The sequence below is a fragment of the Candidatus Methanoperedens nitratireducens genome (assembly GCF_000685155.1).
In the GTDB taxonomy this organism is placed as follows: Archaea; Halobacteriota; Methanosarcinia; order Methanosarcinales; family Methanoperedenaceae; genus Methanoperedens; species Methanoperedens nitratireducens.
Genome location: NZ_JMIY01000008.1, coordinates 1 through 54,523, shown reverse-complemented (window position 1 = coordinate 54,523; position 54,523 = coordinate 1). Strand labels below are relative to the sequence as shown.

General features: G+C 43.8%; 69 protein-coding genes (1 of these 69 cut by a window edge). 29 read left to right on the top strand and 40 right to left on the bottom strand.

The window, feature by feature from the left end; all coding sequences use genetic code 11:
• A protein-coding gene (locus ANME2D_RS15900; RefSeq protein ID WP_048093961.1) for a 2-isopropylmalate synthase crosses the window boundary here: on the top strand, positions 1-629 show its end. The gene continues 910 nt to the left of window position 1, outside the view; 629 of the gene's 1,539 nt are visible here — the last part of the coding sequence; the start codon falls outside the window, past its left edge; its stop codon occupies positions 627-629.
• Here ANME2D_RS15900 and ANME2D_RS15895 read toward each other — a convergent pair.
• The 3 genes from ANME2D_RS15895 to ANME2D_RS15885 are packed head-to-tail and all read right to left on the bottom strand — an operon-like array spanning position 626 to position 2,240.
• Positions 626-1,588: a DHH family phosphoesterase gene (locus tag ANME2D_RS15895; protein WP_048093960.1), complete on the bottom strand. Its 963-nt coding sequence runs from the start codon at positions 1,586-1,588 to the stop codon at positions 626-628. The two genes, ANME2D_RS15900 and ANME2D_RS15895, sit on opposite strands and share 4 nt — an antisense overlap.
• Before the next feature lie 2 nt (positions 1,589-1,590).
• Positions 1,591-1,947 (bottom strand): prefoldin subunit beta, encoded by a 357-nt coding sequence (locus ANME2D_RS15890; protein ID WP_048093959.1) that lies wholly within the window; start codon positions 1,945-1,947, stop codon positions 1,591-1,593.
• Between the two features lie 38 nt (positions 1,948-1,985).
• Positions 1,986-2,240: a KEOPS complex subunit Pcc1 gene (locus ANME2D_RS15885; RefSeq protein ID WP_048093958.1), complete on the bottom strand. Its 255-nt coding sequence runs from the start codon at positions 2,238-2,240 to the stop codon at positions 1,986-1,988.
• Positions 2,241-2,329: 89 nt separating this feature from the next.
• Here ANME2D_RS15885 and ANME2D_RS15880 point away from each other — a divergent pair, with 89 nt between their 5' ends.
• The gene (locus ANME2D_RS15880; RefSeq protein WP_157834181.1) at positions 2,330-3,349 is read left to right on the top strand and encodes a hemolysin family protein; all 1,020 of its coding nucleotides are present in this window, start codon (positions 2,330-2,332) and stop codon (positions 3,347-3,349) included.
• Positions 3,350-3,382: 33 nt separating this feature from the next.
• Here the strand turns inward: ANME2D_RS15880 and ANME2D_RS15875 are convergent, their stop codons facing one another.
• The 9 genes from ANME2D_RS15875 to eno all read right to left on the bottom strand — a co-directional run bounded on the left by ANME2D_RS15875 (position 3,383) and on the right by eno (position 10,566).
• Positions 3,383-4,279 carry a right-handed parallel beta-helix repeat-containing protein gene (locus ANME2D_RS15875; RefSeq protein ID WP_048093957.1) on the bottom strand — a complete coding sequence of 299 codons (897 nt, stop codon included), beginning with the start codon at positions 4,277-4,279 and terminating at the stop codon, positions 3,383-3,385.
• A gap of 164 nt (positions 4,280-4,443) precedes the next feature.
• Complete coding sequence (locus ANME2D_RS18295; protein ID WP_157834180.1) at positions 4,444-4,617, bottom strand: hypothetical protein; 174 nt, start codon at positions 4,615-4,617, stop codon at positions 4,444-4,446.
• Between the two features lie 196 nt (positions 4,618-4,813).
• Positions 4,814-4,945, bottom strand: a complete 132-nt coding sequence (locus tag ANME2D_RS18885) for a hypothetical protein (protein ID WP_277812954.1) — start codon at positions 4,943-4,945, stop codon at positions 4,814-4,816.
• Positions 4,946-5,013: 68 nt separating this feature from the next.
• Complete coding sequence (locus ANME2D_RS15865; RefSeq protein ID WP_048093954.1) at positions 5,014-5,718, bottom strand: prenyltransferase/squalene oxidase repeat-containing protein; 705 nt, start codon at positions 5,716-5,718, stop codon at positions 5,014-5,016.
• A gap of 13 nt (positions 5,719-5,731) precedes the next feature.
• Entirely contained in the window at positions 5,732-7,000 is a 1,269-nt protein-coding gene (gene aroA / locus ANME2D_RS15860) for a 3-phosphoshikimate 1-carboxyvinyltransferase (protein ID WP_048093952.1), read from the bottom strand.
• Positions 7,001-7,059: 59 nt separating this feature from the next.
• Positions 7,060-7,746 (bottom strand): cytochrome c biogenesis protein, encoded by a 687-nt coding sequence (locus ANME2D_RS15855; RefSeq protein WP_048093950.1) that lies wholly within the window; start codon positions 7,744-7,746, stop codon positions 7,060-7,062.
• Positions 7,747-7,828: 82 nt separating this feature from the next.
• Positions 7,829-8,518, bottom strand: coding sequence for a heme exporter protein CcmB (locus ANME2D_RS15850; RefSeq protein WP_048093948.1), 690 nt, complete (start codon positions 8,516-8,518; stop codon positions 7,829-7,831).
• Positions 8,515-9,225, bottom strand: coding sequence for a heme ABC exporter ATP-binding protein CcmA (ccmA, locus tag ANME2D_RS15845; RefSeq protein ID WP_277812956.1), 711 nt, complete (start codon positions 9,223-9,225; stop codon positions 8,515-8,517). Before ccmA ends, ANME2D_RS15850 begins: the two co-directional genes overlap by 4 nt.
• Before the next feature lie 75 nt (positions 9,226-9,300).
• A complete protein-coding gene (gene eno, locus ANME2D_RS15840) occupies positions 9,301-10,566 on the bottom strand; it encodes a phosphopyruvate hydratase (RefSeq protein WP_048093944.1) in 1,266 nt (421 codons plus the stop codon).
• Between the two features lie 71 nt (positions 10,567-10,637).
• On the opposite strand from eno, the gene ANME2D_RS15835 reads away from it, so the two are divergent.
• From ANME2D_RS15835 to ANME2D_RS15810, 6 genes are all read left to right on the top strand, one after another.
• Positions 10,638-11,888, top strand: coding sequence for a 3-isopropylmalate dehydratase large subunit (locus ANME2D_RS15835; RefSeq protein WP_048093942.1), 1,251 nt, complete (start codon positions 10,638-10,640; stop codon positions 11,886-11,888).
• 203 nt (positions 11,889-12,091) lie between these two features.
• Positions 12,092-13,366, top strand: coding sequence for a hypothetical protein (locus tag ANME2D_RS18525; RefSeq protein ID WP_052368998.1), 1,275 nt, complete (start codon positions 12,092-12,094; stop codon positions 13,364-13,366).
• Entirely contained in the window at positions 13,363-13,959 is a 597-nt protein-coding gene (locus ANME2D_RS15825; protein ID WP_198527459.1) for a S26 family signal peptidase, read from the top strand. The genes ANME2D_RS18525 and ANME2D_RS15825 overlap by 4 nt, the downstream gene beginning before the upstream one ends.
• Before the next feature lie 43 nt (positions 13,960-14,002).
• Positions 14,003-14,860, top strand: coding sequence for a hypothetical protein (locus ANME2D_RS15820; protein ID WP_048093939.1), 858 nt, complete (start codon positions 14,003-14,005; stop codon positions 14,858-14,860).
• A 172-nt stretch (positions 14,861-15,032) separates the two neighbouring features.
• Positions 15,033-15,605, top strand: a complete 573-nt coding sequence (rbr, locus tag ANME2D_RS15815; RefSeq protein ID WP_048093937.1) for a rubrerythrin — start codon at positions 15,033-15,035, stop codon at positions 15,603-15,605.
• Positions 15,523-16,023, top strand: a complete 501-nt coding sequence (locus tag ANME2D_RS15810) for a YkgJ family cysteine cluster protein (RefSeq protein ID WP_081810346.1) — start codon at positions 15,523-15,525, stop codon at positions 16,021-16,023. The genes rbr and ANME2D_RS15810 overlap by 83 nt, the downstream gene beginning before the upstream one ends.
• A 24-nt stretch (positions 16,024-16,047) precedes the next feature.
• On the opposite strand, the gene ANME2D_RS15805 is transcribed toward ANME2D_RS15810, so the two are convergent.
• The 5 genes from ANME2D_RS15805 to nrfH all read right to left on the bottom strand — a co-directional run bounded on the left by ANME2D_RS15805 (position 16,048) and on the right by nrfH (position 19,843).
• Positions 16,048-16,392, bottom strand: a complete 345-nt coding sequence (locus tag ANME2D_RS15805; RefSeq protein WP_048093934.1) for a histidine triad nucleotide-binding protein — start codon at positions 16,390-16,392, stop codon at positions 16,048-16,050.
• A gap of 155 nt (positions 16,393-16,547) precedes the next feature.
• The gene (locus ANME2D_RS15800; protein WP_198527458.1) at positions 16,548-17,198 is read right to left on the bottom strand and encodes a CHRD domain-containing protein; all 651 of its coding nucleotides are present in this window, start codon (positions 17,196-17,198) and stop codon (positions 16,548-16,550) included.
• Positions 17,199-17,302: 104 nt separating this feature from the next.
• The gene (locus tag ANME2D_RS15795; RefSeq protein WP_081810345.1) at positions 17,303-17,905 is read right to left on the bottom strand and encodes a CHRD domain-containing protein; all 603 of its coding nucleotides are present in this window, start codon (positions 17,903-17,905) and stop codon (positions 17,303-17,305) included.
• Between the two features lie 151 nt (positions 17,906-18,056).
• Complete coding sequence (locus tag ANME2D_RS15790) at positions 18,057-19,361, bottom strand: ammonia-forming cytochrome c nitrite reductase subunit c552 (protein ID WP_048093932.1); 1,305 nt, start codon at positions 19,359-19,361, stop codon at positions 18,057-18,059.
• Entirely contained in the window at positions 19,358-19,843 is a 486-nt protein-coding gene (nrfH, locus tag ANME2D_RS15785) for a cytochrome c nitrite reductase small subunit (RefSeq protein ID WP_052368997.1), read from the bottom strand. The genes ANME2D_RS15790 and nrfH overlap by 4 nt, the downstream gene beginning before the upstream one ends.
• Positions 19,844-20,216: 373 nt before the next feature.
• Here nrfH and ANME2D_RS18880 point away from each other — a divergent pair, with 373 nt between their 5' ends.
• From ANME2D_RS18880 to ANME2D_RS15765, 5 genes are all read left to right on the top strand, one after another.
• Complete coding sequence (locus tag ANME2D_RS18880) at positions 20,217-20,345, top strand: hypothetical protein (protein ID WP_277812953.1); 129 nt, start codon at positions 20,217-20,219, stop codon at positions 20,343-20,345.
• Between the two features lie 175 nt (positions 20,346-20,520).
• The gene (locus ANME2D_RS15780; RefSeq protein WP_048093930.1) at positions 20,521-21,108 is read left to right on the top strand and encodes a tyrosine-type recombinase/integrase; all 588 of its coding nucleotides are present in this window, start codon (positions 20,521-20,523) and stop codon (positions 21,106-21,108) included.
• A gap of 261 nt (positions 21,109-21,369) precedes the next feature.
• A complete protein-coding gene (locus ANME2D_RS18290) occupies positions 21,370-21,681 on the top strand; it encodes a hypothetical protein (RefSeq protein ID WP_157834178.1) in 312 nt (103 codons plus the stop codon).
• 311 nt (positions 21,682-21,992) lie between these two features.
• Entirely contained in the window at positions 21,993-22,196 is a 204-nt protein-coding gene (locus ANME2D_RS15770) for a DUF1858 domain-containing protein (RefSeq protein WP_048093926.1), read from the top strand.
• Positions 22,197-22,222: 26 nt separating this feature from the next.
• Entirely contained in the window at positions 22,223-22,639 is a 417-nt protein-coding gene (locus tag ANME2D_RS15765; RefSeq protein WP_048093923.1) for a cbb3-type cytochrome c oxidase subunit I, read from the top strand.
• 1 nt (position 22,640) lies between these two features.
• Here the strand turns inward: ANME2D_RS15765 and ANME2D_RS15760 are convergent, their stop codons facing one another.
• Positions 22,641-23,177, bottom strand: a complete 537-nt coding sequence (locus ANME2D_RS15760; RefSeq protein WP_048093921.1) for an HPP family protein — start codon at positions 23,175-23,177, stop codon at positions 22,641-22,643.
• Between the two features lie 5 nt (positions 23,178-23,182).
• Positions 23,183-24,514 (bottom strand): multiheme c-type cytochrome, encoded by a 1,332-nt coding sequence (locus tag ANME2D_RS15755; RefSeq protein WP_048093919.1) that lies wholly within the window; start codon positions 24,512-24,514, stop codon positions 23,183-23,185.
• 308 nt (positions 24,515-24,822) lie between these two features.
• On the opposite strand from ANME2D_RS15755, the gene ANME2D_RS15750 reads away from it, so the two are divergent.
• Positions 24,823-25,068, top strand: a complete 246-nt coding sequence (locus tag ANME2D_RS15750; protein ID WP_198527457.1) for a carboxymuconolactone decarboxylase family protein — start codon at positions 24,823-24,825, stop codon at positions 25,066-25,068.
• A 62-nt stretch (positions 25,069-25,130) separates the two neighbouring features.
• Here the strand turns inward: ANME2D_RS15750 and ANME2D_RS15745 are convergent, their stop codons facing one another.
• Positions 25,131-25,424 carry a Sec-independent protein translocase subunit TatA/TatB gene (locus ANME2D_RS15745; protein WP_048093915.1) on the bottom strand — a complete coding sequence of 98 codons (294 nt, stop codon included), beginning with the start codon at positions 25,422-25,424 and terminating at the stop codon, positions 25,131-25,133.
• Between the two features lie 97 nt (positions 25,425-25,521).
• On the bottom strand, positions 25,522-26,259 hold the full coding sequence (locus ANME2D_RS15740; protein ID WP_048093914.1) for a hypothetical protein: 738 nt from the start codon (positions 26,257-26,259) through the stop codon (positions 25,522-25,524).
• Positions 26,260-26,525: 266 nt separating this feature from the next.
• On the opposite strand from ANME2D_RS15740, the gene ANME2D_RS15735 reads away from it, so the two are divergent.
• From ANME2D_RS15735 to ANME2D_RS15720, 4 genes are all read left to right on the top strand, one after another.
• A complete protein-coding gene (locus ANME2D_RS15735; protein WP_052368996.1) occupies positions 26,526-28,178 on the top strand; it encodes a 4Fe-4S binding protein in 1,653 nt (550 codons plus the stop codon).
• A 246-nt stretch (positions 28,179-28,424) separates the two neighbouring features.
• Positions 28,425-29,168, top strand: coding sequence for a DUF6448 family protein (locus ANME2D_RS15730; protein ID WP_198527456.1), 744 nt, complete (start codon positions 28,425-28,427; stop codon positions 29,166-29,168).
• A 234-nt stretch (positions 29,169-29,402) separates the two neighbouring features.
• Complete coding sequence (locus ANME2D_RS15725; RefSeq protein WP_048093912.1) at positions 29,403-29,597, top strand: CxxC-x17-CxxC domain-containing protein; 195 nt, start codon at positions 29,403-29,405, stop codon at positions 29,595-29,597.
• Positions 29,598-29,751: 154 nt separating this feature from the next.
• Entirely contained in the window at positions 29,752-31,047 is a 1,296-nt protein-coding gene (locus ANME2D_RS15720; protein ID WP_048093910.1) for an NAD(P)/FAD-dependent oxidoreductase, read from the top strand.
• Positions 31,048-31,152: 105 nt separating this feature from the next.
• Here the strand turns inward: ANME2D_RS15720 and ANME2D_RS15715 are convergent, their stop codons facing one another.
• The 5 genes from ANME2D_RS15715 to ANME2D_RS15695 form a co-directional block, all read right to left on the bottom strand.
• Entirely contained in the window at positions 31,153-31,662 is a 510-nt protein-coding gene (locus ANME2D_RS15715) for a HEPN domain-containing protein (RefSeq protein ID WP_048093908.1), read from the bottom strand.
• On the bottom strand, positions 31,655-32,056 hold the full coding sequence (locus tag ANME2D_RS15710; RefSeq protein WP_048093906.1) for a nucleotidyltransferase domain-containing protein: 402 nt from the start codon (positions 32,054-32,056) through the stop codon (positions 31,655-31,657). The genes ANME2D_RS15715 and ANME2D_RS15710 overlap by 8 nt, the downstream gene beginning before the upstream one ends.
• 158 nt (positions 32,057-32,214) lie before the next feature.
• Entirely contained in the window at positions 32,215-32,394 is a 180-nt protein-coding gene (locus ANME2D_RS15705; RefSeq protein WP_048093900.1) for a hypothetical protein, read from the bottom strand.
• 334 nt (positions 32,395-32,728) lie between these two features.
• The gene (locus tag ANME2D_RS15700; RefSeq protein ID WP_048093898.1) at positions 32,729-33,298 is read right to left on the bottom strand and encodes an RPA family protein; all 570 of its coding nucleotides are present in this window, start codon (positions 33,296-33,298) and stop codon (positions 32,729-32,731) included.
• A 2-nt stretch (positions 33,299-33,300) separates the two neighbouring features.
• Entirely contained in the window at positions 33,301-34,260 is a 960-nt protein-coding gene (locus ANME2D_RS15695; protein ID WP_048093897.1) for a replication factor A, read from the bottom strand.
• Positions 34,261-34,389: 129 nt separating this feature from the next.
• Here ANME2D_RS15695 and ANME2D_RS17590 point away from each other — a divergent pair, with 129 nt between their 5' ends.
• Positions 34,390-35,163: an NAD+ synthase gene (locus ANME2D_RS17590; RefSeq protein WP_081810344.1), complete on the top strand. Its 774-nt coding sequence runs from the start codon at positions 34,390-34,392 to the stop codon at positions 35,161-35,163.
• Here the strand turns inward: ANME2D_RS17590 and ANME2D_RS15685 are convergent.
• Positions 35,066-36,400: a tRNA(Ile)(2)-agmatinylcytidine synthase gene (locus ANME2D_RS15685; protein ID WP_081810343.1), complete on the bottom strand. Its 1,335-nt coding sequence runs from the start codon at positions 36,398-36,400 to the stop codon at positions 35,066-35,068. The two genes, ANME2D_RS17590 and ANME2D_RS15685, sit on opposite strands and share 98 nt — an antisense overlap.
• Before the next feature lie 104 nt (positions 36,401-36,504).
• Here ANME2D_RS15685 and ANME2D_RS15680 point away from each other — a divergent pair, with 104 nt between their 5' ends.
• Together ANME2D_RS15680 and rbcL are read left to right on the top strand one after the other, a co-directional pair.
• Positions 36,505-37,473, top strand: coding sequence for a transcriptional regulator (locus tag ANME2D_RS15680; protein WP_048093893.1), 969 nt, complete (start codon positions 36,505-36,507; stop codon positions 37,471-37,473).
• Between the two features lie 5 nt (positions 37,474-37,478).
• Positions 37,479-38,771 (top strand): type III ribulose-bisphosphate carboxylase, encoded by a 1,293-nt coding sequence (gene rbcL / locus ANME2D_RS15675; RefSeq protein WP_048093891.1) that lies wholly within the window; start codon positions 37,479-37,481, stop codon positions 38,769-38,771.
• Positions 38,772-38,780: 9 nt separating this feature from the next.
• Here the strand turns inward: rbcL and ANME2D_RS15670 are convergent, their stop codons facing one another.
• Complete coding sequence (locus ANME2D_RS15670; protein ID WP_048093886.1) at positions 38,781-39,089, bottom strand: hypothetical protein; 309 nt, start codon at positions 39,087-39,089, stop codon at positions 38,781-38,783.
• A 332-nt stretch (positions 39,090-39,421) separates the two neighbouring features.
• On the opposite strand from ANME2D_RS15670, the gene purN reads away from it, so the two are divergent.
• From purN to tnpA, 4 genes are all read left to right on the top strand, one after another.
• Complete coding sequence (gene purN / locus ANME2D_RS15665; protein WP_048093884.1) at positions 39,422-40,027, top strand: phosphoribosylglycinamide formyltransferase; 606 nt, start codon at positions 39,422-39,424, stop codon at positions 40,025-40,027.
• Positions 40,028-40,035: 8 nt separating this feature from the next.
• The gene (locus ANME2D_RS15660; RefSeq protein ID WP_394295713.1) at positions 40,036-41,274 is read left to right on the top strand and encodes a serine hydroxymethyltransferase; all 1,239 of its coding nucleotides are present in this window, start codon (positions 40,036-40,038) and stop codon (positions 41,272-41,274) included.
• A 9-nt stretch (positions 41,275-41,283) separates the two neighbouring features.
• Complete coding sequence (locus ANME2D_RS15655) at positions 41,284-42,153, top strand: bifunctional 5,10-methylenetetrahydrofolate dehydrogenase/5,10-methenyltetrahydrofolate cyclohydrolase (RefSeq protein WP_048093880.1); 870 nt, start codon at positions 41,284-41,286, stop codon at positions 42,151-42,153.
• A 340-nt stretch (positions 42,154-42,493) separates the two neighbouring features.
• On the top strand, positions 42,494-42,934 hold the full coding sequence (tnpA, locus tag ANME2D_RS15650) for an IS200/IS605 family transposase (RefSeq protein ID WP_048093878.1): 441 nt from the start codon (positions 42,494-42,496) through the stop codon (positions 42,932-42,934).
• 451 nt (positions 42,935-43,385) lie between these two features.
• Here the strand turns inward: tnpA and ANME2D_RS17585 are convergent, their stop codons facing one another.
• Positions 43,386-43,562 carry a type II toxin-antitoxin system HicB family antitoxin gene (locus ANME2D_RS17585; RefSeq protein WP_081810341.1) on the bottom strand — a complete coding sequence of 59 codons (177 nt, stop codon included), beginning with the start codon at positions 43,560-43,562 and terminating at the stop codon, positions 43,386-43,388.
• 59 nt (positions 43,563-43,621) lie between these two features.
• The gene (locus ANME2D_RS15645; RefSeq protein WP_048093871.1) at positions 43,622-44,200 is read right to left on the bottom strand and encodes an Lrp/AsnC family transcriptional regulator; all 579 of its coding nucleotides are present in this window, start codon (positions 44,198-44,200) and stop codon (positions 43,622-43,624) included.
• A 201-nt stretch (positions 44,201-44,401) separates the two neighbouring features.
• Between ANME2D_RS15645 and ANME2D_RS15640 the strand changes: the two genes are divergently transcribed.
• The 3 genes from ANME2D_RS15640 (at position 44,402) to ANME2D_RS15630 (ending at position 46,120) form a co-directional block, all read left to right on the top strand.
• Entirely contained in the window at positions 44,402-45,115 is a 714-nt protein-coding gene (locus ANME2D_RS15640; protein ID WP_048093869.1) for an ATP-binding protein, read from the top strand.
• Positions 45,116-45,126: 11 nt separating this feature from the next.
• Positions 45,127-45,399: a DUF1894 domain-containing protein gene (locus ANME2D_RS15635; RefSeq protein ID WP_048093863.1), complete on the top strand. Its 273-nt coding sequence runs from the start codon at positions 45,127-45,129 to the stop codon at positions 45,397-45,399.
• Positions 45,400-45,469: 70 nt separating this feature from the next.
• A complete protein-coding gene (locus ANME2D_RS15630) occupies positions 45,470-46,120 on the top strand; it encodes a DUF7289 family protein (protein WP_081810340.1) in 651 nt (216 codons plus the stop codon).
• 132 nt (positions 46,121-46,252) lie between these two features.
• On the opposite strand, the gene ANME2D_RS17175 is transcribed toward ANME2D_RS15630, so the two are convergent.
• The 10 genes from ANME2D_RS17175 to ANME2D_RS15590 form a co-directional block, all read right to left on the bottom strand.
• On the bottom strand, positions 46,253-46,603 hold the full coding sequence (locus ANME2D_RS17175) for a DUF5615 family PIN-like protein (RefSeq protein ID WP_157834177.1): 351 nt from the start codon (positions 46,601-46,603) through the stop codon (positions 46,253-46,255).
• Between the two features lie 13 nt (positions 46,604-46,616).
• Positions 46,617-46,841 carry a DUF433 domain-containing protein gene (locus tag ANME2D_RS15620; RefSeq protein WP_048094019.1) on the bottom strand — a complete coding sequence of 75 codons (225 nt, stop codon included), beginning with the start codon at positions 46,839-46,841 and terminating at the stop codon, positions 46,617-46,619.
• Between the two features lie 112 nt (positions 46,842-46,953).
• Positions 46,954-47,238, bottom strand: a complete 285-nt coding sequence (locus ANME2D_RS15615) for a hypothetical protein (RefSeq protein ID WP_157834176.1) — start codon at positions 47,236-47,238, stop codon at positions 46,954-46,956.
• A 336-nt stretch (positions 47,239-47,574) separates the two neighbouring features.
• A complete protein-coding gene (locus ANME2D_RS15610) occupies positions 47,575-47,955 on the bottom strand; it encodes a DUF1428 domain-containing protein (protein WP_048093857.1) in 381 nt (126 codons plus the stop codon).
• Positions 47,940-48,065, bottom strand: a complete 126-nt coding sequence (locus tag ANME2D_RS18875; RefSeq protein ID WP_277812952.1) for a hypothetical protein — start codon at positions 48,063-48,065, stop codon at positions 47,940-47,942. Before ANME2D_RS18875 ends, ANME2D_RS15610 begins: the two co-directional genes overlap by 16 nt.
• A 402-nt stretch (positions 48,066-48,467) precedes the next feature.
• Positions 48,468-48,596, bottom strand: a complete 129-nt coding sequence (locus tag ANME2D_RS18870; protein ID WP_277812951.1) for a hypothetical protein — start codon at positions 48,594-48,596, stop codon at positions 48,468-48,470.
• A 121-nt stretch (positions 48,597-48,717) separates the two neighbouring features.
• Positions 48,718-49,950 carry a S8 family peptidase gene (locus tag ANME2D_RS15605; protein ID WP_048093851.1) on the bottom strand — a complete coding sequence of 411 codons (1,233 nt, stop codon included), beginning with the start codon at positions 49,948-49,950 and terminating at the stop codon, positions 48,718-48,720.
• A gap of 475 nt (positions 49,951-50,425) precedes the next feature.
• Positions 50,426-51,355 (bottom strand): aminopeptidase, encoded by a 930-nt coding sequence (locus ANME2D_RS15600; RefSeq protein ID WP_048093849.1) that lies wholly within the window; start codon positions 51,353-51,355, stop codon positions 50,426-50,428.
• A 21-nt stretch (positions 51,356-51,376) separates the two neighbouring features.
• Positions 51,377-52,645 (bottom strand): 3-isopropylmalate dehydratase large subunit, encoded by a 1,269-nt coding sequence (locus tag ANME2D_RS15595; RefSeq protein ID WP_102045000.1) that lies wholly within the window; start codon positions 52,643-52,645, stop codon positions 51,377-51,379.
• Between the two features lie 27 nt (positions 52,646-52,672).
• The gene (locus ANME2D_RS15590; protein WP_048093843.1) at positions 52,673-54,040 is read right to left on the bottom strand and encodes a nicotinate phosphoribosyltransferase; all 1,368 of its coding nucleotides are present in this window, start codon (positions 54,038-54,040) and stop codon (positions 52,673-52,675) included.
• Between the two features lie 142 nt (positions 54,041-54,182).
• On the opposite strand from ANME2D_RS15590, the gene ANME2D_RS15585 reads away from it, so the two are divergent.
• Positions 54,183-54,523 (top strand): hypothetical protein (locus tag ANME2D_RS15585; RefSeq protein WP_048093836.1); only part of this gene is annotated, 341 nt, incomplete at its 3' end.

The window sequence follows — 54,523 nt, the reverse complement described above, 5'->3', positions numbered from 1 at the left end:
GGGTACTTGTGAGATCCGATACCTTTGAGCCCGGGGTTATGACCCCTGAGATGGTGGGTCATAGAAGGCGCATCGTACTTGGTAAACATGCAGGCAAACATGCCGTAAAACAATCTCTTGAATGTGCAGGGCTGCACCCCACGGATGCACAGCTAAATGATGTACTCAGGCGGGTAAAAGATATAGGCGATAAAGGTAAACGCGTTACAGATGCCGACCTCTATGCCATTGCAGAATCAATTATAGGTGCAACATCAAAAGGCGAGCAGGCTATCATACTAAAAGAAGTATCTGTTATGACAGGCAATATCATAACCCCTACTGCAACTGTAAAAGCCACAGTTAAGGGCAGGGAGCTTCTGGGTGCAAATACTGGAGTGGGACCTGTGGATGCAGCCCTTAAAGCAGTAACAGGCATACTCGGGGACTATAAGGTTAAACTGCGCGATTTTAGAATCGAGGCAATCTCAGGTGGATCAGACGCACTTGCAGAAGTGATTATCGGAGTAGAGGATGAAAAAGGCAGAGTGGTATCTGCACGTTCCACAAACGAGGATATAGTTCTGGCATCGGTAGAAGCGCTCGTGGCTGCAATAAATCAGCTTATAAGCGCACAGGATAGATTCTAATTCAATACCTGGCTATGCTTATTCAGAAGGGATTTCCTGGTATATTCAGTGCAGCATGCAAGTATGACCTCAGCCTCTCCATACACATCCATACCTGCCGCACCCTCATGTCCCCCGCCAGTGCCATTGAATTTTACACTTATCTCTTCCATCAATCTTGCAAGGTTCACACCTGCGTTAATAGCGCATTTTCTAGCGCGAGCGCTCACCTTGACCATCCCATCATCCTTTGAAGCTACAAAAGCCACATCTGCCCCTATTGAGATTAAATTGGAGGCAGCAGAGCCTGAGAAAGAACTCACCTGGGATGTAACAACGATCCATTCGCCCACTCGTTCAATTAAAGCCCGCTGGGCAGCCTTTAAAAAAGCGATCCGCATAGAGACATCCTGCGGAACAGAAGATATAGCATCCATCACTTCGCTGTACTCGATACCGCTTAATTCTATAAGCTCGGCTACAGCCTTAAAAGAATCTGCCGACGCATGCTTAAAATTACCTGTATCCGTGATAATACCGGCAATAAGGGCAAATGCGACACGCCTCATTATCGGAGCGCCCATCGTGTTTAAAACCTCAAGGACGATCTCAGCAGTTGATCTCTTATTTCGATGAAGAAAAAACACCGCGTTTTCATTCAATGATGTAGTGGTATGGTGATCGATGACCGCGTATTTTTTTAGCGGAAATCCATCAAGCTGGGTAAGCGTAGAGGTATCGATAACTACCACCAGGTCATAGTTATCTACTGGATCTGTGACAAATTTAATGTCAAGCTGTTTTGCGATCTGAGATGCTACCCTATCACATCCGCCTATGATGCCTATAGTGCCTCCAATTGCTTCTTTTAGCGCAAATGCACTCCCTAGGGCATCAGGGTCCGCGTTTCTGTGACATAAGTAGAGGATATTGTGATAATCCAGCAGTTGATTATAGAACTCTGACTCATCTATCTCCATAATCACTGTGCGGCTGGAGTACCGATAGCCTGTCTGAGTTGCTCCTGTAACTGCTGAAACCGCTTCTGAGCGCGTTCTTCCTGGCGTGCGAGGGTCTGTAGTCTTAGATCAAGTGTGTCTTTCTTTTCCTTAAGAGATTCTTTTGTCTTATCGCGTTCAGTTTTGATCAGTAAATCTCCTACTGCTCTGTAGATTACGGCATCAGGAGTTAGTTTGTCAAGCTCTTCAAGGGCAAGTTCAGTCTCTTTTAAGGTTATTTCAACCTGGTTTTTCTGAACTGCGATCGCCTGCGCCTGCTGTTGAATTTGCTGCAACTGCGCAAGCTGGTTTTTGATTTGTGGGGGTAATTCTGAAGTCATATGATTCACCTGTAAATCTACTGTAGTATTGCCCAGCACTAATTTATAACTTGTGTATTAGAAGTGATACAGCACATTTCATACGTGATTTTAATGAGCCGAAGCCAGCCGTTCAGAGCAGCTCTCATTGATACGATATCACTTGCTTTAACATTTAAGATAAGTATGTTGTTCTCCAGTTTAAGATTTGATTTTGTGCGCTGGTAGTCCTCCCCGAGTTCTGGAAGTAATGACTCATAGATGATCCCGGCATTGCCATCCAGATCAAATTCAAACTCTGCAAGAACGATCATGAATACTGGTAATCATTTACGTTTATATCTATGTTTGCAGATAAGTTTTTAAACCATATTGATAATTATAAGAATTGATCAAATATCCGATGTATTCATGGATTACAATTGAAATCTTAATTATATTATTATTGGTTGCTCTTTCCTCCTTTTTCTCAGGTTCAGAGGCCACGCTTCTTTCTGTAAGTAAGATAAGGATCAGGCACCTGGCAGATAAAGGGAATAAGAATGCCAGAATAGTTATTAAATTACTCGAAAATCCAGAGCAGTTTCTTACTGCGATCCTGATAGGCAACAATATCGTCAATATCATAGCCTCTGTTCTGGCTGCGAACGCTGCATTAACCATTTTTGGAGAGCCTGGAATCGCAATAGCAGCGGGAGCTATGACCTTACTTGTCCTGGTCTTTGGAGAGGTTTTTCCAAAAACACTTGCTTCAAGGCATTCAGAGGCAATATCGCTCAGGATAGCCAGGCCCATAACGCTGCTTATCTCTGTCTTAAGTCCCGTTGTTTGGATTTTAACTGCTTTTGTAAATTCATTGATTACACTCCTGGGCGGAAAAGAAAAGGTTAAAACACCATTCGTTACAGAGGAGATTATCAATATGCTGCTTAAGGTAGGAGAGAAGGAAGGGACTATTGAGAAGCACGAGAGAGAGATCATTCATAATGTCTTTGAATTCTCAGATGAAAAAGCACATGGTGTTATGACCCCGAGAGAAAATATGGTATGCATAAAGGAATCAGAGACCCTTGATGCCGCGCTTGCATTAATAAATGAATCCGGTCATTCAAGAATACCTGTTTATACAAGGAATTTTGATGATATTGTTGGCATGATATATGCAAAAGATTTCCTTAAGTTCAGGGATCATGAGTTAAACAGGATAAAAGTGCATCAGATCCTGCGCCCGATTCTGGTTGTTAGGGCAGGGAAAAAGATTGCCTCTATACTAAAAGAACTCCAGCAGAAGAAAATGAACCTTTCAGTGGTTGTGGATGATAATATGAGGGTTATAGGACTGGTCTCAATTGAGGATATCTTAGAGGAACTGGTTGGGGAGATCTTTGATGAATATGATATAGAGGTGGGAACTGGCACTTAGAATTTTCATATTTACGTGCCTGTGCCAAGTGGCTCATTGACGTTTCTTTAATATTCCAATAACAATTAACAGACCCAGAATCGCTAAGCCTGTAAATCCGGGAGAGGATTTTATAGATTCATCTTTGACTTCATTTTGTCCAAGAGTAACAGGGACGTTCACGTATCGTATTGTAACAGCACTTGAGAGAGGGAAATTATCCTTTGCTTTTGGCGCTCCGCTGATAGTATATGCATCGCTATTTTTATGAGTGTTCCAGAAATTGCCGGATTTACCATCATCCCAGAAATTCGATCCACTGTTATCATAGGCCTGTTCATTGCTGTTATCTATGAGATTATTTGAATAAATATGGTTTGAACGGGCCGAATCTGCATAAATCCCTATTTTATTATTCTGGATATTGTTATTATATATCCTATTGTCGCTGGATGAATAGATCAAAATTCCATGGTTGGTGTTGGATCTTATATCGTTGCCAGAGATAACGTTATTGTTGCTATCTAAATAGATTGAAATACCCACTGCATTATTAACAATAATTGTATTTGCAATCGTATTATTTTTTGCCGAATACATACTTATACCAGCGTCTGATCTGACCGATCCATTGCTGTTCTGGATAGTGAACCCGCTGATTTTTATGTTGTTTGCCTGGTCTATATTGATCCCGCTTCCGACCTTTTTTCCATCAATGATTGTCTTTTCTTTATCTTTTCCTATTATTGAAATCCCGTTCTTTTTTATAATAAGGTTCTCAGAGTATGTCCCTTCATCGACTGAAATCACATCGCCTGTACTGGCGTCATCTATAGCAGATTGGATTGTTGTATAGGTCTGCCCTGTTCCGACATAGAGAGTCTGTGCACCTGCGAATCCTGTAGTCAGCAGTATTACGAAAATGCCAATCATTATTTTTTTTAATACCATAATCTCACATGTTGCTGAATCATTTTATGGCACTAAAAAGATTTGCATGAAAAGATTACCTTATCACTCGTTCCTCAAAAATGAACATCGCGTAGATTATACGCAATGTCTTAGAAACTGAACGTGAATGGAACCCACGAGAATGAGCATCTATGCTTATAGATTTAAGCACTATTGAATCTCTGTCCTGACAACTTCTTGATATCAAGCAGCGCTATATTATATTCTCTCGATATGTCAAGCTCAGCTCTCATAAGAGCTTCACGTTCGTTTATACCATTATGCATGAATGCTATCTTTCTTTTCGAGATAGCGGTCAACACATCAAATATATCCATACTTTATCAGCCTCCCTTACCTTATATTAGCAGTCTCATAACTTAAAGATATTTGAAAATAAATAATAATTACAATTACGGTATTTTGCATAAGCAATTAGATAATATATGAATCCTTACATAACTGATTATGAGAGATACGATAGGACACTGATTGCACGGATACGAAATCCGTGTGATCTGTGTCATCCGTGTTCTATTCTTCTTTTCGCCTCTTCATCTCAATATCTTGAATTGCAGTCTCAAATACCTTGCTGAACTGACTTCTCCTTTCAATCCTTGTGTGTTCAGAAGCACGATTTACAAGACCGCTCCAGAATAGATCCATTTTAGTCACCTCAATCCAGAATAACCCGGCCAATATATATTTGCGATCCAAGAGCGGGGTGAAAGTAATCATTTTTTACTAAGATACATCTTCAATGAAATTAAAGAGAGTGAAGTTGATATGATATCTCCCCAGTTACCTCCTTCCTGCTTATCCAGAAGCCATTGTATCGATGGATTGATGTCCTCTTCTCCTGCCAGAATCAGCGCCTGTATCACCAGGTTGCTTGTAGCAGTATAAGCCCAGCCGCCTGACTGTCTCTTTGAGATAAGCCAGCCTGCACGGTCTTTTATGAACTCCCTGTATCTGCTGTGATTTTGTTTTATGAGAGCCGTGATGATGAGCGATGTTGTGCCGGCATACTCCCATTTTTCCCCGTAATTGCGATACAACCACTCGCATCCCTGCTCATTTTTTATACCTGCATCCCCAAGAGCGATCAATGCATACGAGGTATCAATCTCGTTATTGTTCCAGTTGTCGTTTTTTTGCTGCTTAAGTATCCAGTTGATCGTCTCTGGATGTATTATCCCGCATCCTGCCAGTGCGCTGTATGCCCTTGCTGTATCAGGAATGGGCCTGTCTGTATCCCAGAATGCGTTTTTTCTCTTTGATAAGAGTATTTCAATCAGATCAGAGGTGTTCTCGTTCCATAATGATAGCGCCTGGATTGATCTTGACAGGTCTTTAACTGCATCTGGCTTCTGGGTTTTTAGCCATTTAATTGCGGCTCTGGCAGCATATTGTATATCAGTTTCATCTCCTGATCCCATAAATTCTCTCTGTCTATGAAACACCTGCGCCTATCTTCCTCAAATCCTCAAAAAAACCAGGGTAGGATATGCTGACCGACTCTACTGTATCAATAGTTGTGTCACCTGCTACCATACCGGCTACAGCCAGCGCCATGACGATCCTGTGGTCATCCCAGCCATGTACCTCTGCTCCTTTAATACTCCCGCCTTTTATTATCAGCCTGTCTTTTTCCTCTGTAATGTCAACGCCCATTTTCTTCAGTTCAACGGTCATTGCATGAAGCCTGTCTGTCTCTTTATATCTCACATGCTCTGCATTCTCAATGACCATGGTTCCCTCGGATGCAGCGCCCAGCACGGCCAGCGTGGGCACAAGATCCGGGGTCTTCCCCACATCTACACTGATGCCTTTTAACCTGCTCTTGCTTACCTTAACCTCTCCTCTTTTCTCATCCCACTGTATTTGCGCCCCCATTCTCCTGAGTATCTCAATCAGGGCTGCATCACCCTGCTCTGAGGGAAACAGATTTTTGATAACCATTTCACCGCACAGTGCTCCAGCAGCCATCATATACGAAGCAGAGGAGAAATCACCCGGGACATTATACGATCTCATGTTGCACTCCTGCTCAGGCGGGATGATAAAAGAGTTCAAGCCATCCGCGATTATCCTGGCACCTGCATCCTGGAGCATCCTGACCGTAATATTAACATATGGTCTGGATTTTAATTCTCCTTTTATTAATATTGAGGTTTCATTCCGTGCAAACGGACATGAGATGAGAAGCGCTGATATGAACTGTGAGCTTATTGATCCGTCAATATAAATACGTCCGCCCCTCATCTTTCCCCTTATCACGATCGGAGCCATGCCGTTGTTGCGTGTGGAGAATGCCTCTGCCCCCAGGTCGTTTAACGCATTCAGTAGCGGTGTATTTGGCCTTATCCTTATACTGGCATCCCCTGTGAGAACGGTCGCGCCATCTGCAAGTGAAGCCACTGCGGTCATTATGCGAAGCGTAGTACCTGAATTGGCAACATCGATCACATTACCAGGGGTTTTTGGTTTTCCTTCAAACCCATTGATTATGAGTGTGTCCTTTTTTGATTTCGAGTCTATGCTGGCCCCGAAGGCTTCTAATGCTCTTATTGTGGCTTTTGTATCCTCTGATATAAGCGGGTTGTTGACTGATGCTTTTTTCGAGAGGGCAGCTATGGCAATAGCCCTGTGAGTATAGCTCTTTGAGGGAGGTGCATTGACGACTCCTTTAATATCTGACCTCTGGATTATAAGCTTCATATGAGGATGCTAATTGAGAATGCAACTATTTATTGATGCTGCTAAAAGCCTCACGCAGTTCACAAACCTTTTATTCTTTTCAGTTCATTTGTTTTCTCTTTCAAGTGCTCGCTATCAATCTTTAGCAGTATCAGCGATGCTGCAAGAAGGAAGAAAGCTATAAAGTTCATAAAAAAAGTGATAAGTAGCGGGCTGAATGTGGAATAGTTCAGTTCAGCGACTGGATGTATGGTTGCCCTGTTCCACAACCGTATGGACATGAAACTTAGCGGCACGCCTATAAATCCCACTATTCCGAAAACGGCTGATAATCTTGCCCTTTTCTCAGGCTCATCTACAGCCTGACGCACCATCAGATAAGACAGGTATATCAAAAACAGCACAAGTGATGTATTGAGCCTCACATCCCATGTTACCCAGTATTCTCCCCATGCCGATCTTGCCCAGATCGACCCGCTGACCAGGGTCAAAAACGCAAAAACAATACCGACCTCAGCAGCTGAGATTGCAACTATATCCCACTTCTGCTGCTTGCTTCTTAGATATAATATGCTTGAGACAAATACAGATGCAAAAGCGAGGTACGCAGTGATTGCAATCGGTACATGGAAATAGAAGATCTTGAAGTTATTCGGGTCTCCGCCTGCTTCTCTTGGATCAATCGGAATAGGTGCGTAGAAGAACACCAGATATATTGAAGCAAGTATTAGCAGGGCTGTTACGGTGTAAAGTATCTTTTTTAACATATTACGTATTAAATCCTCATGTTTATATCAATATTATCTTTTGCTATATATCCGCCATAGCTATATTCTTTTCTTAATATTCTCAGTCCTCGATCGTGTACTCAAATACAAGCTGTGCCACGATAAAGAAAATTATATCATAGACAGCAAGTAGCTGCAGTTCTCCTGATATTTCAGAGATATCACCTGATGAGAGCATTCTCCCTGTTGCGGTCACAGCCGAGAGGATGACCGGGATGAGAACGGGGAAAAGGATCACAGGAAGCAGGATTTCGCGTGTTCTTGTGTTTACAGTGAGTGCAGAGAGAAGAGTGCCCACAAAAATGAACCCAAAAGTCCCGAGTATAACAACCAGTACCAGACCCGGGATATTGTTAATATCATAACTGAAAAGTACAACAAAGATCGGGATGGCGATTATCTCCGTCAGGAACATCAAAACGGCATTGGATAGTACCTTGCCGTTATATATATCGGATCTGTCCACAGGACACAGCTTCAGGCCCTCAAGGCAACCTTCCTCTTTCTCTCCTGCAAACGATCTTGAAAGACCGAGCATACCTGCAAAGGTAAATGCAATCCACAATATTCCGGGCGCAAGTAGATCGACTACCTTTCTATTCAAGCCCTGTATGAATATCGATGCCTCATTCCCGAATGCAAAGCTGAAGATAACAATCACAAGAAGGGCAAAGATCATCATTGAATTGAGCATCTGCTTTGTGCGGAACTCTGCTCTCAGATCCTTGCTGGCTATCTCCAGGAACCTCATGCATGCTCCTGCACATATCTTTCGTAAATAGCCCTGCACTTTTGCAGGTCGCCGATTTCGCTTCCACTCATCTCATGGGCTATATTCCCATTCGTTAGGATGACTGCCCGATCGCACATAGAGATGCCCCGCTCTATATCATGGGAGATGAGAACACGGGTCTTATCGTGTGCGTTCATGCTGTCCAGTATCCTGTCAAATGTGGCACTTGCATGCTGGTCAAGACCTGTGTAAGGCTCATCGAGCAGAAGTATGGGAGGGTCGTGGATCAGGGCCCGTGCTATCGAGAGACGCTGCTTCATACCTCGGGAAAACGTCCTTACACGGTCGTTCTTCCTGTAAGATAGACCTACCTGTTTTAAGAGGTCATCTATTTTAGCCTCGATATCATTGTTCTCTATGCCGTACATCCGTCCGAAGAACCTTAGATTCTCAGCAGCGGTCAGTTCATGGTACAGGTATGTCTCATGCGAGATCACACCGATCTTTTTCCTTATCTCGATCGGTTTCTCTTTGATATCAATACCATCGATCATGACCCTGCCAGAGGTCGGGCTTACAAGGGTTGATATTATTTTAATAAGTGTGGTCTTTCCTGCACCATTGGGACCGAATATTGTCAGGAATTGTCCCTGCTCTATACTGAGATCTATATTTCTTAGAACAATATTGGTACCGAATGCCTTTGAAAGTTTTTCAACAGATATTATATCGATTTCTCCTGCTTTTATCTAGATAAAGCCATCTGGGGCTTATATTTTTCTCTTAAGTTCATGGGAAAATCAAAGCTGGATATACCCTGCCGCCTTCCCGAGTTCCTCTTCGATCCTGAGGAGCTGGTTATATTTTGCATTGCGCTCGCTTCTTGCAGGCGCTCCTGTCTTGATCAGTTCAGCTCCGATAGCCACTGATATATCGGCTATGCTGGTATCCTCTGTCTCAGCAGACCTGTGGCTTACGATAACCTTATACCCGCTCTTCTGCGCCAGTTTTGCAGCATCAAAAGCCTCGGATAGCGTGCCTATCTGGTTGACCTTAAGAAGCAATGCATTCGCAGCGCCCATCCTTATGCCCTGCCCAAGCCTCTTTACATTTGTCACAAAAAGATCATCACCCACGATTATCGTGTCCCTGAGTTTATTTGTCAAAAGCGCAAAATCATCAAAAGCCTCTTCATGGAACGGATCTTCGATAGAGAGGATAGGATATGTCTTCACAAGTTCGGCGTAAAGATCTACCAGCTCCCCTGCGGATAATGTCTTCCCATCGATGCTGTATTTACCATCTTTATAGAACTCAGAGGCTGCTGCATCCAGGCCGATTGTGATCTCTTTCCCGTATCCTGCCTCTTCAATGGCATGGGTGAGGGAATCAAGCGCGTCCTTTGTGTTTGTAAGGGGAGGAGCATATCCGCCCTCGTATCCCACATTGACAGCAGAGATACCGTATTTTTTAGAAAGTATAGAGCCAAGAACATGGTACGTCTCAGCGCCCATGCGCAGGGCTTCAGAGTATGTCCTGGCGCCTTTTGGCTGGATCATGAACTCCTGTATTGCAAGCTCGTTGCCTGCGTGTTTCCCTCCGTTTATTACGTTCATGGTAGGACATGGAAGCGTGAATGCGCTCGTGCCTCCCAGGTAGCGGTAAAGATAAAGTCCTGTGGATTTCGCCGCCGCATGGGCAGCAGCAAGAGACACTCCGAGGATGGCGTTGGCACCAAGCCTTGATTTATTCGGGGTGCCATCAAGTTCAAGCATTATCCTGTCAATATCATACTGGTGGCGGACATCCATACCCATGAGCGCTTTTTTGATCTCTGTATTAACATTGTTTACCGCTGTCCTGACGCCTTTTCCGTGGTATCGTTTGTCCCTGTCCCTCAACTCAAGCGCTTCGTTTGTCCCTGTGGATGCGCCTGACGGCACACTTGCCCGTCCAAACCCGCCTTCTGTATAAACATCAACCTCAACTGCAGGATTGCCTCTTGAGTCGAGTATCTCTCTTGCATGAATGCTTTTGATTGCATGGGTCTTCTCGATTGTAAACAATGTATCACCGTTGAATTATTCAGATCTATAAGCAGAAATATCTATCTATCTTAAACCCCAATCTACAGCAAATGCCTACCATAAGTGAAAAGATACTCAGCAGGGCTTCAGGAAAGTCCGCAGCAGCAGACGATTTTGTGATAGCGGATATAGATTATGCTATGGCACACGATGGAACCAGTGTGCTCGCTGTATCCGCCTTCAAGAAGATGGATGCAAAAAAAGTATGGAACCCGGAGCGGATAATAATACCGTTTGACCATATTGTGCCTGCTAATAATGAGACCGCGGCTAAACTCCAGCAGAGCATACGAAAATGGATAAAAGAGCAGGGGATCACCAATTTTTTTGATGTTGGAGACGGTATCTGTCACCAGGTGCTCCCTGAGAGCGGGTTTGCCATGCCCGGGAAGCTGATAATAGGCGCAGACTCACATTCATGTACATACGGTGCCTTCGGTGCGTTCGCTACCGGCGTGGGTGCAACAGATATGGCTGAGATTTTTGCAACGGGAAAACTGTGGCTGCGGGTACCGCGCTCGATCAGGATAACCGTGAGCGGAGAACTGGCGAAGGGAGTATCGGCAAAGGACATGACCCTTTATATCATCAAAAACATAGGTGCTGATGGGGCGAATTACAGGACAATAGAGTATTACGGCGATGCCATAAGTGAACTTTCGATCTCAGGCCGGATGACGCTGTGCAATATGTCCATCGAGATGGGAGCTAAAGCAGGTATCGTACCGCCTGATGAGAAAACGTTTGAATACTTAAAAGGAAATGCCAGGGAAAAATACACCCCTGTGTATGCTGATAAGGACGCGCAATATTCAGAAGAATATGATTTTGATATTGGAGATCTCCAGCCCCAGATCGCAAGGCCACATGAGGTGGATAACGTATCCGATGTCGGGGAGGTGACAGGAACACCGATTGACCAGGTTTTTATAGGCTCATGCACCAACGGGCGCTATGAGGATCTGGAGGCTGTTGCAGGAATACTGAGAGGTAAGAAAGTCAAAGCACGAACGATTATCCTGCCTGCCTCGCGCTCGGTACTGATCAGAGCCACAGAGGCTGGTATAATAACGACGCTCCTGGAAGTGGGTGCTATCATTGCGCCGCCTGGCTGCGGGCCGTGCCTCGGAGCACACATGGGAGTGGTATGCGAAGGTGAGGTCTGTCTCTCAACCTCTAATAGGAACTTCAAGGGCAGGATGGGGACTGGTGGTTTAATATACCTTTCATCTCCAGAGACAGCAGCAGCGAGCGCGCTAAGAGGGGAGATCACGGATCCACGGGGTCTATACAGTCAATAAACCGCTGGATTTTTATCAATGAAAATTATTGAAAGTTATGGAATTTAAAGAAATGGAACCGCAGATAAACGCCGATGAACGCGGATTTATTGCTATGCATCTGCGTTTATTTGCGTTCATCTGCGGTTTAAAAAATTATAAAAGACCAGACAACCATATTTGATAAATATATAATTATCCAAATCCATAAAGGTGAGCAGGTTATGATACTGACCGGTGGAGTACAATATTTCAGAATGATTACGGTAGTTCTGCTGCTTACAGGTATCACGGGTGCGGCTCCTGTAGAGGAGTGGAACAGGACGTACAATGTCGGGAGAATTTATGATGTTCAGGAGACGCAGGATGAAGGTTATATTCTTGCAGCAGGTGATGCGCTTGTAAAAACAGATGCTTATGGCACTGAGCAGTGGATCAGAAAGTTCAACAGACCTGAACTGGCCTCCAGAGAATTTATACAGGTTTTCAAAATCGAACAGAGCAGTGATGGGGGATATATACTTGCTGGCAGTAAAAGCTTTTATGGTGATTATGGTGCAAAGGATGTTGCTTTTGTAATAAAAACAGATGCTTATGGCAACGAACAGTGGAGCAAGACGTTTGATGAGAATATTGAAAAGTTTTATCCTGTCAGGGGCGAGGCTAAATCTGTTCAGCAGACATCAGATAGTGGATATATACTTGCTGAATCTCTGGGTCTTGACAGCTCCGGTTATGTGAGGGTCATTAAGTTCTATTCAGTCGGCAAGATAGAGTGGATAAAAAATTTTGAAAAAACTTGCGGTGAAGGGTCTTCCGTGCTGCAGACGCCGGATGGCGGGTATTTGCTTGCAACCTGCAACGTTTACAAGAATAACACCGGCAACTATTATAACACTGTTGATGCCTTGCTCATAAAGCTTGACGCTAAAGGAAATGAGTTGTGGAACAGGACTTTTGGCGAAAATAACATGATAGGTTCTATTCAACTCACCAGCGATGGCTACATACTTGCTGGCGTTACGGATTCGTACGATAGCTATGATGCCTGGCTTATCAAAACAGATTTAAACGGCGATGTGGCGTGGAGCAGGACATTTGGAGAAACAAATAGCGACGATGGTTTTCACTCGGTTCAAAAGACTCAGGATGGTGGATATATACTTGCAGGTTATACAGGAGCTGATAGAACATCAGACCTCATTAGATACAACTCTGGCGATGCCTGGCTCGTAAAGGTTGATGCAAATGGCAACAAGCAATGGGATATTATACTCAGAGGGAAATTTTTGCACTCTGCCCGACAAACTCGCGATGGTGGCTATATCCTTGTAGGCTATGATGTTCCTTTGTTTTACGGTAGTAATGTATGGCTTGTAAAAGTAAGCGGAGAGCCAGAAGGTGCTGCGATGCCGAAAAAGACACCTGCATTCGAAGCTTCATTGTTTTTTATAACATTGATTTCGGTTTACATAAAAGGGCTGTGGAGGGGAAAATGAAAGTCTGGATCAAGGCTATTTTAATATCTCTTATAGTAATAGCTGCTATAAAAATATCAATTTATGCAGCAACTGGAATATGGCAAATGGGCTTTGCTATACAGTCAGAAAGTATGAAGCCAAATATGCAAAAAGGCGATCTAATTTTGATACAATCCTCCCAGCACACAAACATCATAACATATGAAGATGGCAAGATACTTGATTATAGATCGTTTAATGACTATGGTAATCTAATTGCATACTATCCCTATGGTAATTTTAATACAATACCTATCATACACCGTGCCGTGTATTATGTTGAGGCTGGAGAGCCTATGTGGGTTGATGGACCTGCTGCTCCCCATGCAGGTTATATTACAAAAGGAGATAATCCATGGACGAACCCTTCATTCGATCAGCAGGGAAGCATAAGTTATAACCAGCCAGTTAAAAAAGAATGGGTTATAGGAGTAGCGAGAGCGAGAATTCCTTACATCGGGTATTTTTTATCAGGTATGGGTGGAACAGTTCTTATGTATTCGGTGATATATGCGGTAATTGCAGGATTTTTACTTAGAAGGGAAAAACATAAAAAAGTGGAATTGATATGAGTAAATATGATGTGAATTGAAGTTGCAAGAGGATGCGTAAATTATGATGCTGATAACTAAGAAAAATGTGATTATATTCATTGCAGTTCTGATGTTACTGGTTTTTACTTTTAATGTTCTCATAGCTTTATACATATCCTCAACTTTTAATCCTTTAATCCTGATTCCTGTCATAGGCGCAGGACTCTGGCTTATTCTATCCACTGTCGGTGAGAAAGGGGTTACAATCCCTGAAAAATATCGAATACATTTAACTTTTATCTTAACCGCTGTAGCTCTTCTTTCAATTCTGCTCCTTAGCAAAAAAGTGATAGTTGAAGGCTTGGGATATTTAAGTCAGGAGCATTCGCCTCTCCTTCCTCCAATCGTAGTGGTTTCTACTGTAACTATTTTTGTAGCAGTCACAACGTATATCAAAAAATTATATCCTTATTCAGCAATCTTTGAAATCGCATTATTGGGCGTGATTTATTCTGTCTCCCTGCAGAACATAATACAGCATCCAATGGCTATATCAGGTAAAGGCATGGCGTATTTTATCATTCCTTTACTTATTATTGCATCATCGCTGTGGAGACATGAAAAACTAGGTACAGCATATCCTATTGCTTATGCCGCAGTTTTTGGGGTTGTTGCAGGTGTAGCGCTTCCTTCCTCTTCTGAAGACTTTGGATTTCTTGGAATGTTTCTTCTGATCATTGTTCCTGCATTTTTCAGTGGAATAGCGGCTGTTATATCGTTCGTGATAAAATCCAGGTCCAAATCAGCAAATGAGATTTTCCTTCCAGCTTTGAAGATGGCTTTATCATTAGTTGTATTTTTAATCGTATTGGATGTTGCGTTTGATTATATTTTTTTGCCTTTCTATAGACCACGCGGATTTCCTTTCTATAGTCCTTAGGAGGCTGATTACATTGGGAGAGTTGACAATATAGCAGAAGCTTATTAAGGGCTGGCAGATGGTAAATATTTCAGAGAGCCGTTATTTAATATAGTTCCCAAAAGCTTATTAGGCATAGCAAAGCCAAATAGACATGGTTAAGAAAATATTCACAAGATAAGAGGGATCAATAATGAATCTTAAAGGGAGCAGAACCGAGAAGAACCTTTTAGCTGCATTTGCAGGTGAATCCCAGGCAAGAAACCGCTATACATACTTTGCAGGTGTTGCCGGAAAGGAGGGATTTGAGCAAATATCAGGGATTTTCCTTGAGACTGCGGATAATGAAAAAGAACATGCTGAGGTGTTCTTCAAATACCTGGAGGGCGGAAATGTTGAAATTACCTCAGCATATCCTGCCGGAGTCATAGGGAAGACTGCCGATAATTTACTTGCGGCAGCAGAGGGTGAAAAACTTGAATGGGGTACGCTTTATCCCGGATTCGCAAGAGTTGCAGAAGAAGAGGGATTTTCACAGGTCGCCTCTTCATTCACTGAGATCGGGGAAGTTGAGCAATTCCATGAGAGCCGCTACAGGGCATTATTAGAGAATTTAAAAGATGGGTCTGTGTTTAAGAAGAAAAGTACAGTGAAATGGCACTGCAGGAACTGCGGCTATATCCATGAGGGAACCGAAGCACCAAAAGTGTGCCCTGCATGCAAGCATGCGCAATCATATTATGAGGTACTGGCCCAGAACTGGTAATTTGAATCTGAATTGCGATATTAAAATATGTACCTCCCTATGCTGCCGGAACTGTCCTGTTCTGACCGGGGATGAGGTTATGGAGCTTATAGCAAAGATCAGAGAGGAATATGCTCTGGAACTTGATCCCAAGAAGTATTTCAGGAAGGCTCAGGGGGAGCATGGTGTATATTTCGCAGTGAAGATGATCAAAGGGCAGTGCATCTTCTTAAATAAGGAGAAACGCTGCCGCATATATAAATGCCGCCCGGTGCTATGTGAGTTATATCCTGTTATTGACGTGGATTCAGTGGATGAGCGCTGCCCCGCTGTGAAGGAGAATAAATTATCTGTAGAGATGCTGGCTAGTTTGAAGAAGCGCTACGCAGATGAGATTGATGACAGGATAAAAATCGAACAAACGTTCAGGTTTGTTTGATTATTTTATTGATCCATTCAAGTGCTAACGTTTCCAGCCTCCGATAAGATGTATGTGCAGGTGGAATATAATCTGCCCTCCACCTCTGCCTACGTTTATTACCAGCTTGTAGCCTGTATCGGCTATACCCAGTTGTCTTGCTATATCCTTTGCCTTAAGCACCATTTTCGAAATAATGTAGCTGTGCCTCTCTTCCAGTGTATTGATGCTCTCAATATGTTCTACAGGAACTATCAGTACATGTACGGGTGCAGATGGTTTTATATCGTAAAAGGCAACCATATCCTCATCCTTATAAACGAAGTTCGTCGATACTTCCCCTTTAATAATCTGACAGAATGTACAGCCGCTCACGTTCCCGGTCCTCATTAATTACTCATATCTTACACGTTTCATTGTATATTAAAATAACTACCAGGGTATACTTGTTTAAAACCAAAGTAATATTATGATCTTAAAAAATAAATAAGTATATTAATAATATACTTATTTATCGACAACCAGATATTGAGATAGTGCCTCTCTTATCTTCTATATAACAGTGCTGCTATGCCCAGTATACCAGCAATAGGGAGCAGTATGCCAAGCGGGAATTCTGGTATTGATGTTACAGGTTCAGATGGCGTTGCAGTTGCAGTCACAGTTGCTGTTACAGTTACTGTTACCTCAGGCTCAGACAGCTTTCCATGGACCTGACCGCGGATTTCACCTGCAGGATTTTGCTCGGTATGGACATTGACATAGGTTTCACCAGCGCTCATGGCATCTATTAGCTCGCTCAGGGACTGTCCTTCAAGCGGACCGACCAGATCATCAGCAGTTATTGTACCTTCTGCAAGCACTCCACTGAACCTGCCTGGAATCAGAACAGGCGGCGGTGTGTCGGGATACAGCCATACAACGATTGGTCCATTTACACCTTCTGCGCCAAGATGTATGTGCGCCATAGATACGTCCTCGATGTTTGCTACGTTGAGCTTGTAACTCAGCTCCGTGCCATCTTTACTGAGCTTGAAGTGGGCCTGACCCTGGGCCTGAGTATCCACTGGTGGCACTTCCTTATCGCCCGAGAGGTGTGTTGCAAAATTGCGATTATCTGGCACTGTAGACGCACTTATTGCCGGTGCAATAAGCATTACCAGTATAAGTGCAACTAAAATATTCTTTCCACTCACTATTAAAACCCCCTTATATTGGTTACAATACTTATGTAGTTAATATCTATAATAATTTTCTGTATGCAGGAGACATATAAATAAAAAAATAAAAGTGATAAAAATCACTTTTCTCTTCTATATAATAACGCTACTATGCCCATTATGCCAGCTATCGGGAGCAGTATACCAGGTGGAAATTCTGGTATCGCTGTTTCAGTCCTGATCTGGCCGCGGACCTCACCTTCTGGATTCTGTTCTGTATGCACATTGGCATAGGTCTCACCAGCCCTCATAACGTCCATTAGTGCTTTCAGAGACTGTCCTTCAAGCGGACCGACCAGATTATCGGCAGTGATTGTACCCTCTGCAAGCACTCCATCAAATCTGCCCGGGATCACCGCAGGCTGTGGCTCACCAGGATAGAGCCATGCAACTACCGGACCGTTCATCCCTGCTGCGCCAAGATGTATATGCGCCATAGATACGTCCTCAATATTTGATACATTGAGCCTGTAACTCAGCTCTGTGCCATCTTCATTAAGCCGGAAGGTAGCACGACCCTGAGCCAGAGTATCTACAGGTGGCACTTCCTCATTACCCAGAAGATGCGCTGCGAAGTTGCGATCATCTGATGCCGGTGGTGCACTGAATGTTGTCACCGTAGGTATACCTAATGCTGTGATCAGTATAAGAGCAGCCAGTATACTCTTATTGTTAATGTTCATTGTTTCTCACCCCCATTGAAATCTCGCTAAGATGAGTTATGTAATTAATTTCTATAACTACCTTTCTATCCATACAAGCCGGTGGTTAACAACGCCCGCCCGAAACCACTGGTAACTTATCCCGTGCTGTTGAAAGACTAAAAAAATAATATTAGTGGCTGCCGTTCCATATGACTGCAGGACTGCCAGCAGCCTGCACGGCTTTCAGTTGCGCCTGTCTGGCAAGATCAGCCGAGGAAAGCAGAATGCGCAGAGCCTCCTCAGGATTGTGGAAACCCATGCTATTTTCAGCAGCCACGAAATCCCAGCGCATCTGCGCTTCGCGGTGCAGTTGCCGGGCTTCAGCCAGTACCTTCATGTCCGGATCCGGTTTCAGTGAAGCTGCCTTAATAGTCTTAATAGCCGCAATGAGCGCATCTTCAGTAACGTTCATGGACATCTGCACCTGACTCTGGATCGTAGCAGCCCTGTAAGTTGCATACTCCACATCACGGTGACATGCGCCGCATGCAAGGTTTGCATTTAACAATGGGCTCTTGACATCGTGGGTAGAGAATTTTGCAGCACCTTCACGGGTGTAGGGCATGTGACAATCTGCACAGGACACCCCTGCCCTGTAATGAGTACTATCTGCTGTGTACATTTCATATTCGGGGTGCTGTATCTTGATCATCGGTGCACCGGAAATAGCATGCTGCCAGTCTTTGAACCCTATATTGTCATAATATGCGGTTATATCTTCTATCCGGGTACCGTTCTTCCAGGGGAAGGTCAGGTACTTGCCTTCACCTGCGAAATAATATTCCACATGGCAATTAGCGCAGACCACCGTACGCATCTCCTGGCGTGTGAAGGTACGCCAGTCTTTGCCCTGGGACTTAAGAGCTTCGTCCAGCGCAGGATTTGTAACAACCAGGCGCATAGTACTGGCTTCATGGCAATTAGCGCAGCCAATCGGGTTATTGATATTTTTTCCAAGTTCGCTAAACATGGTTTTATCAAACTCTGCCATTCCCATTTTTGCCCACAGGCCCGGGTTATCCGAACTCTTACATGAGTAGCAGGTACCGGGCGTTTTATTGTTGATCCGCTCAATACTCCTTACATCGGTCAGGCTGTTAAGATGACCGCGTTCTTCGTTGTAATCTATGTCATAACCAGATCCGGCATATAAAATGACAAGACGCGGGTTAATCTCCAATTTTGAATATGGGAATGAGCCGCCATATTTAGTGCGGTTCTGGTTGGTTTTTGTAAGCAAAAAGGTTGAGTATTGATTCGGGAAGTTCAATCCCCATTGAGCTGAATCAGGTTCCATTGCAGGCACTTCGAATATCTGGTTGATGCCGCGATTTGAGACAGGCTGGTTATTGATGTACATAAGTGCAGCGGTTAAAGCTGCTGTCAGGACGATTATCAGACCTGTCAGAATAATAATAGAGATAGAACGCCTCATTTGCCCTCCTGATATGGTGATAGAGAGATTCCCCTTTCGCCGTGTGCAACTGTACGGTGGCACTCGAAACAGTAACGCTCATCATTCCTTTTGCTATCGGCGATATTCCCTACTGTTTGCTCATGACAGTGCAGGCAATTACCCTGGATTATCTTTTGCGAATTCTCAGTGGTGCGAATGACCTCAGGGACGTTACCAGTGATAACGGCTGTTACATCGCGGATACCCGATTCTGCTTTCACAACATACTTTGTAATCGGGTCGTGCGGAATATGGCAATCGCTGCATTCCGCCCTGTTTTTGTGATCGCCGTGATACCAGCTTTCATAAACAGCACCCATCACGTGGCAACTGTTACATGCTGTGAGAGTGTTCCCAATGTACTCAGTTAAATTGCTGATGTGCATATCCGAATCATTAACATACGTTCCTGATCCCATTGCAACCAGTACAAAAATCCCCGCAATAAACAGAAACTTCATTATCCTCACCCTGCCGTTACATGTGGATTTACGCTAGATACGAACATTGTATACCTCACTTATAGCCGCCTGGTTATTTCTTTTAAGAAACATTTCTCCTGAACCGACCTTGAGACAATATTTCATTCCACCGTCTCTATATTTTGTTACTTTTTGCATATCTCCTCCTATAAGGCAAACGGTAACCTACTGGTGTTCTTATTGTATATAAATGTTATTGATAGACCTCCACTGTCGTCGATTATTATATAGGTTAAATCCAGAACTTAAATTCTACAATTAGTACGAATTTTGTAGACAATTTGGCATAATTTTATATACAATTATAACAAACTACGATCGCTCCAATGTCACATAATAGGAGGTGCAAGAAATGGTTGGACTTGAAAGCTCGATGGACCTGGCTGAAAAAGCAAAGCAGGTCAAAAAACCAGAAGTCTCTGAAGCTGAGAGAGAAAAGCAGAGAAAATTTCTCGAACAACTTAAAAGCCGCAAAGAATAGTAAAAGGAAATTATAAATTAAGTACAGAAAAGCTATGCAATGTTAAGCCAATAGATATAGTGAAAGCCTGGCGTGAGATTAAATCTTTCTGGCTGCGGCTTCTTCATATATCTATTGACTATATTTATCAGACAATTCAGTATGATATATATACAACTATGACAATCTTTAATTTATGCCAAATACAGTCATGTCTGCAAAAACCAGGAAAAAACCTGATGAGTACTTTACTCAGTCTGAGATCGATTCATTAATGGAGTACCTGGATAACCTTATGGTTCCAACATTGTGTAAGGCATTCCTTCGGGACAGGGATAAGCTGTTGATCTCATTATTGTGGAACACGGGATTGCGGATCTCTGACGCACTGAGCCTAAAATTGGATAACATCGATTTTAAGAACGAATCTTTGACCTTTCAAATTAGAAAGCGATCTAAAATTGTAGATCACACCATCTCCCTGGACAAGGCGTTACTTTATGAAATTATTAAGTACAGGGATGCATGGCGTATCTCTAATCTATTATTCGATATGTCCAGGGATAATTTCGATAAGAAATTGAAGGGCTATTGCGAGTGTATAGGCATAAAACCAAAGAGCGCTCAAAAGCTCCGTAAAGGTATGGCTATGAGATTACTTGGTAAAGTCCCGAAAGAGATTATAGCCTATCGTTTAGGTCGTTCAGGCATCCAGACTGGTGACGAAGCATATGCTAAGGTTACCCCAGAGGTTGAGAAACGGTTTCTGAAAGAGGTCAAATAATGATGGACGTGTTTTAAAAAGCACCTGAGGATAGTGATGATAAATTTATCTGTTAAAAGAGGACGATTCTCTGTAAAGGTAGAGAACATGAGCCGCAAGCGGTGCCCTGAGTGTGGCAGTTCGTCCATTTTTCGGCGTACACGTAATTATTCGAATAAAACAAAATACCGATGCCAAAAGTGCAAACTGAACTTTGATGTTCCGGTTATAATCCCAAAAAACTCCCCGGTTTTTAAAGCATGGATTAACAGGGAGGAAAAAATGATTACAAAGCAAGAATTGATCGAAGAATTGAAGGAGAAAGAAGCACATGTAATAAAGAAAGAACTGCAAGAGAGATTACTAAAAAAATGGGAAAATGATGGAAAGCCGCTAGAATGTGGATGTGGAAAAGAGCTCCAGGATATATCAGAAGAATATAAACAAATTCAAAATAACCTGTTCGAAACTCCATGCGGAAAAAAGAGAAAATTAAAAATCCCTGCGCGTTACGATGCAGTTCAAATACTAAAACAACTGATGCCATGGATTGCCTGGGATGAAAATATTAAAAGTAAGATAGAAATTTTTTAATTTAGATTAAAGGAGGAAATAGCAATATGACAAACGCTGTCACCATGTACCTGCCGTTCGGGCTGACCGGAAGCTGGATAGGCAGTCCGCCTACAGACCGGTTATTGCTCCGCTTATGGGATCATAGTTTGCAAGCAGGTTTATCGTTGAATCTGCGGTGAATGCGTTTGGCGTCACCATCTTCTTCCCGTCACTGCTCATCCAGTGGGCATGCGGATGTGGTCTTCTAATATCGATCCTGTCTTCCTGTCAAACACTGTCAAACGGAAAGTAGATAGATGTTGATGAACAATAAATGGATGTGAGGAATTATGGCAGAAAAGATAACCAAGAGTGACAAACTCAACGAAGTAATAACAAAATATCCGCAAACACGGGATGTATTTATCAAACACGGCATGCCAAAATATACGGGACGGCTGCCCTCTGAGACGCTTGAGTTTTTCAGCAGGATGCACAGGGTGGATATCAACCAGTTACTTGATGAGCTGAATATGGCAGCAGGGCTGGCATAAGATCACGGCATACAAGGAAGGGGCGCATGGAGATACCGCTGAAATTTGCCTGGTCAAGTCTGATATATCTGCTAATAGGAGGTACAGTGGGGTTTATCGTTCTTATAGATAGAACCATGGGATTGGGGCTGGAGAGGTACTCATTGACCTTTTCCCATGTCCACATCCTGCTGATAGGTTTCGTGTCCATGATGATATTTGGCGTGGGTTATCATCTACTGCCAGTATTTGCCGGTACTGAACTCTATAGCCTGCGTCTGGCAGAACTGCAATTCTGGGTTCAGAATATAGGCCTTGTGGGACTTACACTCACGTATGCCTACAGGTTTGCAGGCAGCAGCTACCAGATGGGGGCTCTGATGTTCGGAGCGATATCGCTTATAGGGTTTTATCTCTTCGTCTATAATGTGGGACGTTCGCTCATACCGCCTGAGGAAGCTTAGCTCAATACCAGTACTCAGGATACTTCCTTCCCTCTGCCAGGTTATTCACAAGCAGCGCTATCACAAGCATGATTAATGCCCCTGCAAGCGTGGGTACAAATACGTAGAGGTAGCCAATGTTGTGTATTTCTTCACTGCCTATCACAGCTATCAGTGCTGTAGCGCCTCCAGGTGGATGCAGCGTATCGGTGAAGAGCATCACTGCTATGGCAGATGAGACCGCAAATGCACTTGCCATCCAGGTATCACCCATCATCTGATATGCGCTCACGCCTATAATGGCTGACAGGACATGGCCTCCTATAAGATTGCGCGGCTGCGCAAGCGGGCTCCTGATAGCTGCGAATATCAGTACTGCCGATGCTCCGAATGAACCTATGATCAGGGTCAGGTCACCTGACTCAAAAAAATTAAAGCTAAGAAAGGCTACAGCCCCGATCCCCGAGAAGCTTCCTGTCCATGACCAGAATATCTCTGCTAATCTAATTCTGGGCGGGCTTTTCGCACCGCCCTTCATCTTTAACAGGTATTCTCTCATCCTCTTTATCTTCTCTTTCTAATCAGGATTATTGATATCATTATTGCAAGCGCTACGATAGCAACAAATCCCTCAAACCCTGGCACTACTCCTGCCTTTGTTCCGGTTTTTTCAGTCTCCAGTGCTTTTTCAAGCTCTGCTAACCTTCGCAGTGTCCTGTTTTCAGCTTTTATCTTCTCCAGGTCCAGGTTGAGCTGTGCCCAGCCATACCAGTGAGCATAATCCGGGTTCATGTGGTATGCCCCTTTCCATGCATGTATGAGCGCGTACTTGTACATCTCAAAGAACTCGGCCTCTATTTCAGAGGTATTGGAGTAGGTCTGGTGTCCTGTCAGAGTGAGTTTATTCCCTGTCACCGGGTTTAGCGTCCTGTTCTCAGGCATGGGATCAAGCAGCCCATCATTGTAAAGATCGCTTATGATCTTAATAGCTTCACCTACTTTTGCATCTGATTGCCTCTTTATCTCATCTGCTTGCTCAAGCACACCCCGCGCAAACGATTCTGAGTGGCACCGCGAGCAGATCTGAAGCATCGTGGTTCTTCCTGAATTGAAATCTTCCTGGGTTATTGATCTCATTATAATCCCATCAGGGCTGGTGATATAATCATTGCCGCTGTTCCTGTCGCTTATAAAGGCACCCTGCGATACCGAACCCAACGTGATCCCCTGGCTAACATCATGCGTTCCCCCATCCGCATGGCATGTAACACAGGTAGGTGCACGCGTGGTATTTCGATCAAGGTCAGTGATCACCCCGTGCTTTGATGTCCTGTAGTATTCTATCTGGTCATGATCAAGTCCCATGTGGCAGGTCTCACATGCCTCTGGCTGGCGTGCCTCTTCCGCGCTGAACAGGTGCCTTGTGTGGCATGAGTCGCACTTCCCAGCCGAGCCGTCCGCATATACCTTTCCGATGCTGTGGCATCCTTCGCACATGCTTGCCCGCATCATGTCATTCGGGATTGCTTTATACCGCGACGCAGTCTCCATCTTGGTCCAGCCCAGGCTGTGTTTCCCGGCATTGAACTGTTTCACCTGGTCAGGATGGCATTTGCTACAGTCCCCGGGTGACGGGGCTTTTGTGATAAGAAAACCATTATGAGTGAATGAATCCTTATCTCCCTGGTCTGCTGCATGGCAGCTATCACATGTGACATTGTTTATGGCATGCTTACTCATACTCCAGTCATTGAGGATTCCCTTTGTGGCACCTACCATCGTGTGGCAGCCTACGCAGGCATTATCCTTTACTTCGTTCTTTTGCGCATGTGCCGCTGTTGAAAATCCGATCAGAAAAAAAATTATTATAGCTAGTCCGATAGATATTTTATTCATTTCTTCACTTCCTATCTTCCGTGTAAGAATTTTTTAATTCATCAGGCAATGTAAAAATTTAACTGTTATTAACTATAATTAAAAACGATATTTCTCCTATTTCCTATATGAATTCCTCTGCTAATGCTAATGTATCGGATTTTGTTGAGCTGCTGTCAGTTCATTTTTCCAATATCGAAATCTTTAATAGGCAGGATGTATAACTTAAATAAGGAGGGTTAGAAATCAAGAAATTTTCAGAGGCACTAACATCTTTTATCCAGGAGTATCCGGATATCTGGCAGGCGCATGAAGAGACAGGTGAGCTGGTGCACAGCATTGGACCGCTTGATAAAAAAACATGTCATCTAATACAACTGGGAATGGCAGCATCAGCCCAGTTGCATGGTGCAATACGCTCCCATGTTACCCAGGCCTATGAGGCAGGAGCAACACCTGAGGAGATCTACCATGCCATTCTGCTTACGCTGAATACTGCAGGCTTCCCGAGGATGATAGTAGCATATAGCTGGGCAAGGGAACTTATAGAAAGGTTAGAGAAAGAAGGGAGATAAACAACTGTACAACTGCATAGCAAATGCTAGCTCCTGACCTTTTTAGAGCGCAGCTTTCTTCTTTATACTCTGCTCTTCTTTAGGCCTGCTTTTATTTCCTCAAGTATCTTGCTCTCATCCTTTCCATCAGTATTGATCCCGAGGTCTGTTGCGAGCTTCTGGATATGCTGCTGGATGTTCTTGCTCTCCTGGATAGGTGCCTCAAGTTTGCGCATCTCGTTTGCAGTCTCTATCTGCGCCTTCTTGAATTCACCAGATGCTTTTCCCATGGATCTTGCAAGCTCTGGTAGTTTGCTTGCCCCGAAGAGGAGAACAATCACAAGGAAAACCAATATTAATTCCTGCGGTCCAATCATTCTTTCTCACCTCCAGTAGCGGTCGGAACTTTTCGCTGTTAACATATATTAAGTAATAAGTACTCTGGATATAAGTATATTTCCATACTGCGCCAATTTAACTCTCAAAGCTCCCCTTTTTCTCTTTCACCTTTTGCACGATCTCAAATATTTCATCAGCTCTATCTCCAAGAACGCAGAGTGTTACTGAGCCTTCGCCTCCGTTTATTCCACCTGCACTTAACGGGAAAACATCCTCTGCGCCCAGCAGCGCTAATGCTCCCACCTCAGTAACAACTGTACCAAACAGCGGCATCATCCCTACTGGAAGCCCTGTTGCTTTACTGCAGCGCTGTATCCCTATCCTTTTAGCGATGTCTGTTACAGAGTAAGGTATGGATTTTTCAAGCCCAACAGGAATAACAAGGTTTATGCCTTTTGCCATAACCGATCCGAGCATATCTCCTGTAGTGCCACCAGCTGGATTTGCCATCATGACACCGGCCACGTTATGAGGATCAATGGCATTTGCCCCTTTTATAATAACATCCTGGGATGTCATATCACCTAATATGCCCTTGGCATCCACCTGCTTCCCATTGCGCAGGGCAATCACCGGCAATCGCTTCTCCTGTGGAACAACGGTTGTTATCTCATCAACGTAACCTGCTGCATATCTCATGTGATCTATCTTCCTGCCTGTGAGTTCCTCTGCCACATATGCATTGGTGGTGCCCAGGGTTATCAGGATAGATCCTATCTCCAGTGCCTGCTGGACTATCGGAAGCCTCTTTACGCCCATAGCTATAATTCGCTTTGATTCCGGGGGGGTCAGTGTTACCTGTATATATTTCATTACCTCACCACTTTAGATTCCTGCTAAGAAGTATCTAGCTGTTTGAGTATAAATATTTGGTTGAGGGATACCTGACATGGAGATTCTAAGTTAGAAACCTAAAAAAATTACTAAATGTCTAAAAAGATCCCTACTTTACAAGCGATGTAAAGTTAAATAATTAACGCTTTAAAACATCAAGATCGGATGAACTTTTTTTATCTTATTTTAAATCACAAAGAGAATGAATAAGGCTGGTAATTAAGGCATTGGAGGAAAAATAGTAAATGGGAAAAAAAATATTAGTTGTTTTATGTATAATTTTGCTGTCGGCTGCACTCGCATTGCCTGTCGGCGCAGCAGAATCGCAGAATGTGGAATCAGACGACCACAATAGTATGAATATGAATGATCAGCATGCCGGGGATACCGGGGATGCGCACGCAATGGAAGGAGATGTGAACTGGTACGTTATAGCATTGTTACTCGGCATAACTGGCGTTCTAGGATATTTCGCTTCAAACACAGAAAAACTGAGGAAAATTAATTTCCTGGATTATGCATCGATAAAAAATATTCTTAAAAGCCGCTGGTACCCTTTGATATTCGTATTGCCTACCATGCTTATATTCGGGATAATCGTAATCCAGCTCTTCTCTGGCAGCAGCGAAGCATCATATAATTTTGGCTCTGTCATGGTATGGATATTCCTATGGCCCATCTTGCCTGTACTGTTCTTGCTGTTCGGCAGGCTGTGGTGTTCGGTATGCCCTCTTTCCAGAGTAAGCGATGAGGTGCAGAAAAAAGTAGGGATGCAGAAAAAAGTGCCAAAGTTCCTTCAGAAGTACGGGGTCTGGATCATAATAATGGCTTTCCTCATTATAACCTGGGCTGATGTAGTCATTGAGCTTGTTGAGTCACCTATAAATACAGGCTATCTTCTGCTGTTTGTGTTCGCAGGGGTGGTTCTCATGGGCGCAGTATTTGAGAGGCGGGCATGGTGCCGCTACCTGTGTTTCCTTGGAGGACTATCAAGTAATTATTCCATGAGCTCAGCCCTTGAACTTCGGGCTGATAAAGAGGTATGCAAAACTTGCAAGACCCCTGACTGCTATAAAGGAAATGAAAAAGCAGAAGGCTGCTCAATGTTCGAGTATCCAAGGACGATGGATTCTAATCGTTCCTGCAATTTCTGCTCTAACTGCATCAAAACATGTCCTCATGATGCTATCAGGATAACTCCCAGGCCACCTACAAGTGAACTCTGGTTTATAAAGAAGCCGCGTTTTGAGGAGTCATTTCTTGCAGTTGCTTTAATAGGGATAGTAGTGAGCCAGACCGTTATTATGCTTGAAGTATGGGAGCCTTTCATGACCTGGTTTGAGAATACCACAGGCATCACAAACTTCACCGTCGCATGGACATTGATATTCGCGGGAGCTATGCTTATACCTGTTTTGCTGATGCTGGCTGCAAGCTTTGTATCAGGCATAATCTCTGCAGGAGTGCCGAGACCTGATCTAATACCAGACCAGACAGCAGAGATAAGCTATCAATCAATCAGAGGTCCTGGAGAAGCGCTGCGTTCTAATTTCATTCGTTTTGGCTATTCTCTTATCCCTCTGGGACTCGGTATACACCTTGCCCATAATTCAAAACATTTCCTTGGAGAAGGGCTTTCTGTGATATATACATCGGCATCGCTTATTGGATTAAAGATTACCGGGGATCTATCAATCCTGAACATGCCTACGATACAGGTTATCCAGTATATGCTCACAGTACTTGGTATCATTGGTGCTGTATATACAGCGCACAGGATATCACTGAATAATCCCGGCCCAAGGTCATCGGTGCTGCCATATGTGGTATTGATATTGCTGTTTGGTGCTGTGGCACTGTGGATGTACACTGTGCCTATGGCCGCGCGGGCTCATTGAAATTGAAATGCCGAAATAGTGGGAGTATGCAGCAATGGCTGCAGCTCCTATCTCAAATTTTGTCATCAAAAAAGAGCATATGCCATTGAGAAGGGCGGTGCAAGTAAGATCACAAAACAGAGAATAAGCTTATATATATCCTTAAACCCATTATTTTATGGGGAAAAAGGAAAGAGTACATTCATAAGCAAAATATATCGAGTGAGTAATAAGGAGATGATAAATATATAACTTTAGGAGGGGGAAATGATGGGAAAAGTAAATATTATAATTACCAAGAAAATTATCGCTGCAACTGCTTTAGTTATCTTGTTCGCAATTGCTGGGGCTGACGTGGCTTCTGCACATTGTGATACAATGGATGGCCCGGTTATCAAAGCTGCTCAAAATGCACTAGAGACCGGGAATGTAAACCCCGTTCTTATCTGGATACAAAAGGAGGATGAGGACGAAATAAAAGAAGCTTTCCGAAAGACTCTTGAAGTCCGAAAATTAAGCCCTGAAGCCAGGAACCTTGCAGATATGTATTTCTTTGAAACACTGGTTCGCATACACCGGGCCGGGGAGGGAGCGCCTTATACTGGTCTGAAACCAGCAGGTGCTGTCGAACCTGTAATTCTTGCTGCTGACAGGGCGCTTGAGAATGGTTCAGATGAGCAACTGCTGAAGCTTCTAACACACAATATGCAAAATGGCGTCAATAAACAGTTCAAAGACGTCATGGACAAGAAGAATTACGACCCAAATAATGTTGATGCAGGACGTGAGTATGCGGAAGCCTATGTCGAATTCACTCACTATGTTGAGCAGCTCTATGAAACAGCTAAAAGTCCATCGGACCATTCTATCGAAACTGAATCGCAACAAAATACGACCCAGCCTCAGGTAAAGGTGGGTGACCGGCCTGAGGTCAACCTGATAAAAGAGGGGATTGATCGGTTGAAGGAGCAACTAACTATGGCATGGCGCTGGTCGACATCCTGGCATTAGCAGACACACACCTGTACATTACGCTATGAAAATAGATAGCAAATTATATAGATTCGATTAAATACATATTGCTTAGCCGTAAGTGGCGAGGTTAGGCTTATATAGGAGCAGGTAGTATGGGCAACCGATCAATCAGCCTTTTAAGTAGGCTACAAAGCTGTAAATATACCTGTACGTATATTTGCAGTACTTACTGAGGAAACTGAGAATAACTAAATTTACGGAGGTACAGATATGCATAACGAAAGAAGAGGCAGCTTCCGCTATGGAAGAAGTGGCTTCGGACTAAGACTGAGCGGTTCAAGAGAGATGTGCAATGCAACCTGCATGGACTGCGGTCTGAAAACCGAAATACCTTTTCAGCCGTACGGCGGCAGACCGGTATACTGCAGGGAATGCTACCAGAGCCATATACCAAAGAGATATTGAAGTTATCTCCAAACTCCGTTTTAAGGCATAACAGGTGCGGGATTTGCAGCCTTTAAGATCCTGTAAGCCCTGCATCTATATCATCTCAAAATAAAAGATCTAAGATTATAGACTAATATTTTGAATACAGGGAATGAAGGTGGGGTTTAGTAAAATGGATAAAATACATAATTTTCATAAAGAAAATAAACACTATAGAGTAGTGATTTTAGGCGCAGGTTTTGGAGGATTGTGGGCAACAAAAACCCTTGTCCGCCATCCTGTAGATATATGCATTATAGACCAGAATAATTATCATACTTTCTTTCCCCTGTTATATCAGGTTGCAGCAGCGGAGCTGGAACCTGAAGATATAGCCTACCCCGTTAGAAGTATTGTTCGTAAATTCCCAAACGTTCATTTTTTACTTGCAAAAGTAAACAAAATTGATCTTAAAGCACAAACTGTAGAAACAGATATTTGCTTGGTCTCTTATGATTTTCTGATCCTTGCTGCGGGAAGCACAACCCATTTTTTCAGCATTAAAGGAGCCAGTGAATATGCGTACCCTCTTAAAACTCTTGAACATGCCGTAAATCTTCGCAATCAGATCATAACCTGCTTTGAAAGAGCATTATATGAGCCAGATGAGGAACTCCAAAAAAGTTTACTGACCTTTGTTACTGTAGGGGGTGGTTCAACAGGAGTGGAATTTGCAGGTGCGCTTGCTGAATTGATATATGGTCCCATGAGAAGGGATTACAGGAATCTGGACTTCAAAAAAGTTAAGATAATACTCCTGGAAGCAGGGGAAAGACTGCTTTCAAACCTGCCAGATCGTCTTGGTAATTATGCTCTTGAAAGGCTTAACAGGATGGAGGTGGAGGTTCGCTTTAATTCAAAGGTTAGTGAAGTTAGGCCCGATGAAGTAAAACTTGTCGACGGCTCTGTAATTCAGGCTTATACCGTTGTATGGACAGCAGGGGTAAGAGGTGAGCCTGTAATAACTAATCTGGGACTGCCTACAAATCCAAGTGGGAGAGTGGCTGTTCTGAATACACTTCAAATTCCTGATTATCCCAATATATATGCAATCGGAGACCTTGCATATTCAGAGGAAGATGGGCATCCGCTGCCCATGGTTGCGCCTGTTGCAATCCAGCAGGGAGTAGCAGCAGGAAAGAACATCACCAGGCAGATATCTGGTAAACCTCCAGTACCATTCCATTATAGTGACCGGGGCATTATGGCGGTTATAGGACGAAGGGCAGCAGTAGCCTATCTATTTAATCGCTTTTGTTTCACAGGATTCCTTGCCTGGATTATCTGGCTGGGTATACACCTGCTTAGTCTTATCGGTTTTCGGAACAGGCTCTTAGTTTTGACCAACTGGGCCTGGGATTATATCTTCTATGAACGTGTTGTATGCTTTATATTGCCTGCTAAACCGCAGTTGGAGAAAGAAAGCTGATAGAAGCAGATAGGGATCGTGGCGCAGGCGGTGAAGGAGGGAGTGGAGATAAGATAGTGGTTAAAATTCAATAAATTTTAAGTCGATGTCTCCTTGATATCACATCTATCTTAATTCTCTTATGAATGTATAATAATTATTTATAAAAAATTTCTCTAATTCTTCTCTTTGTCTGGGTATCACCCTTCCGCTTTTATCTTCAACGAATTTAAAGCATAATTCTAAAAATTCCATGGATGACCTGCAAAGGTCTTTTACTTCTTTTTCATCGTATTTCCTGTAATGTATCTTGCCGAACCTGTCAACGCCGTATCTTGAAGGTATGTAATAGGATTCAAGTTTGTTAACATCAGGCAACAGCTTTAAAAAGTCCTTATTCAGGTCTTTAGATTTCGGGATTACGAATTTAACGAGATAGTCTGTATAAATATGTTCATCTGTGATCAAAATATTAAGGAATGAGAGACATACTTTTGCTGATTTTTCGGAAGCCTGCTGGGAGTGGAAGATCGCCATAGAATAAAGCTTCTCTTCCAAAGCTGGTCCGATAATTGATGTATCGTTCACCGCATCCAGCAAATATCTGATAGCCCTTGCTTCTCTAATATTAGACATGGTAACCTACTTTATTGCCTTCTGTAATGATGGGTCTTATGTTCTTCACAACATTTTCACACCTGATCAGTATATCTGTACCATAAAGAAGCCTGCTGGCATGGTATATTTCATAAAGGAAGGGGGACGAATACTCCAGGTCATCCATGCCAAGAAGCAGTATCTCAAGCGGTCTTTTTATTCTTCCAAGAAGTGAGTACCTTATTCTGGCTATTATATCCAGATCCTTTTCAGGATACTCCCTTAGTATCACCGCAATGTCATAATCGCTTCTTTCGTTCTCTTTTCCTTTTGCGATACTGCCAAAAAGATATATCGCTTCGATGCCGCTTATTTCTTTTAATATGGTTTTGACGATTTTTTCAAGGTCTCTTTCTTCTTCAGTGGCTGTCATTTTACCTCATTGCAGTGGCAGGAGTGTGCCATAAATACAGCTTTTAAACAGGGTAATTCTTTCTTCAAGATTTTAATGACTTCTTCTTTAGTTAGCATTTTAAATTGCTCTCCATGCATCTTGTGGTTTTTCTTCGATTTTTACAGCTACGCAATATATCAAATTACCTTGTTTAAATCAATTTCAATACCTACTTGCTTGATTTCTCTGGCAAGAGAAAGCTGCCATCCATTATTAGTATCCATAGGTAGATATAATACGCCATGGTAGTCAGAGGGAATCTCGACTCCTTCTTTATATACGTATAGGAAAGTATAAACGCATTTCTTCCTCCTCATCTTGAAATCTGATAGTCTAAAAACAACGAACATAAACGAACTGGAACGAACTCCAAGAGTTCGTTTTGAGTTAGTATAAGTTCGTTGTTAATAATTTTGCCCCCGCAGGGGCTTTCTTGAGAGCACAAACATTTTCACGGCCGAGCTTTCCAATAAAATATTTCAGCTTCAGTTCGTGAGTAAGTCAGATTAGGTGGAAATTGGTACTCTTGATTTTTTTCTCTTATCATAACTCATCTCATAATAGTTGCCCATTATGTAAAAACTCAAGACAGCTAATCTTCTCATATCAATATTAAAATTAAAAATAAAAAGGTGGGCACCCTACCGTACCCTACCGTGCCCTTAACGACTCAAGCGCCTGAGCCACCATCGCCCTGTACTGCTCTACATTCGTTGAGTAATGCTCCTTCGCCCTGACAGCATCAGGTTCATCACCCTGCAGTCTCTCAAGCCTCTTTATCGTATGCATTGCAGTATCCACCACCCACCTGTCCCGTGTCTCAGCATCCACGACCTGTAATGATTCAGGTCTTATGGATGTTATCACATTCCCTTCAGGTGTGGTGTATGTACTCGGTTTTCCTATGACTGCTATGAACTCAGGCGGTGTTATCCTTGCCAGGATCTGCGCTGCCTCAGGCTGGTACTGCCCTGCATACACAAAGAACGCGCCTGTTGGATCAACAATGCGCCCCCGCCAGAACTCCGCCTCGGTCCCGACATCTTCTTTCTCTGTCAACGTACCGACCACGAAGACCCGGTTGCATTTTGCTCCCGTGGGTGTGAGTAGGTATTGAGGTGAGTACTGATCATGTCCTTCCCTGGCCTGGAGATTTGATTCCCTGAACTCTGCAGCGAATATGCGGTGTGCAACTTCCCTGACAAATCCAGCTTCTGCCATATTTAAGCCTCCTGTGCTGCTGGCTTTGCAGTTGCAAGCAGCTTGCTTATACTCTCTTCAAGGGGTTTAGTGTCCTGCTTGATCGATTCTACAAGTATGAACCGATCAAGCCTTGATCCTGTTGCGATATAATATCGCCCGATAATCTTGCTTTTAATCATATCAAGCACTACGGTCTGGTCAAGCGCTTCGGTTGCCATCTCCCTGGCTTTATCAAGAGTGATGCCTGTCAGACCTTCCGTGATCTCCCTGTTCAGCAGGATATCCTGCACCTTTTCTCCATCATCCATGACAGCCTTTACTCTCAGGTCATAGATCCCGTCCACTTTCCCGTGTTCGCCACATGCGCCCTTTACCAGCGCCCTGTTGCATTCAGGGCATCGCTTGATCAGGCCTGAACCGCTCTGCACGTCTACTATGGCACCGCTGAACTCAATGGGTGTTGAGCCTACCTCGATATCCTCTTCTATCGGTACTATCTCACTTGTCTTATTGAGCTTAACACTGAACTGTCCCTGCCATTCTGAGGTGATTACATTTTTAAGTATGTAACTCTTGCCCTCCTCAACAGGTGGCAGTGCTGCTTTTGCCCATTTTGTGAATTTTATTACTCCAGAGTCATCACCCAGTAATCCAACCTGGGATATGGATTCCTGATTTGTTTCCCATAGCTTTACGACCTTACAGCGCAGTGTTACCCATTTTCCATCCTCTTTGATATCCGATACTTTCACCTGCTGTGTTTCCCTCGGCGTAAAAAATTGTGCCTTTGGGATATTGTGTTTCTTTAAGAAATAGTTAATTACGTTTCGGCGCGCTTCTTCAGGTGGAACCTTGTATTTATTAATCAACTGGTCCAGCTTTGTTTTTATTTCGCTTGCCTGTACCTTAACGCCCAGTTCCAAGAATCGGGCCTCTATCTTTGATGAAGATTCATCAAACTGTGTTTCTGTTTCTTTCATATCGTTCCTCAAGCCTCTATTTTGATTTTTTGTTTGAGAGGCAGATTCTACCTTGCCCTGTGAACATATAAAGCTTCGTAGAGCGGGGTGAAAGTAATATTTTATAGGAGAGGATTCCAATTAAAACAGATGAGCCAGATTGATTATCCAGCAATAAAAGATGAGCTTGTAACTTTTATAAGCTCCAGGGTTGTGGAGTCAGGCGCGTACGGGGCTGTCATCGGCCTGAGCGGGGGTATAGACTCAACATTAACGGCATATCTTACTGTAGAGGCACTTGGCCAAGACAAAGTCCTGGGGCTGCTTCTGCCTGAGAGAGGCGTTACACAGGAGCAGGATATAGATGATGCAATTGAGATCACGAGAATCCTGGGCATTGAGCATAAGATAATTGAGATATCCCCGGTTCTTCGGTCATATTCAGCAGTCCTGCCTGATTTTGATGATACAAAACTATCTGCAAACGGGAATTTAAAAGCGCGCACACGTATGTGCATACTGTATTATTATGCAAACATAATGAACCGCATGGTCGTTGGAACCGGGAATAAGACCGAACTTTTGCTTGGTTATTTCACAAAATACGGGGATGGAGGCGTGGATATCGAACCGATCGGTGGTCTCTATAAGACCCGGGTCAGGGAGCTTGCCCGGCATATGGGTGTACCTTCCAGGATCATTGATAAAATACCAACCGCAGGCTTATGGCCCGGCCAGACCGATGAAGGTGAACTCGGTGTCTCCTACGAGGCAGCAGATAAGATTCTCTCCATGCTGGTGGATGAGAAACGGGAGATCTTCGAGGTCAAGAAAGTGTTCTCTCCTGTTCATGTGGATCGATTAGTTGCACTGATGCGTGCCAGCGAGCACAAGAGGATGCCGCCACCGTCGCCTCAAATCTGATAAGGGGCTTTGATAAGTGCCTTCGTGCGCAGGGCGGTACCTCGTAGAAGCCCGGTGAGATGTTCCTCTGAACTGTTTCTATCACCTGTTCTTCTCTGGCCGTACCGCATTTCTTGCATCTGTAGCCCTGTCCTCTTCCCACGGACTTCATTCGCTTACCGCAGCAGAGCGGGTTTAGCAACTCATGCTGGCTCAGGGATGTGATTCTGATTTTTTCAAGGTTGAGGGTTTTATCCTTCACGCTTCCATATACCACTACCTCATCTCCGGTGTGGAGCTGCCTGATAATACCCCGGAAGTTTTTCGTCGGCTCAAAAGCTGCGCATTCTAATGCAGAGCGGCCATCCGCTACTTCAAAGATAACATGTCCACCCTCGATTGTTCTGGGGGATCTGCTTACCCTGCCATTTAGAATATACGAGCGGTCATCCCTCACATCGCTTACACTTGCCTGGATCAGGTGCATATCTGTATTCTGGTTGGTTCTGTAGACCACATATCTCTCAACAGCCTCACTTCTAATCAACGAGAAAGCATGCTCTACTGCTCTCTCGCTCTTCCCGCGGATACCAAAGAGAATAGGGTCTGGTGAATGGGGCGCGAACACGATGCGCTTGTTCTCATAATCCACTGTATCCCATGTGTCGGGACTGGAGGCGGCGTCGGCTTCCCATACAGAATCATCATCGATTTGTCTTTGCGTCCCCCACCGCTTTTTCTCCCGGTAGGCGATCAGCTCGAATGTGGAATCAGGAAGACCGGAGAGGGCGAAACCCGCTGCGGCCAGGGCTCCAATCAGACCTCTCATATTCTTATACCCATGATAGCTTATTCCGTAACGCTCAAGTAATTCAAGAGCCTCACGGATCTCAAGTACATCCTGAACAGCACGCCTGGAAAAGATACTGAGATCATCCAGCATCTTGCCTCTGACTCCTGTCTCCCCGATAAAGACCACACCCGGATTTGTGTTCTCATCTGAAAAAACCGCCATGTCTTCCACGGTGGCAGTGACGATATGCTTGATTTGCCCAACGTCTTTACTACTTTTCAGTTGAAGCGGCAGGGCAATGGCGGCATTGCCACGTGTTTTATATTTTACATTAGGGTTCAGTCTGATCAAGAGGGGGTATCCTATAATTGTACCGTATGACTTAAGTTTCTCGATGAGCACGGCTCCAAGGTAGGTTGTGCACATGCCATTCTTTGAGTCCGTATCATCGATTCCGATAATCATAATGTACTATCATCTATCCCTGACATTATAAATCTTGGCAGGTGGATATCACCTGGTTCATCCAACCCCTGTATATATATAGGGGTAGATACAATCAAATTTTGATGAATAAGGAATTACTCATCAATCGGGTCATAAGCATCTTAATCAGCGCTGGCTTCGTCATATCAGCCCGCTGCGATATCCGCCCAAGAAGTTTTGACCTGGCAGCAAGGCGGGGAGATCTATTACTCTTAATCAAGGTACTGTACAATATCGATGGATTAAATGATGAGACTGCCAGAGGGATGCTTTTTCTCTCAAAGCATCTGAATGGAAACCCGATTATTGTTGGTGAAAAAACCCGTGACCACTCATTAGAGACAGGTGTGGTCTATTTCAGGTACGGGGTTCCTTCAATTGATATAAGTACATTGAATGATTATTTTATTGAGGATAGCCCGCCACTGATCTATGCTGAGCATGGCGGTTTATATGTGAATATCGATGGGACTGCGTTGAGGGAGGAGCGCATCAGGAAAAATATCTCTCTTGGAGCTCTTGCATCCTCACTCGGTGTCTCCAGAAGGACTGTAAGCAAGTACGAGGAAGGTGAGATGGCGGCAAGTGTCGATGTTGCCATCAGGCTTGAGGAGATAATGGATAGAGGATTCATTGCTGCGGTTGAATTATTTGAGAGATGTTACACAAGCGACGCCCGTAGACAAGAACATATTGAGAAAAAATCGCTGGATATTCTCTCTATCCTTAAAGACATGGGATTTGATGTGTTACCTATCTCACATGCTCCCTTTGATGCTGTATCCATTTCCGCAGATCGAAGGGATGAGAATGCCACGATACTGACCGGTGTGGGTGAGTATACCAGTACGATAGTCAAAAAGGCGCACCTGATGAGCAGTATATCAGAGGTGACTCTTACGCAGTCACTCCTGATCATACATGGGGCAAGTAAAGCAAAGAATATTGAGAGAACAGTACTTATAGAAGATAAAGAACTTAAGAATTTCAGCGACAAAGATGATTTTATAGACCTGCTACAGAAACGGGGACGAAAGATAGAGGTTACTTAGAACATATGCCTGATAAGATCGACTGGTATGATGAATTTGTAGATTTTAGCTATACTCTGGCAAAGGACGATCTTGTTTGCCTGTATTATTTTGAGCCGGCAAAGGGAATCAGTGCCACAGAGGCCATTGGAAGAATAGCCTCTGAGAGTTCTGCTGGAACCTGGACTACACTTAATAAGCTACCTGACAGGGTATCAAAGATCAAGGCGCGTGCCTTTGAACTGGACAGCAACTACGTTAAAGTGGCCTACCCAATAGAGCTGTGGGAACCTGGAAATGCGCCTCAGTTGCTGAGCGGGATTGCAGGCAATATCTTCGGGATGAGGGCGCTGCGAAACTTAAGGCTGGTAGATGCATCACTGCCAGAGGATTATATAAAGCATTTCAGAGGGCCGAATTTTGGAATCCAGGGAATAAGATCTCTACTGAGGATTAAAAAAAGACCTGTTACAGGCGCAGTACCAAAACCAAAAATAGGGTTCAGCGCAGAAGAACATGCGCAAATTGCATTTGAGACATGGATGGGCGGATTTGATCTTGTAAAAGATGATGAGAACCTGACCTCTACCTCTTTTAATCGCTTTGAGGACAGGGTAGAGCGAATGGCAAAATTAAGAGATAAAGCGCAAGAGCAAACAGGAGAACAGAAGGATGCACTTCTGAATATCACAGGTGAAACAAATGAGATGATACGCAAGGCCAGACTACTTCATGATTCTGGCTTTCGATTTGCCATGATCGATGTGGTTACATGCGGTACTGCGGCAGTACAGACACTGAGGAAAGAGTGCGGCGATCTGGGTATAGCCATACATGCCCACCGTGCCATGCATGCTGCCTTTGATCGGAACCCCAGACATGGAATATCCATGTATTTTTTAGCAAAACTAATGCGATTGATAGGTGTTGATGAGATTCATGTGGGTACAGCCGTTGGAAAACTGGTGGGCAGTAGAGAGGAGGTAATTCAGATTGCAAATATGCTGCGGGATTCCAGTGTAAAAGCTAATACTATGCTCTCACAGGAGTGGGGATTGATAAAACCCATGCTTCCTGTTTCATCTGGAGGTCTTCATCCCGGTCTTGTCCCATCTGTGATGCGAATCCTTGGAAATGACTGCACGCTACTTGTTAGCGGCGGAATACACGGGCACCCGGAGGGAACACGTGCAGGCGCAAAGGCTGTTATGCAGGCAATAGAGGCATCAATGGAAGGGATCGACCTAAGAGAATATGCAAAAAAGAACAAAGAGCTACAGCAGGCACTGGATAAATGGGGTTATCTCAGGCCTAAATGATTATTCAGACTAAAAGAAGCTCTTTATTAAATCGCTTGTTGAAGCTCTATTACTGCTTTCGCTTATTTTGATTATCTTCTGCGCTTTCCTTTTATCTGGCGGGCATCCTGAGCACTCATAAATAAAATGGATAAAACCTGTCTCAGGATTCTCAACTGTTTTTTTATGCTCATATGTAGTGCTGCAGTCCGGACATGTCCCGACCTTGGGGACATTCTCATTGCAGTGCTGACACCTACAGACTACAACATCTATAACCTCATTCTTTGTGTTTATGGCAGATAATTTATATTCATCACTGTTTGGTTCAGAAGGCATACTCTTATTTATTAAATATCCAAGACATGTATTAAAGCTTATTGTTTTATTACGGTAATTCCAAAACCCCACACAACGAAACCTTTATTCATCTCTATGTTATAACATGAAAAAGAGGTGAATTATTTGAACGAACAGATCCCATTATATAGAATAGATTTTTCACGTGCTATTCAGACTGCATGCTTAAACTGCGGTGATAGACACAGATCAAACTGTCCGGTGGGATTAGCAAAAGCGCAGATCAAAAGCACAGACGATCTGTTAGCTGAGTTTTATAAGAACAGGTAAAACCAAAATATATTATATTCCTGAGGGCATTAAGGCCTCTTGTGCCGAATATAGCAGTGCTTGTTTCAGGAAGAGGTTCAAACCTTCAGGCGATCATAGATAGCATTGAGGCCGATTATCTCAAAGCGCAGATTGCGGTTGTAATCAGCGATGTGGAAAATGCCTACGCACTTGAACGTGCAAGAAGGCATGAAATAGAAGCTGTTTTTATAGATCCGAAAAGATTCACATCAAAGGAACTATACGAGAAGGAGATCATCCGGCTCTTAAAAAACCATGGTGTTGAGCTTATACTTCTTGCAGGGTATATGAGGATAGTCGGAGATGTACTGCTTTCTGCATATAAAAATAGGATACTTAATATTCATCCATCACTGCTCCCTGCCTTTACCGGGCTTCATGCGCAGAAGCAGGCGTTTGACTATGGTGTAAAAGTAGCAGGATGCACGGTTCATTTTGTGGACGAAACGCTTGATAGAGGGCCGATCATCCTGCAAAGATGCGTGGAAATTAAAGAGGACGATACACCCGAGACCCTTGCAGACAGGATACTTGAACAGGAGCACAAGATTTATCCCGAAGCTGTGAAATTGTTTGTCGAAAATAGATTACGTATAGAAGGACGAAAAGTGAGAATCATAGAGTAAAAGGAATTATTATGCCGCTAAAAAACATCGACCCGGAAATCTACCAGATATTGGAACAGGAGATAGAGAGACAGAGAAATAAACTGGACCTGATAGCATCTGAGAACTATGCAAGCCGAGCAGTGCTCCAGGCACAGGGCTCGGTAATGACAAATAAATACGCTGAGGGTTATCCGGGAAAGAGATACTACGGCGGATGCGAGTTTGTTGATGTTGCCGAGAACCTGGCGATAGATAGGGCAAAGAAACTGTTCGGGGCGGAGCACGTTAATGTGCAGCCGCATTCAGGCTCGCAGGCAAACATGGCTGTATATCTTGCGGTATTGAAATGCGGTGACACGATCATGAGCATGGATCTATCACACGGGGGGCATCTCTCTCATGGCAGTCCTGTGAACTTCTCAGGAAAGCTGTTCAATATAGTTCCCTACGGAGTGGATAGAGAGACAAAAACGATAGATTATGATGCCCTGATGGAGCTTGCCAGGAAGCACAGACCGAAACTCATCGTATCTGGAGCAAGTGCATACCCGCGCGAGCTTGATTTCGCGCGCTTTCGGGAAATCGCCGATGAGGTTGATGCGTATCTGCTGGCTGATATAGCACACATTGCAGGGCTTGTGGCAGCCGGCATACACAATGACCCCGTACCTTATGCTGATTTTGTTACTTCGACCACGCACAAGACATTAAGAGGGCCGCGCGGTGGCATGATAATGTGCAGATCAGAGTATGCCAGGGAGATCGATAAGATGGTCTTCCCGGGAATACAGGGCGGCCCTCTCATGCATGTCATAGCTGCAAAAGCGGTTGCGTTCAAAGAAGCGATGGGAGAACATTTCAGGGATTACCAGAAGCAAATTGTAGTAAATGCCAGGAAGCTTGCATCAGAACTCATATCAAGCGGCTATGAGCTTGTATCAGGCGGCACGGATAATCACCTGATGCTCGTTGATCTTACCCCTCTTGATATAACGGGCAGGGATGCTGAAGCAAAACTGGGCGAGGCCGGCATCATTCTGAATAAGAACACCATACCTTTTGAAACAAAAAGCCCTTTTATCACAAGCGGTATCCGTATAGGAACGCCGGCGGCCACAACACGGGGGATGAAGGAGAGGGAGATGGAGATTATTGCTTGGGCAATCGATGAGATCCTCCGCAACATGAAAAATACAGATAAAATAAAAGAAGTAGAGAGAACTATTCTTGAGCTGTGCAGGCGTTTTCCGATCCCGTATGAGTGAGGTTATGCTATGCAGGAGCTTCCAGAGGTCACAGACCCACGCATTATTGATGGAAAGAAAATAGCTCAGGGTATCGAGGCTGATGTAAAGAGAGGAGTTGAAGAATTCATTTCTGAACACGGCATAAGACCCGCTCTTGCCACTATACTTGTGGGGGAACATCCTCCTTCGAAACTGTATGTCAAGCTCAAGCACTGGGCATGTAAACGTGTGGGTATAATATCTGAAGACCACAAGCTTCCGCAGGAGACAACACAGGAGGAGATAATAGGGCTCATCGCTACCATGAACAAACGGCCTGAGATACACGGGATACTGGTGCAGTTACCCCTGCCAGGACATATTGATGAGCGCGAGGTAATGATGCAAATATCACCCAAGAAGGATGTGGATGGTTTCAATCCGCTTAACATGGGTAAGATGCTTATCGGACGCGAGGGGTTTGTGCCGTGCACGCCCAAAGGCATTATCCGTGCCCTTGAGGAATCCAAGATCGATCCGCATGGCATGGAAGTGGTGGTCGTGGGACACAGCAATGTGGTAGGAAAGCCAGCAGCCATTATGCTCTTAAACCGCAATGCAACCGTAAAGGTATGCCATGTTTATACAAAGGATCTAAAGAGCCACACAGTAGAAGCTGATATCCTCATAGTGGCAACAGGCGTGCGCGGGCTGATTAAAGCAGATATGGTAAAAGAAGGCGCGATCGTATTCGATGTGGGTATAACATGGCAGGATAATAAGGTCTACGGGGATGTGGATTTCGATGATGTTTTGCCCAGGGTGGGATTGATATCACCTGTACCAGGAGGCGTGGGGCCTATGACGATAGCGATCCTTATGGAGCACACGCTTATGGCTGCGAGGATGCAGCGGTGAAGCCACCGCAAAGTCGGCTATGAACTGTGGTTCATATATAACAATGAAAAAGACGATTAACAACGAACTCAAAACTAACTTAAACGAACTCATAAGCCCGAGTTCGTATCGAGTTCGTACCAGTTCGGTGTTTATATTAGCTGAAATTGAAGTGACACATAAACGTAATATTAACTGGTGCAGGTGACTTCGCAGGAAATGGTAAGCCATGTGGGTAAGGCTTGCAGCGCACCTTTATAGTCGCCCCACGTTGAAGCCCTGCGCCGAATATTGAAGATTTGAATACTTTCGCTTCGCTCTTACCAAATGGCTATTACCCCTTCAAACGATGGATTAATAGATGAGCGATAGAAAGATGGAACTCCGCCATGATAGACATACAGTATCATTACTATCCGACCACATGGTGTTCGCTACCAAATACAGAGGAAAGATACTGGTGGACGATGTCGCAATGATCGCCGAGGGCATCATCTGCAAAACTTGTGTAGAAATGGGTATTGAGATTATAGAGATAGCGGTGAATCCTGACCACGTTCACATTTTCTTCAGGTATCCGCCGAAGTATTCTCTCAGCTATATCGCGAAGAAATTAAAAGGAGTTTCGAGCAAGCGACTTAGAGATGAATTTCCTCACTTGAAGGAATGGTGCGGAGACCATCTATGGGCGCCGAGCTGTTTCCATGGAAGTGTCGGGAATGGTTGGGAGGTTGTAAGCAAATATATTGAAACTCAGGATGTACATCATGCAAAGAACGCTATATACAGGCCTCGTCCTTAAGTACGGGGTTTGTGACGGCGTGCCTCGAAACATAGGAGAGAAAGAACAAACAACAGGACATAAAAAAGTAACGGCACCATGTCCGCCGGGGTGAAAATCCCACCATGCGGAGCTGCTCCCGCATGAAGATAAGGAAAATGCAGTATCATGAGAGACTGTGCTGGGTTCCAGTATCGTAAACCACAGCCCTGAACAGCAGGTGAACCAGAAGTGGCCTTATCGTGATGTGACGCCCCCGGTCACGGCGGAAACTTGAGCAGAATATGAGCGATGGGGTGGTCATGGCAGGGATGGTTTAGAATGCTCTCCTGTACGACCGAGGGAGATCTCATAATGTCCTCCTTGACGTTGGATTAATATCCTACAATATCCTACACGTTCCTGGATAACTGAATCCAACGGAAAGGGTACCCAATGTAACAATTGTGGCGCTAAAAAAAGGGAATGGATTTTATACCTCTCTCTCCAGCGGGAACTCTTCTAGATACAATTCAGTTGCTTCCTTGAGGTTATTTACAGCCTCCTCTATTGTCTTTCCCTGATTGAAAGCACCTACTTCAGGGCACTCTGCTACATACATATCCTCTTCCTTATGTAGCACTGCTGTGAGCACTTTTGATTTTACCATAATTTATCACTCGTTTCCTTTACTTTTTATTTTTCCTATTTTGTAAACTAAGAAGATACTTATCTCCATATCTTCCCGCTGTAGCTGTTGGTCACAGGACATCCCAGGCACCTGTTAGATACATGGTGTGTGCATTCCTTGCAGTTGCACCCACTCCCGCATGGCGGATTATCACTGAAATCAAAGTTCATCTTCAGAGGCAGGATCAAATCCTTCATTGGAGTGATCACAATGCTGACCTCAGCACTCTGGACGGATGGGTTATTTCTCAGGTGCCCATCCACAATAGCCTCCAGTGTGGCAATATCCTCACCCACGAAGAAGAGGCACAGGTTGTGTTTTCCTGAGACAATGAGGCCATTCAGGAAATAGGGGCAGTCCTTGAAGATCTCAAGCACGGATGAGGTATTGCTTGCTATCACGTCCACCTTGGCCATGTAAAGGTTTACCTTTTTTAGGTTCATACCCACAACATGGGCCAGTGCTCCTTTTTGTTTGAGTTTATGGATCCTGGCACTGACAGATGGCTGGGATATCTTAAGTTTTTCTGCAATATCGCTCTGGGACATCTCAGGGTCTTTTTCCAGCAGGGATAAAATCTCACGGTCTCTTTTATCAAGGTCAAGAAATTCTCGCATAGCTCTAAATTCTCATAGATAGATAAATAAGTTATCTATAGCTTAAAATTCAATCTAATAATTTGACTATATCTTACAACCATTAAATTTATAAATTATAAAGCACATACAAACATATCAATAGATAAGAAGATAAGATGTGATTGTGCCTTGCAGCCATTAAATTTATATATTATGCACTAAATATAAAAGTGAAAGAGTATGAAAAGAAAAATTGTATCGATAGATGAGGAGAAATGCAACGGCTGCGGTCTGTGCATTCCTAACTGTGCTGAAGGAGCAATAAAAATCATAGATGGGAAGGCAAAGCTTATAGATGATAGGTTCTGCGATGGTCTTGGCGCATGCCTTGGACACTGTCCGCAGGACGCGATAACGATAATAGAAAGAGATGCGCTAGAATTTGATGAGGAAGCGGTAGAGATGAACTTAGCACCAAAGAAACATGAAAAAAGTATGCCACTCGCATGTCCGGGCAGCATAGCAATGGATTTCAGAAGCGGAAAAAATACTGCTGCAGGAATATCACAGGGAACATCACCACGGCAAAGATCTGAATTGAGGCAGTGGCCAGTGCAGTTTACGCTTGTTTCACCAGAGGCATCATATTTCAAGGATGCTGATCTGCTTGTAGCCGCTGATTGTGTCCCATTCGCATACCCGAATTTCCATTCTGATTTCCTTGCAGGAAAGTCGCTGGTTATAGGCTGCCCGAAACTTGATGATGTGGAGTTCTATATAGATAAACTCACCGAGCTGATCAAGAGGAACAATATTAAAAGTATAACACTTGTCAATATGGAAGTGCCCTGCTGTTTCGGGCTACAGAGAATAGTAGAGGATGCAGTACAGAGGTCTGGCAAGGTTTTGCCAATAAGACAGACGGTAATAACGATCAGAGGAGAAAAGCAGTAATAGATGAGATCATGGGCTGCATCGATGAGATGGATTACAAGATATTGCTCCCGAGCAGCTCTATTAAGGAATGCGCCGATTTTATAAAGAAAAACTTTAAGGAAATCTATTATGTGAACCAGGGCTACAGGATTTTTAATACTTATTTGATAGGGATTTCCCCCATCCCTGTAGCAGTGGATGATGACTATGTTATTATGCCATATGTTAAACCGTGCCATGGAAGTTTTGTCCTGAAAATAAAAGGAAAAGAGGAAGTTAAGAGATTAAGAGCAGGTAAATAGGATCGGCATTGTATCGATAATTACAGAAAAAACCGTAAAGGTTAAGGATTATAAAAAGTTCTCCGGAGCCATGAAGAACTTCCGTGGACGCGAGGACGCAGTATCGTCTGTGATCGGTGTAGTCCTTTTGCTGGGGTTGACTGTGGTCATGGTATCAATTATAGCGCTGTCTGTTTTTGCCTTCGGTGCCCTCCAGCCACAGCAGCCTGCGCCGCAGGCTAAGATTGAGGTGAGAGAGGCAAGGGGGAATATCGCTAATCTGACTGGAAATGAGGTTGTATTGATACATAAAGGAGGAGATAATCTCTATCCCGATAAGGTTAAAATTGTGATTCGGGGAACAGGAAAGGAAGCGTTAAAGAGCGGAGGGGACGGAGGGATAGGGTCTGCGCCAACAGGAAGTATAACAATTACTTACAATAATCTTGAAGGGTACAATTATGTAAACTACTCTGGAACAAGAAAAGACAATTATTTTTTGGGCCATGAGGATCTCGAATTTGCAAAAATAATACAGGGGGATGTTTGGACAGCAGGGGAGAAAATTGTTTTATACGGCGCAGATGGAAAAGCATCAAACTATAATAACAGTGTGAATAAAAAGTGGGAACTAAATCCAGGTTCGAGCGTTACAATTACACTAATAGATATCCCTACAAGCCAGGTTATAGCAGTTGCCTCAGCTAAAGTAAAAGTAAGCGGGCAGGTGGTTGGAAGCTAAACCCTCTCCGTACCCTCGCTTTAAAAGAAGTTCCTGGATTTTAGCCTTATGGCGCTGGGGTTGCGACCCCAGACCTCTGGGATGCGCCGCCAAAGGCGGGGTTTAACATAAATCTTCTTATCACTCCCAATATCATCTTCGTCTGATTCGTATCTTTGCTGTTTCTATGATGATCACGTTCCCTCTGAAGTCTTCTTCTGATAAATCCTTAAATCTTTCTAGAAGATAACGGTTCATATCAATAACCGGCATTTCATTAGGAAAATGCGCAACGACAATTCCAAAATGGTCGCCAAGTGGAAATCGTAAAATATTACCAAAATCCCTATCACCTGTAAGAATCACTGCATCTTCTTTTTGCGCAAACTTATAAATCTCTTCATCAGCGGCTCCCCGAAGCCCATGGTCCCTAATGTCCTTGACATCATACCCATGCTCTTTTAGAATCTTTCCTGTTGAGCGAGGCATATCCTCATCGATCACAAATTTTGGCATCTTATGCTATCACTTTAATCTTTTCACTGGATAAACTCTTAGCAGCGTAGTTAAGGACAGCTAGTATATCCTCACGGGTAATTTCGTACTCGTCCATAACTTCTTTGTAGGTCATCCCTCCAGCAAGTTTGCCTAAGATGAGGTCTACTGGGATACGTGTCCCGCTTATCACAGGCTTGCCAAAGCGGATTTTCTCATCTACACTAATCCTTGGAGCTATTTCCATGCTATTCATTTTGATTTTCCGTTTATATATTGCTTTCCAAAGGATTGTCTTTAAGGAAAAAAGTATCAGGCAAATGTCGCCTAACGGCCGAGTGTATCTGAAGTATAGAGTTTCATTTTGTTGGAGTTTTTGTCATCATAAATCCTTCTATGAAGTCCGTCCCGGCATATCCTATTGTGATTATATTTAAATATCTAAACCCTCTCCGTACCCTCGCTTCCACACCGGGGACAGGGTATCGGGATAAAGTTGGGATCAGCCTCAAATCAAAGTTGCAGAATTCAACGTTGACATCTGGCGTTTCGGTCAATATTAGCCTTATGGCGCTGGGGTTGCGACCCCATACCCCTGTGGATGCGCCGCCTCTGGCGGGGTTTAACATAAATCTTCTTATCATAAAACCGTTTCAAGTTATGTAGGTGCAAGAATACTTTATTGTTCTCGCAAGAATAGTGTATATACAAACGCAGATGCCTTTTTATAAATCTGCGTTCATTTGCGTTTATCCGCGGTTCCTTATTTTTTAAAACACTAGATCCCTAAAGGGGAATTTTGGCTAAGTGCCGAAGGCACGAAGCCAGATACGCTCTGTTATACGATGTATGCTTCTCAAATCAAGTTAATCCCAAAGCGAGAAGAACATTGGACATTTCCTCTGGAGTAAACTGAATTGCATTATAGTCCTCGATCCAATTGAGAATATCGTTATACTTTTGAAGCAACCTTTCCGATTTTACCCCTCAACTACAACCTCAAAACCCCCGTAAGCAAAACGCTCCATATCAAAGGGCATCGAAACATCTTTGTATTTTTCCTTTTGTTTATTCATCTCTTCCATCACTTTAGTGTTGACTTCATCGCGGTGCTCTCTTGACTTATAAACAATAAATGAGAACCAAACAGTTTCATTTGGTTTTGCTTTTGCCATTTCAGTAAATGCAAGTGGCTTCATGCCGTCCATTTCCTTTGCGACAAGGTCTTCTCCCATGCATTCCATGTATTCAAGCGCTCCGTATCTCATCCATATACGGGCACCCTCTTCTGCCATTTTCTTGTACTCAGCAATTTTATCCTTTGGTACTACAAATACAAATCCATCTACGTATTTTGCCATGTTCCTTCACCTTCCTCGTATGCTTTCTTTAATTTCGCAATATCGAATTTCTTCATCGGCAAGAATGCCTGCGTTACCCGATCGATTTGCTCACGGGTGCCGTTTTTCATTATTTAACTTCCTCATACGGCCTTATCTTTCGCCGGCATTTCAAAATATACTACAGGATTCATTTTCATAAGATTCCCCTTTTAATAAGAAAATTAGTGTTCGATGATATAAGGATTCCGCAGTTTCATAGATTCAACCTGAGAGACAAAGCTCTTTCATGGCTCTCTCCTCATCCTGGTGAGCTATGGACATAATAATTCTTGGCTCAGCGCCGGTTTTTTGGATAAATAAGTAACATCAAATTCAATCAGCTTGTTTCCGGTCTTCTTGAACGTCACTTATATCAAAATACTTCTACATATATCGTATAACTCGTTCATATACGCATTGCATATATACTCATTTGTATCCAATGGACTTATAATATTCCCCAGAGCCTTGTTGCTTACATGGGTATATATTTAAACCCTCTCCGTACCCTCACTTCCGCACTGGGGACAGGGTATCGGGATAAAGTTGGGATCGGCCTCAAACACAAAATCGCAAACACTGCACCTGAAGAATACACTGGATTGGTTTACTTCTTGCATAGCCGCATATTATCATAACCTGAAATAAATTTTTCGCTATCCAGGATTAATAATACTATAAAAAAAGAACAGACCCTATCTCTTAAAAGAGTACAGGATCTGTTATTGTATTGCTTAGCTTTTACTGTGTAGCTTTAAGTGCGTCTATTCGTCCGTGGCCTGTGAAGACATCGAAGCCAGCAGGAGGCAGATCAACAGCAGTCTTCTCCAATGTGCTCTGGACCTTGCCTGGAGAAATACCCGCAGAAAGCATCAGTGCCACTGTCCCTGTGACATGCGGGGTGGCCATTGATGTACCGCTCATTGCCTTATAGGAGCTCCCTTTATATGTAGAGGGTACAGATACTCCTGGCGCTGCTACATCAACTTCTTTTCCATCGCTGCTGAACTTTGCCACAGCATCTTTTGAATCAGTCGCTGCTACAGCGATAGTAGAATCGTATTTTGCAGGATAGCCTACATCATTTGTCGCTGATTTGCCATCACCAGAATTGCCTGCTGCAGCAACAATTATAACTCCTTTAGCTCTGGCATTGTCGATAGCCGTCTTTAATGCCTTGGAACCGCTCTTTCCGCCCAGGCTCATGCTGATAACCTGCATATCATTCTTAACTGCCCAGTCAATGCCCTGGATGATATCGCTGTAACTGCCTTTGCCCTGGTTGTTCAATACTTTTACGGCGTAAAGCGATGCCTGAGGGGCAACACCGACTACTCCAATACCATTGTCCTCAGCAGCAATTGTTCCAGCAACATGTGTACCATGGCCGTTCTTATCTGTCCAGCGTTTAGGATCTGTACTACCGTCACGAGAGCCAGACCCAACGAAATTAACTCCGCCCTTGATGTTGGCCTTAAGGTCAGGATGGTCATACTGTATTCCAGTATCCAGGATTGCTACCTTGACTCCTTTACCTTTATTGGGTTCATTAGTAACCTGCCAGGCCTTATCTGCATTTATCTTGCTGATACCCCAGGGAGCAACCTGGCTTGGACCCTTATCTTTATCCTTGTGGCTGGTCTCCTCTACGGAATCTTCTACTAGATCTCCTAATATCTCAGCCTCGTAATCAGGCTCTATGTACTCTATCTCAGGATATTTTTTCAGTATCTCGATCTTATCCTTTGATAATCTGGTGGCAATTGCATTTATGGATGTAAGTTGCCGTTCTATCTCACCTTCATGCTCCTTAATCAGGGCAGATCCCTGAGCTAAGGCAGATTCTTGGTTGTCTTTGAATACAATTATTACATTCTCTTTTTCAGATGGTGCAATACTTCCTACAGCCGAAATATTCAAAAGCAGGATAGATGCAACCAATAATGTACTCAACTTTTTAATACGTTTTCTCATATTGATTTTTTTCTCCGTTTGAATTTACATTCAGCACGTATAACACATTTTAATAAAATGTAAAATGGGTTAATTCCTATCCTACGTGCAGACAAGTTATCACACACAATCATATTTAAACTTTGTGGAGAATTTAGCAATGTATAAAATTATTTAGAAATCGATAGATAGTGACATTTTCTGAAAAGACAAATCACAAAAACCCATAGCTATACTTTATACGTTTTTACACAGAGTGTCAGGAGAAGAATATATAAATCCACAGCTATATACTGTGTCAAGAAAGCCCCTGCGGGGGCAAAATTATTAACAACGAACTTATACTAACTCAAAACGAACTCTTGGAGTTCGTTCCAGTTCGTTTATGTTCGTTGTTTTTAGACTATCAGATTTCAAGATGAGGAGGAAGAAATGCGTTTATACTTTCCTATACGTAAATAAACTGGAGAGATTAAGATTGCTATAGCAAGGTTATTTATAATTCAAAAATAAATTTCTCTTCATCTAAAAAGATGCTGGGTTTTTTGATAATACCATCAAGATGGATACCTGCAATCACATCCCCTCCAAAGCTGCTGTTATCTCCAAGTGCGATATGCACAGTACCTCCGACTTTTTCATCCTCAAGGACATTTCCGATAAGCCGGGCTTCGGGATTGATTCCTATACCGAGTTCAGCGATATTGCGCGCTTTTTCTCCTACTCTGTTGAGAATGGAGTTCAGCTTATCTGCATGCTTACCTTTGATACCGACCACATACCTGTTCCTGACAGTAAATTCAAGGGGAGAATCAAGAACACCAAAACCGCTCATGGAACCATCCACCACAAAAATGCCGTTTGCATCTTTCGGGGCTATATATAGCTCACCTGCAGGAAGATTGGCACTGCATCCGGGCTCATGGCATAATCCAGTATCCATCATCCATCTGCATCCCTCAAGATTAAATACGATATCAGTACCTGATTCAGTTGTAACTCTCACCTCACGGATGTTCTCAAGCCTCATGCTTAATCGAATGGCAGTATCCCTGATATTATTATAATCGGCTGTCATTCCGCCTGATGTCATCATTTCCTCTGTTATCCCAGGCATAGAAGCAACCCTTGCGCCTGCTTTGCATGCATTGATCTTTGCCTGCGTATGGGTAAGAGAGTAAGTAGTCGGGGCAAGAACCACATCAGCACTCTTCATAGCCTCTGCTACTGCAGCAGGCGGTTCCTCCCCGTGGCGCGTTCTTGGAAGTATGGTCATCAGTATCACCTCGCATCCCAGGTCCAGGGCGGCTTTGAACAGGCTCCTGCCTATGGCTACAGGGGTTGCAGTATCTACTACAATAAGCACGTTCTCACCGCGCTTCACCCCGAAGCATTCCATTACTTTACTTGCGCCTTTATCTATCATGCTAAAATCTGCGTTTATTTTTTAAATCTTTCTCGGGTCCCTGATCTCTCCGTAAAGAGCGCTCGCAGCCGCTGTTGCCGGGGATGAGAGATATACAAAGGCATCAGGGCTTCCCTGCCTGCCTTTGAAATTCCGGTTTGATGTGGACAGTCCTGCTTCGCCTTTACCCAATAATCCGAAGGCTCCGCCCATGCACGGCCCGCAACATGGGGACTCCACGATTGCTCCTGCTTCCATGAACTGCTCGATGTAGCCTGCACGAAGTGTCTTCATATACTCTGTGCGGGAGGCTGGTATTATCAATAATCGAACACCTTTTGCCACTTTTTCGCCCTTCATCATTTTTGCTACGATCTCAATATCCTCAAAACGGCCGTTTGTGCATGAGCCTACAAACACCTGATCGATCCTTGTCCCTTCTACCTCTTCAACGGGTTTTACATTGTCCACATTGTGGGGGCACGCTACCTGGGGCGAAAGCTCAGAGACATCATAGCTCTTGGCCTCTGAGAACTCAGCATCCTCATCGCTCTTCCACGGTGCCTCTAATCTAAAATCAGGTACTCTTTCCCCGATATATTTCTCTGTAGTACTGTCAGCCTCCACAATCCCTGCTTTTCCTCCCATCTCGATAGCCATGTTGCACATGGTCATCCTGCCCGGGATATCCATAGCTCTTACAGTACTGCCGCAGAATTCTGCTGTCTTATACCTTGCCCCTTCAGCGCCGACATCACCGATGAGATGAAGGATGACATCTTTGGGATAAACGCATCTGGGAAGCCTTCCTTCTATCTCAAACCTGAAGGTCTGGGGCACCCGGAACCACAGTTTTCCTGTTGCAAAAACAAAAGCCATATCAGTGCTTCCTATACCTGTTGAGAATGCCCCCAGAGCGCCATAGGCGCAGGTATGGGAATCAGAACCCACCGTTAAATCTCCCGGTCTTACGTGTCCTTTCTCAGGCATGACCTGGTGGCACACGCCCTCAAAGACATCGTAGTTCAGTATCCCCTGCTCACTTGCGAACTTGCGCATGAGGATATGGTTCGCTGCAGCGTTTAACGAATCAGCAGGTACCTGGTGATCAAAAAGAATAACGATCTTATCCGGGTCCCATACTTTCTGTCTTTTTTTATCTTTTACTATTTCCCTGAACCCCTCAACAGCAAGCGGCCCTGTAATATCATGGGTCATAGCGCAATCTATACTGGCAAGAACAAAATCCCCGGCTTTTACATCTTTACCGCAAGCTTTTGAAAAAATCTTTTCTGAAATCGTTTGAGCCATAAACATCTCTTGATAGCATTAAATTATTTAATGTTGTCGAATTCCGCTAATCTCTTCCCTTCTTATTCTCTCAACCATGCGCTCCCTGAGGGCGATCAATCCAGGGCTTAGCTCCACAGGATACGCAGGTGCACCATCCTGTTTCTTATACTCATCAGGTAAGTTCAAAAGATTCTCAGCCGCAGTTTGCCTTATCTGGGCAAGCGAGGGTCTGTCGCAGATGATTCTTCCCTTTTTAACAGCTAATCCCAATAAAGGCATGGCGTTACTTATCCCTTCATCATCAAGTGAGATTATATCTTTTACAGACTTTCCCTTATCAAAGATGCGCCAGACGTTTTTCCTGCCGGGAAGCGTGGCCTTTACAGTCTCTTCTGAGAGCTTCATCTTCGGGATCCGCCTGCCGTGTTCAACCACTTCCGAGAGCTTATATATCCCATCAAGTGCGGGAGTTGGTCGTCCTGTGATTAACTCGGTGCCAACACCGAACATATCGATCCTTGCACCTTTTCTCATAAGTTCATCTATCTTCCACTCATTGAGGTCACCGCTTGCCACTATCTTAACATACGTAAGCCCTGCATCATCAAGTATTTTGCGCACTTGCTTTGATAATTCGCTTAGATCCCCGCTGTCAAGCCTAACACCCAGGAGTTTTTCTCCTCTCATCTCAAGCTCCTTTCCCACAATCACAGCCTTTTTCGCACCTTCTATGCTGTTGTAGGTGTCTATTAGCAGAAAACATCTTGAGGGGAATGTATCTGCATAGGCGCGGAACGAATCAATCTCGTGATCAAAGCTTGTGACAAACGAATGGGCCATGGTGCCAGATACAGGGATGCCGAATCTTTTCCCTGCAAGTACATTGGATGTGGAGGCGCATCCGCCAATATATGTGGCGCGTGTTGCCTCAAGATGCCCGTCCCCCTGCGCCCGACGTAGCCCGAACTCTGCGATCGCCCTGCCTTTTGCAGCATAGACCACGCGGGCAGCTTTGGTAGCTATCAATGTCGAGAAGTTCATCTTGTTCAGTATGAATGTCTCGATGAGCTGTGCCTCCATTATAGGGGCGGTTACCCTGATAATTGGCTCAAGAGGGAAAGCGATACATCCCTCAGGCATGGCCATGATATCGCCTGTGAACCTGAAATTCATAAGGAACTCAAGAAATTCGTTATCAAAATCCTGGCCTTTTAAGTATTCGATATCATCATCCTCAAAGTTCAGATTCTCGATATAATCCAGGACATAGCTCAATCCTGCTGTTACAAGGTATGAGCCGATGGGTATTTTCCTGACAAAATAATCAAAGGTAGCATGCGGGTTATGTCCTGATCTCCAGTAAGCCTGCATCATTGTAAGCTGGTACAGGTCGGTTCTAAGTGCTTCACTCATATGATGAATGTAGATACGGCTGTTTAATTAAAAGTTTCTGAGAATATCTACTCTCCTATCCTAAACCTACCTATCATTATTATAATTATCATCAATAATTATATATATCTTAATTAATCTACGTATAGCTGTGGTATTAGGTATGGATCATAGGCCCTTCACATCGTATATAGTCATAGCATTAATTCTTGTATCGATATTCAGCCCTGCAGCAACAGCCTCAATTGTTTATGGCCCTGTTAAGTTTGAGCGGACCAATGGCGCACCTGCCACAGTCCAGGATAATTTCTCACTTAGCAGAATAAACGGTAACTATACCTTATACATCCAGAATGGCGATGAAGAAAACAATCAAAGCAGCAGTTCTTTAATCAGGCTCAACGGAGAAACAGTAGTCAGGACAAACGAGTTCAATCAAAACATCCGCCTGATAGAAAAGAACATCTCAGTCCAGGAAAAAAATGAACTGGAAATTCAGGTAAG

What these genes read in the sequence shown, in the direction of transcription:
- ANME2D_RS15685 (WP_081810343.1), bottom strand. Translation starts at nt 36,400, where the DNA reads ATGATTATCGGAATCGATGATACGGACTCAAAGAATGGCATGTGCACA.
- tnpA (WP_048093878.1), top strand. Translation starts at nt 42,494, where the DNA reads ATGAGCGATAGAAAGATGGAACTCCGCCATGATAGACATACAGTATCA.
- ANME2D_RS15695 (WP_048093897.1), bottom strand. Translation starts at nt 34,260, where the DNA reads ATGAAAGAAACAGAAACACAGTTTGATGAATCTTCATCAAAGATAGAG.
- ANME2D_RS15875 (WP_048093957.1), bottom strand. Translation starts at nt 4,279, where the DNA reads ATGGTATTAAAAAAAATAATGATTGGCATTTTCGTAATACTGCTGACT.
- ANME2D_RS18875 (WP_277812952.1), bottom strand. Translation starts at nt 48,065, where the DNA reads ATGAAAAACGGCACCCGTGAGCAAATCGATCGGGTAACGCAGGCATTC.
- ANME2D_RS17585 (WP_081810341.1), bottom strand. Translation starts at nt 43,562, where the DNA reads ATGGTAAAATCAAAAGTGCTCACAGCAGTGCTACATAAGGAAGAGGAT.
- ANME2D_RS15805 (WP_048093934.1), bottom strand. Translation starts at nt 16,392, where the DNA reads ATGAGGACCGGGAACGTGAGCGGCTGTACATTCTGTCAGATTATTAAA.
- ANME2D_RS15790 (WP_048093932.1), bottom strand. Translation starts at nt 19,361, where the DNA reads ATGAGGCGTTCTATCTCTATTATTATTCTGACAGGTCTGATAATCGTC.
- ANME2D_RS15680 (WP_048093893.1), top strand. Translation starts at nt 36,505, where the DNA reads ATGAATAAGGAATTACTCATCAATCGGGTCATAAGCATCTTAATCAGC.
- ANME2D_RS18525 (WP_052368998.1), top strand. Translation starts at nt 12,092, where the DNA reads ATGATACTGACCGGTGGAGTACAATATTTCAGAATGATTACGGTAGTT.
- ANME2D_RS15810 (WP_081810346.1), top strand. Translation starts at nt 15,523, where the DNA reads ATGAGGGAACCGAAGCACCAAAAGTGTGCCCTGCATGCAAGCATGCGC.
- ANME2D_RS15615 (WP_157834176.1), bottom strand. Translation starts at nt 47,238, where the DNA reads ATGATAAGAAGATTTATGTTAAACCCCGCCAGAGGCGGCGCATCCACA.
- ANME2D_RS15880 (WP_157834181.1), top strand. Translation starts at nt 2,330, where the DNA reads ATGTATTCATGGATTACAATTGAAATCTTAATTATATTATTATTGGTT.
- ANME2D_RS15595 (WP_102045000.1), bottom strand. Translation starts at nt 52,645, where the DNA reads ATGGCTCAAACGATTTCAGAAAAGATTTTTTCAAAAGCTTGCGGTAAA.
- ANME2D_RS15640 (WP_048093869.1), top strand. Translation starts at nt 44,402, where the DNA reads ATGAAAAGAAAAATTGTATCGATAGATGAGGAGAAATGCAACGGCTGC.
- ANME2D_RS18295 (WP_157834180.1), bottom strand. Translation starts at nt 4,617, where the DNA reads ATGGATATATTTGATGTGTTGACCGCTATCTCGAAAAGAAAGATAGCA.
- ANME2D_RS15630 (WP_081810340.1), top strand. Translation starts at nt 45,470, where the DNA reads ATGAAGAACTTCCGTGGACGCGAGGACGCAGTATCGTCTGTGATCGGT.
- ANME2D_RS15755 (WP_048093919.1), bottom strand. Translation starts at nt 24,514, where the DNA reads ATGAATAAAATATCTATCGGACTAGCTATAATAATTTTTTTTCTGATC.
- ANME2D_RS15740 (WP_048093914.1), bottom strand. Translation starts at nt 26,259, where the DNA reads ATGAAATATATACAGGTAACACTGACCCCCCCGGAATCAAAGCGAATT.
- ANME2D_RS15710 (WP_048093906.1), bottom strand. Translation starts at nt 32,056, where the DNA reads ATGACAGCCACTGAAGAAGAAAGAGACCTTGAAAAAATCGTCAAAACC.
- ANME2D_RS15765 (WP_048093923.1), top strand. Translation starts at nt 22,223, where the DNA reads ATGGAGATACCGCTGAAATTTGCCTGGTCAAGTCTGATATATCTGCTA.
- ANME2D_RS15770 (WP_048093926.1), top strand. Translation starts at nt 21,993, where the DNA reads ATGGCAGAAAAGATAACCAAGAGTGACAAACTCAACGAAGTAATAACA.
- ANME2D_RS15590 (WP_048093843.1), bottom strand. Translation starts at nt 54,040, where the DNA reads ATGAGTGAAGCACTTAGAACCGACCTGTACCAGCTTACAATGATGCAG.
- aroA (WP_048093952.1), bottom strand. Translation starts at nt 7,000, where the DNA reads ATGAAGCTTATAATCCAGAGGTCAGATATTAAAGGAGTCGTCAATGCA.
- ANME2D_RS15745 (WP_048093915.1), bottom strand. Translation starts at nt 25,424, where the DNA reads ATGATTGGACCGCAGGAATTAATATTGGTTTTCCTTGTGATTGTTCTC.
- ANME2D_RS15835 (WP_048093942.1), top strand. Translation starts at nt 10,638, where the DNA reads ATGCCTACCATAAGTGAAAAGATACTCAGCAGGGCTTCAGGAAAGTCC.
- ANME2D_RS15600 (WP_048093849.1), bottom strand. Translation starts at nt 51,355, where the DNA reads ATGATAGATAAAGGCGCAAGTAAAGTAATGGAATGCTTCGGGGTGAAG.
- ANME2D_RS15655 (WP_048093880.1), top strand. Translation starts at nt 41,284, where the DNA reads ATGCAGGAGCTTCCAGAGGTCACAGACCCACGCATTATTGATGGAAAG.
- ANME2D_RS15610 (WP_048093857.1), bottom strand. Translation starts at nt 47,955, where the DNA reads ATGGCAAAATACGTAGATGGATTTGTATTTGTAGTACCAAAGGATAAA.
- rbr (WP_048093937.1), top strand. Translation starts at nt 15,033, where the DNA reads ATGAATCTTAAAGGGAGCAGAACCGAGAAGAACCTTTTAGCTGCATTT.
- ANME2D_RS18885 (WP_277812954.1), bottom strand. Translation starts at nt 4,945, where the DNA reads ATGGATCTATTCTGGAGCGGTCTTGTAAATCGTGCTTCTGAACACACA.
- ANME2D_RS15700 (WP_048093898.1), bottom strand. Translation starts at nt 33,298, where the DNA reads ATGGCAGAAGCTGGATTTGTCAGGGAAGTTGCACACCGCATATTCGCT.
- ANME2D_RS15820 (WP_048093939.1), top strand. Translation starts at nt 14,003, where the DNA reads ATGATGCTGATAACTAAGAAAAATGTGATTATATTCATTGCAGTTCTG.
- ANME2D_RS15705 (WP_048093900.1), bottom strand. Translation starts at nt 32,394, where the DNA reads ATGAGGAGGAAGAAATGCGTTTATACTTTCCTATACGTATATAAAGAA.
- ANME2D_RS15720 (WP_048093910.1), top strand. Translation starts at nt 29,752, where the DNA reads ATGGATAAAATACATAATTTTCATAAAGAAAATAAACACTATAGAGTA.
- ANME2D_RS15890 (WP_048093959.1), bottom strand. Translation starts at nt 1,947, where the DNA reads ATGACTTCAGAATTACCCCCACAAATCAAAAACCAGCTTGCGCAGTTG.
- ANME2D_RS15780 (WP_048093930.1), top strand. Translation starts at nt 20,521, where the DNA reads ATGCCAAATACAGTCATGTCTGCAAAAACCAGGAAAAAACCTGATGAG.
- ANME2D_RS18290 (WP_157834178.1), top strand. Translation starts at nt 21,370, where the DNA reads ATGATTACAAAGCAAGAATTGATCGAAGAATTGAAGGAGAAAGAAGCA.
- ANME2D_RS15795 (WP_081810345.1), bottom strand. Translation starts at nt 17,905, where the DNA reads ATGAACATTAACAATAAGAGTATACTGGCTGCTCTTATACTGATCACA.
- ANME2D_RS15715 (WP_048093908.1), bottom strand. Translation starts at nt 31,662, where the DNA reads ATGTCTAATATTAGAGAAGCAAGGGCTATCAGATATTTGCTGGATGCG.
- ANME2D_RS15725 (WP_048093912.1), top strand. Translation starts at nt 29,403, where the DNA reads ATGCATAACGAAAGAAGAGGCAGCTTCCGCTATGGAAGAAGTGGCTTC.
- ANME2D_RS18880 (WP_277812953.1), top strand. Translation starts at nt 20,217, where the DNA reads ATGGTTGGACTTGAAAGCTCGATGGACCTGGCTGAAAAAGCAAAGCAG.
- ANME2D_RS15670 (WP_048093886.1), bottom strand. Translation starts at nt 39,089, where the DNA reads ATGCCTTCTGAACCAAACAGTGATGAATATAAATTATCTGCCATAAAC.
- ANME2D_RS15635 (WP_048093863.1), top strand. Translation starts at nt 45,127, where the DNA reads ATGGGCTGCATCGATGAGATGGATTACAAGATATTGCTCCCGAGCAGC.
- ANME2D_RS15895 (WP_048093960.1), bottom strand. Translation starts at nt 1,588, where the DNA reads ATGGAGATAGATGAGTCAGAGTTCTATAATCAACTGCTGGATTATCAC.
- ANME2D_RS15730 (WP_198527456.1), top strand. Translation starts at nt 28,425, where the DNA reads ATGATGGGAAAAGTAAATATTATAATTACCAAGAAAATTATCGCTGCA.
- ANME2D_RS15855 (WP_048093950.1), bottom strand. Translation starts at nt 7,746, where the DNA reads ATGTTAAAAAAGATACTTTACACCGTAACAGCCCTGCTAATACTTGCT.
- ANME2D_RS15620 (WP_048094019.1), bottom strand. Translation starts at nt 46,841, where the DNA reads ATGGAAATAGCTCCAAGGATTAGTGTAGATGAGAAAATCCGCTTTGGC.
- ANME2D_RS15825 (WP_198527459.1), top strand. Translation starts at nt 13,363, where the DNA reads ATGAAAGTCTGGATCAAGGCTATTTTAATATCTCTTATAGTAATAGCT.
- ANME2D_RS17590 (WP_081810344.1), top strand. Translation starts at nt 34,390, where the DNA reads ATGAGCCAGATTGATTATCCAGCAATAAAAGATGAGCTTGTAACTTTT.
- ANME2D_RS15735 (WP_052368996.1), top strand. Translation starts at nt 26,526, where the DNA reads ATGGGAAAAAAAATATTAGTTGTTTTATGTATAATTTTGCTGTCGGCT.
- ANME2D_RS15885 (WP_048093958.1), bottom strand. Translation starts at nt 2,240, where the DNA reads ATGATCGTTCTTGCAGAGTTTGAATTTGATCTGGATGGCAATGCCGGG.
- ANME2D_RS15850 (WP_048093948.1), bottom strand. Translation starts at nt 8,518, where the DNA reads ATGAGGTTCCTGGAGATAGCCAGCAAGGATCTGAGAGCAGAGTTCCGC.
- rbcL (WP_048093891.1), top strand. Translation starts at nt 37,479, where the DNA reads ATGCCTGATAAGATCGACTGGTATGATGAATTTGTAGATTTTAGCTAT.
- ANME2D_RS15865 (WP_048093954.1), bottom strand. Translation starts at nt 5,718, where the DNA reads ATGGGATCAGGAGATGAAACTGATATACAATATGCTGCCAGAGCCGCA.
- nrfH (WP_052368997.1), bottom strand. Translation starts at nt 19,843, where the DNA reads ATGAAGTTTCTGTTTATTGCGGGGATTTTTGTACTGGTTGCAATGGGA.
- ANME2D_RS15645 (WP_048093871.1), bottom strand. Translation starts at nt 44,200, where the DNA reads ATGCGAGAATTTCTTGACCTTGATAAAAGAGACCGTGAGATTTTATCC.
- ANME2D_RS15605 (WP_048093851.1), bottom strand. Translation starts at nt 49,950, where the DNA reads ATGAGAAAACGTATTAAAAAGTTGAGTACATTATTGGTTGCATCTATC.
- ANME2D_RS18870 (WP_277812951.1), bottom strand. Translation starts at nt 48,596, where the DNA reads ATGCAAGAAGTAAACCAATCCAGTGTATTCTTCAGGTGCAGTGTTTGC.
- ANME2D_RS15760 (WP_048093921.1), bottom strand. Translation starts at nt 23,177, where the DNA reads ATGAGAGAATACCTGTTAAAGATGAAGGGCGGTGCGAAAAGCCCGCCC.